Annotated in this window: 54 protein-coding genes and 2 tRNA genes (2 of these 56 cut by a window edge); 32 read left to right on the top strand and 24 right to left on the bottom strand. The window is 63.7% G+C overall.

What is annotated here, in order from left to right; genetic code table 11:
* Together AC3WOG_RS15715 and AC3WOG_RS15710 are read right to left on the bottom strand one after the other, a co-directional pair.
* Window positions 1-150 carry the start of a FapA family amyloid fibril periplasmic chaperone gene (locus AC3WOG_RS15715; RefSeq protein ID WP_492578843.1) on the bottom strand. 378 nt of this gene lie to the left of the window's left edge, so 150 of the gene's 528 nt are visible here — the first part of the coding sequence; it begins with the start codon at window positions 148-150; the stop codon falls past the left edge of the window.
* A gap of 73 nt (window positions 151-223) precedes the next feature.
* On the bottom strand, window positions 224-961 hold the full coding sequence (locus AC3WOG_RS15710; protein WP_492578842.1) for a hypothetical protein: 738 nt from the start codon (window positions 959-961) through the stop codon (window positions 224-226).
* A gap of 317 nt (window positions 962-1278) precedes the next feature.
* Between AC3WOG_RS15710 and AC3WOG_RS15705 the strand changes: the two genes are divergently transcribed.
* The gene (locus AC3WOG_RS15705) at window positions 1279-2673 is read left to right on the top strand and encodes a sigma-54 dependent transcriptional regulator (protein WP_492578841.1); all 1395 of its coding nucleotides are present in this window, start codon (window positions 1279-1281) and stop codon (window positions 2671-2673) included.
* Between the two features lie 148 nt (window positions 2674-2821).
* On the top strand, window positions 2822-3793 hold the full coding sequence (locus tag AC3WOG_RS15700) for a thymidylate synthase (RefSeq protein WP_492578840.1): 972 nt from the start codon (window positions 2822-2824) through the stop codon (window positions 3791-3793).
* Between the two features lie 91 nt (window positions 3794-3884).
* Here AC3WOG_RS15700 and AC3WOG_RS15695 read toward each other — a convergent pair whose 3' ends face one another.
* A complete protein-coding gene (locus AC3WOG_RS15695; protein WP_492578839.1) occupies window positions 3885-6620 on the bottom strand; it encodes a DUF6600 domain-containing protein in 2736 nt (911 codons plus the stop codon).
* A 182-nt stretch (window positions 6621-6802) separates the two neighbouring features.
* Window positions 6803-7516 carry an ArsR/SmtB family transcription factor gene (locus AC3WOG_RS15690; RefSeq protein ID WP_492578838.1) on the bottom strand — a complete coding sequence of 238 codons (714 nt, stop codon included), beginning with the start codon at window positions 7514-7516 and terminating at the stop codon, window positions 6803-6805.
* A 201-nt stretch (window positions 7517-7717) separates the two neighbouring features.
* Here AC3WOG_RS15690 and AC3WOG_RS15685 point away from each other — a divergent pair, with 201 nt between their 5' ends.
* The 4 genes from AC3WOG_RS15685 (at window position 7718) to AC3WOG_RS15670 (ending at window position 11027) form a co-directional block, all read left to right on the top strand.
* Window positions 7718-7858, top strand: coding sequence for a hypothetical protein (locus tag AC3WOG_RS15685; protein ID WP_492578837.1), 141 nt, complete (start codon window positions 7718-7720; stop codon window positions 7856-7858).
* Window positions 7859-8007: 149 nt separating this feature from the next.
* On the top strand, window positions 8008-9261 hold the full coding sequence (locus AC3WOG_RS15680; protein ID WP_492578836.1) for an MFS transporter: 1254 nt from the start codon (window positions 8008-8010) through the stop codon (window positions 9259-9261).
* Complete coding sequence (locus tag AC3WOG_RS15675; RefSeq protein WP_492579817.1) at window positions 9261-10328, top strand: GlxA family transcriptional regulator; 1068 nt, start codon at window positions 9261-9263, stop codon at window positions 10326-10328. The genes AC3WOG_RS15680 and AC3WOG_RS15675 overlap by 1 nt, the downstream gene beginning before the upstream one ends.
* A gap of 192 nt (window positions 10329-10520) precedes the next feature.
* Window positions 10521-11027: an acyl-CoA thioesterase gene (locus tag AC3WOG_RS15670; RefSeq protein ID WP_028199238.1), complete on the top strand. Its 507-nt coding sequence runs from the start codon at window positions 10521-10523 to the stop codon at window positions 11025-11027.
* Window positions 11028-11138: 111 nt separating this feature from the next.
* On the opposite strand, the gene fumC is transcribed toward AC3WOG_RS15670, so the two are convergent.
* The 4 genes from fumC to AC3WOG_RS15650 form a co-directional block, all read right to left on the bottom strand.
* Window positions 11139-12539 (bottom strand): class II fumarate hydratase, encoded by a 1401-nt coding sequence (fumC, locus tag AC3WOG_RS15665; RefSeq protein WP_492578835.1) that lies wholly within the window; start codon window positions 12537-12539, stop codon window positions 11139-11141.
* 918 nt (window positions 12540-13457) lie between these two features.
* Complete coding sequence (gene panS / locus AC3WOG_RS15660; protein WP_492578834.1) at window positions 13458-14417, bottom strand: ketopantoate/pantoate/pantothenate transporter PanS; 960 nt, start codon at window positions 14415-14417, stop codon at window positions 13458-13460.
* 258 nt (window positions 14418-14675) lie between these two features.
* Window positions 14676-16088 (bottom strand): MATE family efflux transporter, encoded by a 1413-nt coding sequence (locus AC3WOG_RS15655; RefSeq protein ID WP_492578833.1) that lies wholly within the window; start codon window positions 16086-16088, stop codon window positions 14676-14678.
* Window positions 16089-16315: 227 nt separating this feature from the next.
* On the bottom strand, window positions 16316-16534 hold the full coding sequence (locus AC3WOG_RS15650; protein WP_011489423.1) for an RNA-binding S4 domain-containing protein: 219 nt from the start codon (window positions 16532-16534) through the stop codon (window positions 16316-16318).
* 306 nt (window positions 16535-16840) lie between these two features.
* Here AC3WOG_RS15650 and AC3WOG_RS15645 point away from each other — a divergent pair, with 306 nt between their 5' ends.
* Together AC3WOG_RS15645 and AC3WOG_RS15640 are read left to right on the top strand one after the other, a co-directional pair.
* Complete coding sequence (locus tag AC3WOG_RS15645; RefSeq protein ID WP_492578832.1) at window positions 16841-17299, top strand: hypothetical protein; 459 nt, start codon at window positions 16841-16843, stop codon at window positions 17297-17299.
* Between the two features lie 314 nt (window positions 17300-17613).
* Window positions 17614-19743: an ATP-dependent helicase gene (locus AC3WOG_RS15640; protein ID WP_492578831.1), complete on the top strand. Its 2130-nt coding sequence runs from the start codon at window positions 17614-17616 to the stop codon at window positions 19741-19743.
* 79 nt (window positions 19744-19822) lie between these two features.
* On the opposite strand, the gene AC3WOG_RS15635 is transcribed toward AC3WOG_RS15640, so the two are convergent.
* From AC3WOG_RS15635 to fdxA, 8 genes are all read right to left on the bottom strand, one after another.
* Window positions 19823-20593, bottom strand: coding sequence for a DUF4088 family protein (locus AC3WOG_RS15635; RefSeq protein WP_492578830.1), 771 nt, complete (start codon window positions 20591-20593; stop codon window positions 19823-19825).
* Between the two features lie 272 nt (window positions 20594-20865).
* The gene (locus AC3WOG_RS15630; RefSeq protein WP_492578829.1) at window positions 20866-21189 is read right to left on the bottom strand and encodes an AzlD domain-containing protein; all 324 of its coding nucleotides are present in this window, start codon (window positions 21187-21189) and stop codon (window positions 20866-20868) included.
* Window positions 21186-21932: an AzlC family ABC transporter permease gene (locus tag AC3WOG_RS15625; protein ID WP_492579816.1), complete on the bottom strand. Its 747-nt coding sequence runs from the start codon at window positions 21930-21932 to the stop codon at window positions 21186-21188. Before AC3WOG_RS15625 ends, AC3WOG_RS15630 begins: the two co-directional genes overlap by 4 nt.
* A 274-nt stretch (window positions 21933-22206) precedes the next feature.
* Window positions 22207-23034: a helix-turn-helix transcriptional regulator gene (locus tag AC3WOG_RS15620; protein WP_492578828.1), complete on the bottom strand. Its 828-nt coding sequence runs from the start codon at window positions 23032-23034 to the stop codon at window positions 22207-22209.
* Window positions 23035-23133: 99 nt separating this feature from the next.
* Window positions 23134-23613, bottom strand: a complete 480-nt coding sequence (locus AC3WOG_RS15615; protein WP_492578827.1) for a CreA family protein — start codon at window positions 23611-23613, stop codon at window positions 23134-23136.
* 228 nt (window positions 23614-23841) lie between these two features.
* Window positions 23842-23917: transfer RNA gene (locus tag AC3WOG_RS15610), tRNA-Asn, on the bottom strand.
* A gap of 62 nt (window positions 23918-23979) precedes the next feature.
* Window positions 23980-24055, bottom strand: a tRNA-Asn gene (locus AC3WOG_RS15605).
* Window positions 24056-24169: 114 nt separating this feature from the next.
* Window positions 24170-24493 carry a ferredoxin FdxA gene (gene fdxA / locus AC3WOG_RS15600; RefSeq protein WP_020069367.1) on the bottom strand — a complete coding sequence of 108 codons (324 nt, stop codon included), beginning with the start codon at window positions 24491-24493 and terminating at the stop codon, window positions 24170-24172.
* Window positions 24494-24761: 268 nt separating this feature from the next.
* Here fdxA and pncB point away from each other — a divergent pair, with 268 nt between their 5' ends.
* From pncB to AC3WOG_RS15575, 5 genes are all read left to right on the top strand, one after another.
* Entirely contained in the window at window positions 24762-25958 is a 1197-nt protein-coding gene (gene pncB, locus AC3WOG_RS15595; protein ID WP_492578826.1) for a nicotinate phosphoribosyltransferase, read from the top strand.
* 127 nt (window positions 25959-26085) lie between these two features.
* Window positions 26086-26748, top strand: a complete 663-nt coding sequence (locus AC3WOG_RS15590) for a LutC/YkgG family protein (protein WP_492578825.1) — start codon at window positions 26086-26088, stop codon at window positions 26746-26748.
* Between the two features lie 76 nt (window positions 26749-26824).
* A complete protein-coding gene (locus AC3WOG_RS15585) occupies window positions 26825-28255 on the top strand; it encodes a sodium:proton antiporter (RefSeq protein WP_492578824.1) in 1431 nt (476 codons plus the stop codon).
* Window positions 28256-28309: 54 nt separating this feature from the next.
* Window positions 28310-29299, top strand: a complete 990-nt coding sequence (locus tag AC3WOG_RS15580; protein WP_492578823.1) for a 2-hydroxyacid dehydrogenase — start codon at window positions 28310-28312, stop codon at window positions 29297-29299.
* Complete coding sequence (locus AC3WOG_RS15575; RefSeq protein ID WP_492578822.1) at window positions 29296-30744, top strand: DNA recombination protein RmuC; 1449 nt, start codon at window positions 29296-29298, stop codon at window positions 30742-30744. The genes AC3WOG_RS15580 and AC3WOG_RS15575 overlap by 4 nt, the downstream gene beginning before the upstream one ends.
* A gap of 19 nt (window positions 30745-30763) precedes the next feature.
* Here the strand turns inward: AC3WOG_RS15575 and AC3WOG_RS15570 are convergent, their stop codons facing one another.
* From AC3WOG_RS15570 to AC3WOG_RS15545, 6 genes are all read right to left on the bottom strand, one after another.
* On the bottom strand, window positions 30764-31273 hold the full coding sequence (locus AC3WOG_RS15570) for a GNAT family N-acetyltransferase (protein ID WP_492578821.1): 510 nt from the start codon (window positions 31271-31273) through the stop codon (window positions 30764-30766).
* Complete coding sequence (locus AC3WOG_RS15565) at window positions 31273-31548, bottom strand: hypothetical protein (protein ID WP_341314713.1); 276 nt, start codon at window positions 31546-31548, stop codon at window positions 31273-31275. The genes AC3WOG_RS15570 and AC3WOG_RS15565 overlap by 1 nt, the downstream gene beginning before the upstream one ends.
* A 64-nt stretch (window positions 31549-31612) precedes the next feature.
* The gene (moeA, locus tag AC3WOG_RS15560; protein WP_492578820.1) at window positions 31613-32914 is read right to left on the bottom strand and encodes a molybdopterin molybdotransferase MoeA; all 1302 of its coding nucleotides are present in this window, start codon (window positions 32912-32914) and stop codon (window positions 31613-31615) included.
* Between the two features lie 74 nt (window positions 32915-32988).
* Window positions 32989-33603: a molybdenum cofactor guanylyltransferase MobA gene (gene mobA, locus AC3WOG_RS15555; protein WP_492578819.1), complete on the bottom strand. Its 615-nt coding sequence runs from the start codon at window positions 33601-33603 to the stop codon at window positions 32989-32991.
* A 12-nt stretch (window positions 33604-33615) separates the two neighbouring features.
* Entirely contained in the window at window positions 33616-34725 is a 1110-nt protein-coding gene (moaA, locus tag AC3WOG_RS15550) for a GTP 3',8-cyclase MoaA (protein WP_492578818.1), read from the bottom strand.
* A 193-nt stretch (window positions 34726-34918) separates the two neighbouring features.
* Complete coding sequence (locus AC3WOG_RS15545) at window positions 34919-38179, bottom strand: Rne/Rng family ribonuclease (protein ID WP_492578817.1); 3261 nt, start codon at window positions 38177-38179, stop codon at window positions 34919-34921.
* A gap of 729 nt (window positions 38180-38908) precedes the next feature.
* Between AC3WOG_RS15545 and AC3WOG_RS15540 the strand changes: the two genes are divergently transcribed.
* From AC3WOG_RS15540 to AC3WOG_RS15525, 4 genes are read left to right on the top strand one after another with little or no spacing between them, the layout of a single operon-like run.
* Window positions 38909-39934, top strand: coding sequence for an RluA family pseudouridine synthase (locus tag AC3WOG_RS15540; protein WP_492578816.1), 1026 nt, complete (start codon window positions 38909-38911; stop codon window positions 39932-39934).
* The gene (locus AC3WOG_RS15535) at window positions 39927-40586 is read left to right on the top strand and encodes an HAD-IIIA family hydrolase (protein ID WP_492578815.1); all 660 of its coding nucleotides are present in this window, start codon (window positions 39927-39929) and stop codon (window positions 40584-40586) included. The genes AC3WOG_RS15540 and AC3WOG_RS15535 overlap by 8 nt, the downstream gene beginning before the upstream one ends.
* A gap of 8 nt (window positions 40587-40594) precedes the next feature.
* Window positions 40595-41011, top strand: coding sequence for a Rieske (2Fe-2S) protein (locus AC3WOG_RS15530; protein WP_492578814.1), 417 nt, complete (start codon window positions 40595-40597; stop codon window positions 41009-41011).
* 31 nt (window positions 41012-41042) lie between these two features.
* Window positions 41043-42047 (top strand): S49 family peptidase, encoded by a 1005-nt coding sequence (locus tag AC3WOG_RS15525; protein WP_492578813.1) that lies wholly within the window; start codon window positions 41043-41045, stop codon window positions 42045-42047.
* A 69-nt stretch (window positions 42048-42116) separates the two neighbouring features.
* Here the strand turns inward: AC3WOG_RS15525 and AC3WOG_RS15520 are convergent, their stop codons facing one another.
* Both AC3WOG_RS15520 and AC3WOG_RS15515 read right to left on the bottom strand, forming a co-directional pair.
* Complete coding sequence (locus AC3WOG_RS15520) at window positions 42117-42836, bottom strand: SAM-dependent methyltransferase (protein WP_492578812.1); 720 nt, start codon at window positions 42834-42836, stop codon at window positions 42117-42119.
* A complete protein-coding gene (locus tag AC3WOG_RS15515; RefSeq protein WP_492578811.1) occupies window positions 42833-43450 on the bottom strand; it encodes a Maf-like protein in 618 nt (205 codons plus the stop codon). Before AC3WOG_RS15515 ends, AC3WOG_RS15520 begins: the two co-directional genes overlap by 4 nt.
* 212 nt (window positions 43451-43662) lie before the next feature.
* Here AC3WOG_RS15515 and AC3WOG_RS15510 point away from each other — a divergent pair, with 212 nt between their 5' ends.
* The 15 genes from AC3WOG_RS15510 to lepA all read left to right on the top strand — a co-directional run.
* Window positions 43663-44307: a DUF177 domain-containing protein gene (locus AC3WOG_RS15510; protein ID WP_492578810.1), complete on the top strand. Its 645-nt coding sequence runs from the start codon at window positions 43663-43665 to the stop codon at window positions 44305-44307.
* 101 nt (window positions 44308-44408) lie between these two features.
* Window positions 44409-44588: a 50S ribosomal protein L32 gene (gene rpmF / locus AC3WOG_RS15505; RefSeq protein WP_006051932.1), complete on the top strand. Its 180-nt coding sequence runs from the start codon at window positions 44409-44411 to the stop codon at window positions 44586-44588.
* 172 nt (window positions 44589-44760) lie between these two features.
* Window positions 44761-45867, top strand: a complete 1107-nt coding sequence (plsX, locus tag AC3WOG_RS15500) for a phosphate acyltransferase PlsX (protein WP_492578809.1) — start codon at window positions 44761-44763, stop codon at window positions 45865-45867.
* A complete protein-coding gene (locus AC3WOG_RS15495; protein WP_492578808.1) occupies window positions 45867-46856 on the top strand; it encodes a beta-ketoacyl-ACP synthase III in 990 nt (329 codons plus the stop codon). The genes plsX and AC3WOG_RS15495 overlap by 1 nt, the downstream gene beginning before the upstream one ends.
* Window positions 46857-46978: 122 nt before the next feature.
* The gene (fabD, locus tag AC3WOG_RS15490) at window positions 46979-47914 is read left to right on the top strand and encodes an ACP S-malonyltransferase (protein ID WP_492578807.1); all 936 of its coding nucleotides are present in this window, start codon (window positions 46979-46981) and stop codon (window positions 47912-47914) included.
* A 105-nt stretch (window positions 47915-48019) separates the two neighbouring features.
* Window positions 48020-48769, top strand: coding sequence for a 3-oxoacyl-ACP reductase FabG (fabG, locus tag AC3WOG_RS15485; RefSeq protein WP_492578806.1), 750 nt, complete (start codon window positions 48020-48022; stop codon window positions 48767-48769).
* 151 nt (window positions 48770-48920) lie between these two features.
* Window positions 48921-49160: an acyl carrier protein gene (gene acpP / locus AC3WOG_RS15480; protein WP_004197638.1), complete on the top strand. Its 240-nt coding sequence runs from the start codon at window positions 48921-48923 to the stop codon at window positions 49158-49160.
* A 221-nt stretch (window positions 49161-49381) separates the two neighbouring features.
* Window positions 49382-50620, top strand: a complete 1239-nt coding sequence (fabF, locus tag AC3WOG_RS15475) for a beta-ketoacyl-ACP synthase II (protein WP_492578805.1) — start codon at window positions 49382-49384, stop codon at window positions 50618-50620.
* Between the two features lie 16 nt (window positions 50621-50636).
* Window positions 50637-51122 carry a protein YgfX gene (locus AC3WOG_RS15470; RefSeq protein ID WP_492578804.1) on the top strand — a complete coding sequence of 162 codons (486 nt, stop codon included), beginning with the start codon at window positions 50637-50639 and terminating at the stop codon, window positions 51120-51122.
* A gap of 101 nt (window positions 51123-51223) precedes the next feature.
* Window positions 51224-51823, top strand: coding sequence for an RNA polymerase sigma factor RpoE (gene rpoE / locus AC3WOG_RS15465; RefSeq protein WP_006051939.1), 600 nt, complete (start codon window positions 51224-51226; stop codon window positions 51821-51823).
* 84 nt (window positions 51824-51907) lie between these two features.
* Window positions 51908-52534 (top strand): sigma-E factor negative regulatory protein, encoded by a 627-nt coding sequence (locus tag AC3WOG_RS15460; protein ID WP_492578803.1) that lies wholly within the window; start codon window positions 51908-51910, stop codon window positions 52532-52534.
* Window positions 52535-52538: 4 nt separating this feature from the next.
* On the top strand, window positions 52539-53582 hold the full coding sequence (locus tag AC3WOG_RS15455; protein WP_492578802.1) for a MucB/RseB C-terminal domain-containing protein: 1044 nt from the start codon (window positions 52539-52541) through the stop codon (window positions 53580-53582).
* Window positions 53583-53619: 37 nt separating this feature from the next.
* Window positions 53620-55140, top strand: a complete 1521-nt coding sequence (locus AC3WOG_RS15450; protein WP_492578801.1) for a DegQ family serine endoprotease — start codon at window positions 53620-53622, stop codon at window positions 55138-55140.
* Entirely contained in the window at window positions 55137-55409 is a 273-nt protein-coding gene (locus tag AC3WOG_RS15445; protein WP_492579815.1) for a glutaredoxin family protein, read from the top strand. Before AC3WOG_RS15450 ends, AC3WOG_RS15445 begins: the two co-directional genes overlap by 4 nt.
* A 193-nt stretch (window positions 55410-55602) precedes the next feature.
* A protein-coding gene (gene lepA / locus AC3WOG_RS15440; protein WP_492578800.1) for a translation elongation factor 4 crosses the window boundary here: on the top strand, window positions 55603-56277 show its beginning. It continues 1119 nt past the right edge of the window; the window shows 675 of its 1794 coding nt (coding positions 1-675); its start codon is at window positions 55603-55605; its stop codon lies off the right edge, out of view.

Raw genomic sequence — 56277 nt, 5'->3', positions numbered from 1 at the left:
GTCGCCCGGGTTGGTGACCTGTTGCGCGGCGGCATCGACGCTGAAACCGGCGGTGAGCAGGGCGACGACGGCCGCCAATGTGGCCGGCAGCAGGGCAGGTAGCGCCGCCACCGGGCTGCATGCGCGCGGCGTCTGGGTTGGGGGGATCATGTCAGTCCTTGCTTTGTCTGATGAGCGGTCGGGAACGCGCCGACCGCTGAATTGCGTTGCTAGTTTTGTCCGGCTACTTTCTTTGGTAATTGGCGACGTTGCCTTGCGCAGCACGCGCGGCGTCGATCGGAATCGGCAGCGGCGCGGGTGGGGCGATCTCGTCCCAGAGCGTCACGCTGTTGCCGCCGCTGTTGCCGTTGCCGCGCATCAGCTGCGGCGTCGTCGCCACCATCACCATGCCGACCGCACCGCCGCGTTGCCGCGACAGCACCTGGTCGTCGAGCGAAATATCGTTCACGGATGTAGCATCGGCCGGAATACTCAGTACCTCGCCGGCCAGCTGACGGCTTTCAAGCGCCGCGGCGGTGACGGTAGCCGTCGCGTCCGGCGAGGCCGCCGCTACGGGCATCGTGCTCGCGAGGGTGGCGGAGCCGGTATCGGCGGTATCGGTCGGATTGACGGATTGAACTAATACGGATTCCTGGGCATTGACGCCGGCTGGCAGTGCAATAAGAGCTCCAGCGGCGCAAAGCGCTGCGCAAAGTGCGGCGCAAGGCGCAATTCTGCTCATGTCGATGCGGAAAGCGAGGCGCATGATGTGTCTCCTTGGTGCATGGCATTTAGCGAAACATGTGCCATGGATCGCAATCCATTGATGTATCTGGATGCGACCCGCAAACCGCGGAGTAACAATTGAGAAATCGAGCCAAAACGTTTCAGAGCTGAAACGGCAGGCAGAAAATACCTGTGATTCGTAAATCGCATAGGTACGTACTACCTTGGGTGAACGCCAGGAAAAGCGCTTCCGCATGCTTTTATTCGTAAGCTTAATACCTGTGTATTACCAGCTCAGCCTTGTGGGGTAAGGAGTCCCCGATTAAATTCGCATAATTGTTTTCCAGGCGGCGCGCGTATAGTAAGCTCTCGAAAACAGCTTCAGATTTAAAAAAGCCCGCTAACGGGCCGTCTCAAACACACACGCCGCTTTCTTGGGGATCAGCTGTCCGCACGGAATGGAATGGCCGTTCGGTTTTTGCGATTCGCGAATCCCGGATGAGTCAGCGTGTCTGAACCTGGGTTCAGGTGCGTGCGTCATCCTTAACGTTCGTTGACGAGAGGATCTGAATAATGGAACCCGCAACGCGGCAACTAATTTACGTTTCACGCGATCCGAGCGCGGAACTGAATACCCGCTTTCATCAGCGCGGCTGGCATGTCGAAGTCGTTGGGTCCGCGCGCGATGTGCGCCGTGCGGTTCGCGCCGGAATGGCTGCGGGCGGACTGCTCGATCTGTCCAGCCACTTTCAGTCACACGAAATCGCCGCATTCGAATCTTGCCTGACCATGCCGAACGTCGGCTGGGTTGCGGCCACCATGCCGGGGCAACTGCAGGACGCCGCCTTGCGCAGGCTCGTGCGCGACTATTGTTTCGACTATGTAACGGTGCCGTATGCGGGCGACAGAATCGTCGATTCGGTCGGTCACGCGTACGGCATGATCTCGCTGGGCGAACCCGCTTCGAACGATGGGTCGCAAGGCGCCGAAGGCGAAATGGTCGGCTCGTGCGATGCGATGCTCGCGCTGTTCCGCTCGATCCGCAAAGTGGCGATGACCGACGCGCCGGTGTTTATCTCGGGCGAATCAGGCACCGGCAAGGAATTGACCGCGGTAGCGATCCACGAACGCTCGGCGCGCCGCAGCGCGCCTTTCGTGCCGATCAATTGCGGCGCGATTCCGCCGCATCTATTGCAATCCGAACTATTCGGCTATGAGCGCGGCGCGTTTACCGGCGCCAATCAGCGCAAGATCGGCCGCGTGGAAGCGGCCAACGGCGGCACGCTGTTTCTCGACGAAATCGGTGACTTGCCGCTCGAAAGCCAGGCGAGCCTGTTGCGTTTCTTACAGGAACGCAAGGTGGAGCGGCTGGGCGGGCACGGTTCGATCGACGTCGACGTGCGCATCATTTCGGCCACTCACGTGGATATGACCGCCGCGATGATCGAAGGGCGGTTCCGTTCCGACCTGTATCACCGCCTGTGCGTGCTGCAAATCGATGAACCGCCGCTGCGCGCACGTGGTAAGGATATCGAATTGCTTGCGCGGCACATGCTGGAACGTTTCAAGAAAGATGCAAGCCGCCGTTTGCGCGGCTTCGCGCCCGATGCGATCGCGGCGCTGCATAACTACGGCTGGCCGGGCAATGTGCGCGAATTGATCAATCGGGTGCGGCGCGCGATCGTGATGTCGGAAGGGCGCGCGATCACGGCGCGCGATCTGGAACTGGCCGAGTATGTCGAGATCGTGCCCGTATCGCTCGCGCAGGCGCGCGAAGCGGCCGAGCGTCAGGCGATCGAGTTGGCGCTGCTGCGTCATCGCGGGCGTCTGGGCGATGCCGCGCAGGAATTGGGCATCTCGCGCGTGACCTTGTACCGCCTGCTCTGCGCACACGGCATGCGCCATATGGAAGGCGAGCCGCTGGTCACGCCGCACGGCGATTTGCCGGCTTCGGTGCCGCATCTCTGACAGGCCGCGCGGGTCCCGCTCGCCGGGTTTCCCACTGACATTTCCGCTTTACGCAAGCCGCGACCGGGCGCGGCCCGGCTACGCTTGTTAAAATCGGGTTTTCCGCTCATCTCCGCGGCGCGCCCACGCGCCGGCCGAAGGAACCCGCATGAAACAATACCTCGACCTCGTCCGCACGATTCTCGACACCGGCACGTGGCAGGAGAACCGCACCGGCATCCGCACCATCAGCATGCCGGGCGCGATGTTGCGCTTCGACCTGCAGCAGGGCTTCCCGGCGGTCACGACCAAGAAGCTGGCGTTCAAGTCGGCGGTGGGCGAGCTGGTCGGGTTTCTGCGCGCGTCGCGCAGCGCGGCGGATTTTCGCGATCTCGGCTGCAAGGTGTGGGACGCCAATGCCAACCAGAATCCGCAATGGCTCGCGAATCCGTATCGCGAAGGCCCGGACGACCTCGGCGACGTGTACGGCGTGCAGTGGCGCCAATGGCCTGCCTACAAGGTGCTGGACGCCGCCGCGAGCGCGCAGCTGGCCGACGCCACCGCGCGCGGCTTTCAGGTGGTCACCGAATTCGACGAAAACGGCAGCCACAAAGTGCTGCTGTACAAAGCGATCGACCAGTTGCGCCAGTGTCTCGACACGATCATGCAGAATCCCGCCGACCGGCGCATTCTGTTTCATGCGTGGAACCCCGCGGTGCTGGACCAGATCGCGTTGCCGGCTTGCCACCTGCTTTATCAGCTCCTGCCGAACGTGGCGCGCCGTGAAATTTCGCTGTGTCTGTACATTCGCAGCAACGATGTCGGGCTCGGCACGCCGTTCAATCTGACCGAAGGCGCCGCTTTGCTGCATCTGGTTGGCCGGTTGACGGGTTATACGCCGCGTTGGTTTACCTACTTCATCGGCGACGCGCACATCTACGAGAATCAGCTCGATATGTTGCAGCAACAGCTCACGCGCGAGCCGTACGAGAGCCCGGCCTTCGCGATCGCGGACCGGGTGCCGGACTACGCGCAAACCGGCGTGTACGAGCCGGAATGGCTCGAGAAGATCGAGCCGTCGGATTTCTCGCTGGTCGGTTACCGCCATCACGAGCCGCTGACGGCGCCGATGGCGATCTAAGCGTCTGCCGCCGGTCACAGAGAAAAACCCCCGCGATGTGAATCGCGGGGGTTTTTTCTTGCTGCTGTCAAACGATGAGGTACGACCGCGCTTAGCCTTTGTGATGCTCGTCACGGTTGCCGCTACCCGAATGCTGCTCGGTGTGCTGCGGCGCCGGTTGCGGGCGCGGTTGCTGCTGCACCTGCTGCGGACGCGGCTGCGGCGCCGGCTGCGGATGGAACTCCTGACGCGGTTGCTGCTGCACCTGTTGCACCTGTTGCACCGGCTGCGGATGGAATTCCGGACGCGGTTGCTGCTGCATCTGTTGCACCGGCTGCGGACGCGGTTGCTGCACCGGTTGAGGACGCGGCTGTGGCGCCGGCTGCGGGCGGAACTCCTGACGTGGTTGGGGCTGCTGCACCTGTTGTACCGGTTGCGGACGGAACTCCTGCTGCCGCGACGCTTGCGGCTGGGCGTGGACTTCCGGCGGGCGCGGTGCCTGCGGCTGACGCTGTACCTGCTGGGGTTGCGGCTGCGGTTGGAATTCCGGCTGGCGCGCCTGCTGTGCCGCAGCAGGGTTGTCCGCCGGACGCGGCTGGCCGTGCTGTTGCTGGGCCGTCATGGCAGGGTTCTCCGGCGGACGCGGTGCACCATGCTGCTGCATCCCTGCGTTAGCTTGCGCGCCGGTTTGCGGCGCGAAACCCGGCTGTCCTGCCTGCTGCTGCGGGCCGCCGTGCTGCTGCGCCTGCTGGGCCATCGGCGTGTGCGGCTGCGTCCATACCGGCTCGTGACGCCCGTTCGGCGCATTCGCACCTGGCTGCTGGGCCGCTGGCAGGTTCGCTTGCCCCGGCATCCCGTGTTGCGGCTGCTGCTGCGCAAAGCCGTTCGGATTGCCGCCGCCCGCTTGCGGCGGACGCGGCACGCCGTTGGACGGATGAACGGCCTGGCCGGGCTGTGGCCGCTCATTAGCCATTTGCGGCGGCATGCCAGGCCGCGCTTGCGCTTCGCCGCCATGCTGCGGCTGACCGTTGAACGGCGCCTCACCCGGCCGCTGTCCGGCCTGTTGCATTGCGTTAGGAGCACCCGGCGTACCAGGTGTACCAGGCACACCCGGCGCACGCGGCGCACCCGGCGCACCCGGTGCCGCGCCCGGCGTCCGGCCGGCGATATGCGACTGCACGACTCGCACGTTCTGCACCGGCATCACGCCCGGACCGCTCGCGAAGTGCGCCGGCACGGAAGTCCGCACGATCGGCTCACCCGCGCCCGGCACCCGTCCGCCGCTCTGCGCAAAACGTTGCGCGAGGTTATCGTGGTACGCCGCCGGTATCCCCGGATTGCGCGTTGCCACTACCGCGCGCGACGCCACCTCAGCAGGCGGCCGGTAGTTCGCATTACGCAGCCCCGGCCCGAAGCTTTGCCGAACCGGCGCGATCCCCGGGGCCCCCGGATTGATCTGTGCGTTGCGCCATTGCTGCGGATCGACCTTCTGCGCAAAGCGCGCAACCGGCTGACCGTGCACGAAAGCCGTCGCCGGCACCGCGGTCACGGCGCCCGGCGCGCGATAGTTGATGTACGTGTTGTGAATGTTGTTCACATTCACGTTTGTCACGTTGACGTTGTGGTTGTAGTTGTTGACGATCGTCGTCTGGTTGACGCGATCGTAGTAACGCGGGCTCCAGTGATCGTGATCGCCCCAGTGCGGATGCCACGGCTCGCCCGGGCCGAGCGGGAACCATGCGCAGCCGGCCGCGACCGCGCCGCCGATCGCGAGGCTCACGCCCCAGCTGACTCCGCCGCCACCGCCGCCCACGAAGGCGACTAGCGCCGGCGCATACACGGGCGGTTCGCTGACCACGATCGGGCCCGGCACCCATGCCCACTCGTCGTCTTCATAGGCCCAGCGGCCGTAGTGGTATGGCGCGAAGCCCCACGGTGCGTCGTCGACCCAGGTCCAGCCCCACGGCGCCTGCCATACCCAGTGACCGTCGTGATAGGGCGCCCAGCCGGCGGGCGTTGCACGCGGCACCCACACCTCGCCGTATTGCGGACTGCTGCGCCACGTGCCGTTGGCATCGAGATCCTGGTAGCCCGGGATCTCGCGCGACACGTAGCGCGCCGACACCGAACGGTCTTCCGCGGCGTTGCGGCTCGCGGCCCATTGATCGAAGCCGTCGAGTCCGGGCGCGCCGTTGTCGGCGACCTGTTGCAGGTTGGTGCCGGCAAAGCTGATTTGCTGGCCGGCGGCGATCGGCACCTGGCCGCTGTCGCCGTACACGGTTGCGTTGCCGCTACGTACGGTGACGGTGGTGCTGCTGCCGTCCGGTGCGACGTCGACGCGGTAGTCGCCGGGGCCGTTCAGGCCGAGCGCCAGATTCGGCGTGTCGATTTCATACGACGAGCCCGGTGCGAGCTCGCGCACCCGGGCCGACAACGTACCCTGCGCGACTTTCAATTGCGCGCTGCTGTCATCGAGATTCAGCAGGTCGAGGCTCGTGGACTGGCCGAGGCGTACCGCGGTCGAGCCGATGTGCAATTCGGAGCGCGCGTTCTGGTCGTTCCACAACTGGTCGCCGGTCGTAAGCGGGCGATTGATCTGCGCATACGACCAGTCGGTCGCGCCGGCCGGTTCGGTGGTCACGGTGCCGGCCGTGTAGTTCAGCCGCGCGACGCGTCCGGGCGGATCGGTGTTCTGGCTAGCCGCCACCTGTGCTGCGGCACCCGGCGGCGCCTGCTGGATTTCCTGCGCGAGCGTGGCTTGTGCCGCGAACATGAAGGCGGCGGCAGCGATCAGCGTATAGCCGGTGACGCGCAGCGTCGAATGGGGGTGTGCGGTGACTGTTCTCATGAGTTATCTCCAACGGACGCCGCATTTTGCAGCATTCGTGAATTAACTCTACCCGTACGGTTTGTTTCAAGGCCCCCAGTTTTGTAAGGCCACCTCACCAGCGTGTAACAAAAGGTCTCAATGCCTTTATTTGTAAGGCAACTGCGGCATTTCTGTCATTAAAACGGGCCCGATATGCCGCTTCACGCGGCCAGAAACGCATCGAAATGCCGATGACCGGCCGGCGTGATGCGCAGAATGCGCGGCCGCTCGGTACGCTCGACCCAGCCGTGAGCCGACCACGAATCGAGCAGCGCCGCGCCGAGCGCGCCACCCAGATGCGGACGCCGCTCGCTCCAGTCGGGGCAGGTGCAGGCAAAGCGGCGCCGGCGGGTCTGCTGGGCGCCCATGTCGATACCCCATTCGGCGAAGCGGGCGGCGCCGTCGGCGGTGGCCTCGAGCGACGTGCCGTGCAGCGTCAACAAGCCACGCTCGACCAACCGTTCGAACACGCGCACCGACAATTCGCCCGCCATATGGTCGTAGCAGGTACGCGCATAGCGCATGTCGACCGGCACGGTCCGAACCGGGCGCGGCACGGGCCGCTGTTGCGCGCTGAGTTGCGCAACGTTGGCGAGCGCTTCGATCGACGCCGCGATATCCGGCGTCGCGATCCGGAAGTAGCGATGCCGGCCGCGCACTTCGAGCGCGAGCAGGCCGCCGTCGGTCAAGCGCGCAAGATGGGCGCTGGCCGCCGACGGCGACAGCCCGGCGATCATAGTCAGCTCGCCGGCCGGGCGGGCGCTGCCGTCCATCAGCGCCCATAGCATCGCGGCGCGGCCCGGGTCGGCGAGCAACGCGCCGATCCGGCTCAAGCCTGGGAAGTGATTCTGTTCGTCTGCGAGGGGGGCGGGCATCGAGCGTCTCCGGTGGGCGGCGCGGGCACGGCGCCATGTAGTCCACTGTATCTGTCTGCGGTATTCGATGTTTCAGCTTAGCGTGAATGATGGAATGCAGCAGCTACGAAAAGACGGTGGGCGCGGGTAGCCAGGCGGCCTGCTGAGCGGCGCCGGGCCGCCAGGCTAGAATCGAAGTCTGTCTTTGCAGGAACCGCTGTCATGAAACTTCTTCTTGCTCTCGTTGCCGCGGCCTTGCTGCTCAGTGCGTGCGCGCAGGGCGGTTCGGGTTCGCCGGCTGCGGGTACGGGCAGCATCACCATGTACGGCACCATTGACGAAGGCGTCACCTTCCATAAGTGAGCGCTACGGCCAAGCGCTACGGCCGCGATCGCGGTTTGCAGCGGGTCATGGGGATGGTTGGCTGGAATTGATGCATCATTGTCATTTCTGCCACTACCGGCCATGTGACGATTCAGACATCGCCACTTCCGCCGCCCGAGGCCTGACCGATGCCGCCATCCGCAGCTTCCACTTTTTCCGCCGCTGACGCCGACTCCCGTCATTCCGATCCGCACGGCCGGCGCGCCGCGCGCGTGCTGGCGGTTTGCCAGGCGCTGTACACCTCGTCCGTTTCAATCGATCTGACCCTGACCGGTCTCGTCGGCTACACGCTCGCCGACGACAAGGCGTTCGCGACGCTGCCGTTTTCGCTGATCACCGTTGCCGCCGCGCTGACCACGATCTTCGCGTCGTTCCTGATGGCGCGCATCGGGCGGCGCGCGGGCTTCATGCTCGGCGCGGGCGTCGGCGCGCTGGGCGGCATGGTTTCGGTGTGGGCGATCTTTCACCATAGTTTCTGGGCGTTCTGCGCCGGTACGGCAACGGTCGGCGTGTTTCAGGCGTTCGCGCAGTACTACCGGCTGGCGGCCGCCGATGCCGTCGGCATCGACGGTAAAAGCCGGGCGATTTCGACGGTGCTCACCGGCGGCGTGGTGGCCGCCGTCTGCGGGCCGCTGCTGGCGGCGTGGAGTAAGGACTGGCTCGCGCCAGTCGCGTTCGCGGGCTCCTATGCGCTCGTCACGGGCTTCGGCCTTGCGTCGATTGCGTTGCTGGCTCTGCTGTATCGCAACGCCGCGCCGTCCGCGAGCGCGACGATGACTCACGAGCCCGCGCGGCCGCTCGGCGAGATCGTGCGTCAGCCGATCTTCGCCGCAGCGCTCGCCAACAACGCGCTCGGCTACGCGGTCATGATGTTCGTGATGACCGCGACGCCGATTGCCGCGGTCGCGTGCGGCCACACGATCGGCGACGGTGCGGCGATCATTCAATGGCATCTGGTCGGCATGTTCGCGCCGTCGTTGTTTTCCGCGCGGCTGATCAGGCGCTTCGGCGTGCTGCCGGTGATCGGCGCGGGGATCGCGCTGTCGGCGCTGTGCGGGGTGTTCGCGTTGCGTTCGACCGATCTGCCGCACTTCTATGCGGCGCTCGCGTGCCTTGGCGTGGGCTGGAATTTCATGTTTGTCGGCGGCACGACGCTGCTCGCGCAATCGTATCGTCCGTCCGAGCGCGCCAAGACGCAGGCGACCAGCGAATTCACGACCTTTGCGTTTTCCGCGCTGGGGTCGCTATCCGCCGGGCAATTGCTCGCGCACTTCGGTTGGGCGACGATCAATGCGGCGATTTTTCCGCTACTGGGTCTGTCGGCGCTCGCGACGCTTGGGTATGCGCGGTCGCGTAAGCGCTCGGCGGTGGTGCTTTCATGATGCCTGTTCGCCACATCGTCTTCGCGGTCGCGCCCGACCTCGTGCTGCTCGACGCGAGCGGACCGCTCGAAGCGTTCTGCCGCGCCGAACTGACCGTTGCCGCAGCCGTCTCCGCCGAATCCGGCGGCAAGCCCGTGGCGCCGGTGGCCTACCGCACCACCGTCGCGTCGATCGACGGCGGCGCGCTGCAGACCTTTCCCGGCCTGCCGGTCGTCACCGAGCGCCTCGACTCGCTCGACGACCAGGTTATCGACACGCTGATCATCCCCGGCGTCCCGATCGACGAACACAGCACCTTGCAGCCGGAGCTCGTCGCGTGGATCAAGCGCCGCGCGCCGCAGGTGCGCCGTGTCTGCTCGGTGTGCACCGGCGCCTTCTATCTCGCGGCAGCGGGCCTGCTCGACGGCCGCCGCGCGACCACCCATTGGCGCAACGCGGCAAACCTCGCGCGCCGCTTCCCCAAAGTTCACGTCGACGCCGATCCGATCTTCATTCGCGACGAGCGTGAAAGCACGGATCAGGGTGCGGGCGGCGTGATCTGGACCTCGGCGGGCGTCACGGCAGGCATCGATCTGGCTCTCGCGCTGATCGAAGAAGACGTGGGCCACGCGGTCGCGATGCAGGCGGCGCGGCGTCTCGTCGTGTTCATGAAGCGGCCCGGCGGCCAGTCGCAATTCAGCGCGGCGCTGGCGGCGCAGGCATCGGCGGGCGGGCCGTTCGAGGCGCTGCATAGCTGGATGGCGACGCACTTGCGCGATGATCTGTCGGTCGAGCGGCTGGCCGAGCGCGCGCAGATGAGTCCGCGCACTTTCGCGCGGCGCTACGCCGACGAGGTCGGCCGCACGCCGGCGAAAACCGTGTCCGCGCTGCGGCTGGAGGCGGCCTCGCGAGCGCTGGCGGAGTCGCGCCGGCCGCTCAAGCGGATCGCGCTCGACTGCGGTTTCGGCAGCGAACAGAATTTGCGGCGCGCGTTTGTGCGGCGTTTCGGCGTGCTGCCGCTCGATTACCGGGAGCGCTTTGCGTCGGCGGTCGCGCCGCGGCGCGCGGCGGCTTCGGCCGCGAGTTGAGCGACGATGCGGGTGACGATTCAGGCCGCGACGTGAGCTGGGTTAAACGAAAGTTGATCGTAAGAATCGCGTCGAAGCGGCAGGACCCAGGGCTGCCACCCACTTGCCGCAAGTCTGCCAATCTCGCGACGAAGTCAATATTGCGCTCGTATAATCGGCTCCTTTCAATGCATCCGATTGATCGGAGTCAAGATGAGCACCCCTGCCTTAGCGCCGCTGGACCGTTCCGAAACCACCTTCCGCTTTCTCGCCGAGCCCAGCTCGGTCAACTTCGGCGGCAAGGTGCACGGCGGCGCCTTGATGAAGTGGATCGACGAGACTGCGTATGCGTGCTCGGCGGTGTGGTCGGGGCGCTATTGCGTGACGGTCAGCGTCGGCAACATCCGGTTTCGCCGGCCGATTCTAGTCGGCAATCTGGTCGAACTGCGCGCCCGGGTTGTCGCGACGGGCCGCACCAGCATGCATATCCACGTGTCGGTGCAGGCAGGCGATCCGAAGGGCGGCGAGCTGCTGCAAACCACGGATTGCCTCGTCGTCATGGTCGCCGTTAACGAAAACGGCCACCCGGTGCCGGTGCCCGCGTTCGTGCCCGAGACGGATGAACAGAAGCGTCTGGCGAAGTACGCGATGGACGTGAAGGAAGCGCTCGACGCGATCGTCGAACTCAAGCCGGAGGAAGTGGCGCAGGGGAAGGTTTAGGCGTCGCTTCGGATATCACAGGCGTGAATGCGTTACATGCGCCACGGGCAGGCCGCGCGATGAGTCTGTTCGCGCAGCCCGCCGGCAAGCTCACAGCGGCATTCGACTCGATCAGGTCGCTGGGTGCCCGACCATATCTTTCGGCCGCACCCATTCGTCGAACTGCTGCTCGGTGACGAAGCCAAGCGCAAGCGCCGCTGCCTTCAGCGTTGTGCCTTCCTTGTGCGCTTTCTTCGCAATCTTCGCGGCTTTGTCGTAGCCGATGTGCGGATTGAGCGCCGTCACCAGCATCAGCGATTCGTTAAGCAAAGTATCGATACGCTCGCGATTCGGCTCGATTCCCTCCGCGCAGTTGTCGTTGAAACTGTGCGCGCCGTCGGCAAGCAAACGGATCGATTGCAGCACGTTGTGCGCGATCATCGGCCGGAATACGTTCAACTCGAAGTTGCCGCTCGCGCCGCCGATATTCACTGCGACGTCGTTGCCGAACACTTGTGCGCATAGCATCGTCAATGCTTCGGACTGGGTCGGATTGACCTTGCCCGGCATGATCGAGCTGCCCGGTTCGTTCTCCGGAATCGACAGCTCGCCGAGGCCGCAACGCGGGCCGCTCGAGAGCCAGCGGATATCGTTGGCGATCTTGTTCAGGCTCGCGGCCACTGTCTTCAACGCGCCGTGCGCGAACACCAGTGCGTCGGCCGCGGCCATCACTTCGAATTTGTTTGCTGCCGATATGAACGGCACGCCGGTCAGCCGGGCGATCGCTGCGGCGACCTTGTCCGCGAATTGCGGATGCGCGTTCAAACCGGTGCCGACCGCCGTGCCGCCCTGCGCGAGTTCGTACAGATGCGGCAATGCCGATTCGACGTGACGGATGCCCTGATCGAGTTGCGCGACATACCCTGAAAACTCCTGGCCGAGCGTGAGCGGCGTCGCGTCCTGCAAGTGGGTGCGGCCGATCTTGACGATGTCGGCGAACGCTTTCGCTTTACCGTCGAGCGTGTCGCGCAGGGTTTTAAGCGCGGGCATCAGATGCCTGACGATTCCATAGGCGGCGGCCACGTGCATAGCGGTTGGAAAAACGTCGTTCGACGACTGGCCACGATTCACATCGTCATTCGGATGCACCTTGCGCGCTTCGCCGCGCTCGCCGCCGAGCAGCTCGCTCGCGCGATTCGCGATCACCTCGTTGAGGTTCATGTTGGTCTGCGTGCCGGAGCCGGTTTGCCAGACCGCGAGCGGGAATTCGTCCGGATGCTTGCCGCCGATGATTTCGTCGGCGGCCTGCATGATCGCCTTTGCTTTGCTCTCGTCGAGCACGCCGAGGCCCAGGTTCACTTCGGCGGCGGCGCGCTTGATCACGGCCAGCGCGGTGATCAGTTCGGGTGATTGCTTCTCGGTCGAAATGCGGAAATTCTGCAACGAGCGCTGCGTCTGCGCGCCCCAAAGCCGAGCGTTTGGTACGGCGATTTCGCCGAACGTGTCGCGCTCCAGTCGTACGTCTTCAGTCATGGTTCAACTCCGCTTCTTAAAGTTGTGCGTTGACAGGCAATAAGGAGAATAGTCCCGTTAGCGCATTCCGGTAAAAACCCGCTATGGTGCTGCGCTGTTTGGTTTTGATTTTGATGCCACGGCACGGTGGGGGCTCCCTTGTTTGCCTTCGCGGCGCTATGGTTGTTGTGCCTACGGCGTTGGCCTTTCCTTGTTTTCTTATTGGTTTATTAGCGTTCCCCCTGTGCGGGGGGCACCTACTTTTCTTTGCCTGCCGCAAAGAAAAGTAGGCAAAAGAAAGCGGCTCAAACCGCTAACACTTAAGCGGGTCCCCTAGCTTGGAGGAGGCAGCGGAACATCTGGAATCGGTGTTCTCGCACATTCCGCTCTTGTGACAAGGCAGTCATTCTTCCCGCCTCGCACTGCGTGCTCACCGGAACGGTCCGTATGGGAAGCCAAGGGCTTCGTTTGTGCGGGTTGGGGGCCATTGGCTTCGCTTTGGCAGGGGGCCGAAGTGATTTGTGGTTCGCGGACAAAGTAACGCCCGGCGGTCAATTCGGCAAGATACAGAAGCTGCAACGGCGTTGCGAAAAACCGCGCGGCGGTCGCCTTACCGCAGCGCGAAATCGACCCGATGGTTTTATGAAGTACCGCCACGGCGCGCGCAGCGCCGCCGGAAGAATGACTGCCTTGTCACCAGGGCTGAATGCGCGAGGGCACGGATTCCAGATGCTCCACTGCCTCCTCCAAGCCAAGGGACCCGCTTAAGTGTTAGCGGTTTGAGCCGCTTTCTTTTGCCTACTTTTCTTTGCGGCGGCAAAGAAAAGTAGGTGCCCCCCGCACAGGGGGAACGCTAATAAACCAAAAACAAAAGAAAAAACCAACGCCGTAGGCGCACAGAATAATGCCGCCGCCAAAGGCAAAAAAACCTTTCCCCATTCACCCGCGTTCAGCGTTCAACACCCGCTCGCCATCCGGATGCGTAGACCCCTTAGCGGGACGTCCCGCCCAATAGCCAGCAAGCAACGAGCCGGAAAGGTTATGCCACACCGAGAACAGCGCCCCCGGCAACGCAGCAATAGGCGTGAAATAAAGCTTGCCGAGCGTCGCAGCGAGGCCAGAATTCTGCATGCCCACTTCAATAGCAAGCGTCCGGCAAACAGCTTCATCGAAGCCAAGCAATCTCCCGCCCCAGTAACCGCCGAGCAGGCCAATACCGTTGTGCAGTACGACGCCGAGCATCACCACGAGGCCGACCGACGCAATGCTCTTCTGTGTGCCGCCCACCACCGCGCCGATAATCAGCACAATCGCGACCATCGAGATCAGCGGCAGAATCGGCTCGACCTTGCGCACAATCTTGCCAAACAAATGATTGACGACGAGCCCGATCACGATCGGTAGCGCGACGATCTGCAAAATACTCATCAGCATGCCGTGCACGTCGACGGCAATCGACGCATCCACGTAAAGGCGCGTAAGCAGCGGTGTCGCGAACACGCCGACCAGCGTCGACAACGCGCTGATCGTCACCGACAACGCGACGTCGCCACGCGCCAGATAGATCATCACGTTCGACGCGGTGCCGCTCGCGACGCTCCCCACCAGCACCATGCCGGCGGTCAGATCGGGCGGCATGCGCAGCGCCTTGGCGATCACCCAGGCGGCGAGCGGCATCACGAGGTAATGCAGCACGATGCCGGCGATGACAGGCGCGGGCCGGGTGAAGACGCGCTGAAAATCGGCTACCGATAACGTGACGCCCATCGCCAGCATGATGATCGTCAGGAGCGTGGTGACGTGCGGCGCGATGCCGGTGAACGAGGCAGGCGAAAAGTACGCGGCAATCGAAACGAGCACCGCCCAGAGCGGAAATAAACGGGTAACGCGGGCAAGCATGACGGGTGGTCCCTGGTTCTGTTTTATGACGGATGTTGTAATCAATCGCGGCGGGTGCGCGAGGAGCCGCTCGTGAGGAGCGGCAAGCCCTGGCGGTGGGTCATGGGCCGTTGGGAGGCGCGGGCCTTTGTGAGGTGCGCGAGTGGCGCCGCGCGGATGCGCGCGAGCGTGCCAAAGCGCGCATTTTACAGTTCGCGGCGCGCTCGGCGGGAATCGTTGGTTGTGCGCGCAACCAGACCGGTGAGTTGGCCTAGTGGCTCACGCGGACTGGGCGGGCGGCGCGGCAGGCGTCGCCGGCACGTGCCGCAAGCTCAGCTTGTGAAAGCGCAGCGTCATCAATAGCGCGACGCTGGCGAGGCCCGCCGCGAGTCCCCACCACAGGCCGCGTGCGCCGAGGCCGAAGTGAAACGCCAGCGTGTAGCCGGTTGGAAAGCCGATCACCCAATAACCGAACGACGCGGCGATCATCGGCACGCGCGTGTCCTTCAAGCCGCGCAGGCAGCCGGAGCCGACCGTCTGCATGCCGTCGACGATCTGGAAGATCGCAGCCACGCCGAGCAGCGAACTGGCAAGCGCGACCGTCGCGGCGTTGGCCGGGTCGTCGAGATGCAGATACAGGCCGACGATCCAGTGCGGCGCGGCGATCAGCACGATGCCCGACAGCGTCATGAAGCCGACGCCGAGCGCCAGCGCGACGAAACCCGCATGCCGCGCGGCCAGCGGCTGGCCGGCGCCGGACCAGAAGCCGACCCGCACATTGGCCGCCTGGCCGATCGCGAGCGGCACCATGAAGGCCACCGAGGCAACGTTCAACGCGATCTGATGCGCGGCCAGTTGCGATTCGCCGAGCAACCCGACCATCAAGCCGGTAGCGAGGAACAACGTCGATTCGACGCCGTAGGTGATCGCAACCGGCCAGCCGATGCCGAATAGTTCGCCCATCAACGGCACGTTCGGCCGCGTCGCGACGACGAAATGTTTATAGCGCGGCCGCAGATGCAGCAGCGCCATCAACACCAGCGCGCTTAGCCAGACCGTGATCGTGGTGGCCGCCGCCGAGCCGAGAAAGCCGAGGCGCGGCAGGCCATAGGCGCCGTGGATCAGCCCGTAGTTGAGAAAGCCGTTCACGAATACGCCCGCGAGCGACACCCCCAGGAGCCGCTTGGCCGCGCCGATCGCCGGCAGGAACGAGCGCATCAAGCCCACGCCGATCAGGCTGCCGAGCGAGCCCCAGCGCAGGATCGCCGCGTATTCGCCGACGTTGCGCGCGAGCAGCGCGGGTTCGCCGAACGCCAGCAGGATCGGCTTGGCGAACGACAGAAGGAAGAACGCCGGCACCGACAACAGCACCGACAATACGAAGCCGGTCCAGTAGATATGCGGCACGCGGCCCTCGTTCTGCGCGCCGCGCGCGTGCGACACGCTCACGCTGACCGAGGTCAGCACGCCTTGCAGCAGTGTGACCACGACGAAGAACAGGTTGGCGCCGAGGCCGCCGGCGGCGAGCGCGTCGGGGCCGAGCGAGCCGAGCAGGATCGTGTCGGTCACGCCCATCGCCATTTGCGAGAGCTGCGCGATGGCGAGCGGTGCGGCGAGACGGGCGGTGTCGGCAGCGTGGCGGGTCAGGGTCGGCGGCCGGGCGGCCACCCGGGAGAAGCCGGATTGAGTCATTGAGCGCTTAACGGCGGAAGTGGCGACAGACCGACGGCGAGCGCGACCGGGGCGATGACGGCGGTGCAACACGGGATGGTCACCGGGCGCGCAGGGTCGCTGTCAGCTAACTGTTTGTCTGTCGAAACCCACAGCTTATTGCCTGGGCACGGCAATGTCGATGGAGTAGGCACAATTTTGGTGCGCATGCGGACTCCGGATTCTCGGGGTGCCGCGCTTCCCAAGCATCAAGCTTCGTGCACCGCGATCCGCGTATCGCCGAGCAGCACCACCTGACCCGCGCGGATTTTGCAGGTTTTACGCGTTTCGACCCGGCCGTCGACGGTCACCGCACCATCCGCGACCATCATTTTTGCCGAGCCGCCGCTATCAGCCAGGCCCGTTATCTTCAGGAGATTGTGCAGTTCGACGTAGTCGCCGGTCAGTGTGAAATCGAGGTTGGGCATGGCGTTCGCGCCTTCAGGCAAAGGGTTCGCATCATAAGCCAGAAGCTTGCCCTGGATCGAAGCCGATGCGCACATCCAGTCGCACGCAGGCAATTGCAAGCAGATGTTATGCGTTTGTCAGAAAATGAAACGTTCCGTAACACGGGGTGTTTTTCACGAACTTCACTCCGAAAGGGCAGGTCTGTAGAAAAGCCTGCTGGATTTTTCACGCATTTTTTCAGTGGCTAGCAGACCGGGCGAGGCAGGCATCGATGCGTCACGCCAGACACGACGCCCGCGTCCTGACAACCTTAGAGAGGAATAATCATGACCCAGATTCGTACGCTCCTGATCGGTGCCGCCCTCACTGCCTTTGCCGCGACCGCCGCTGTCGCGCAAACTGCCGCGCAACCGGCCGCCGGCATGTCCGGCCAGGCACAGGTCCAGACCCAAGGCGCCGATCTCGCGCCCGCAGCGCCTGCCGCGCAGGGCGTGCAGCCGGTAACGCCGGCGCCGACCCGTCTGACGGCGCCGGGTTCGACCGATCCGCTGGTTCAGAAGCGCGACGCCGATGCGCAGGCTAATGCCGAATACCGGGCGCAGAAGAAGTCGTCGAAGGCCGAGTTGAAGGAACAGCAAAAGGCTGCCAAGTCGCAATACAACCAACAGGTGCGCAATGCCCGGATCAACCAGAAGGCGGACAAGCAGGCCGCCGGCAACGAAATGAAGATGAACATGCAAGGTCAGGCAACCGATCAGGATAACGGCGCCGATGTGAAGCACTAACGAAGCACCAGGTCCGCTGTGCTGAGGCTCTGACGGTCTGGTGCAGCGCGTGAAAGAAGACGCTTGCGCTGCAGAAGCGATAGGCGTCAGTGGAAGGGGGCGAGCGCCTTGCGCCCTCGCTGCAAAAAATGGTCCGGTGCGCGCCTGCGCCCGGGCCATTTTTTTGCGCCGTCCCTTGCGCTCTTGCGCGACGCCGCGACCGGGGAGCCGACGCGAAAAAAGGGTCGCTTGCCGGCTGGGGTTGTATGGATATACAGTATGCGTCGCCTGTTCTTTAACTGCTTTCACACCACCACGCCTGCGCCCAATCCACTGTGCCCACCGTTGCCGAATCCCCGCCGCCGTTCGATGCCGCCGCCTGGCTGGCCAAGCTCAACGACGCGCAACGCGAAGCAGTCGAGTACGGCGCCGGCACGCCCAACGAGCCGCCGGGCGCGCTGCTGGTGATAGCGGGCGCGGGCTCGGGCAAGACCAATACGCTGGCGCACCGGGTCGCCAATCTGGTGGTCAAGGGCGCCGATCCCCGCCGCATCCTGCTGCTGACGTTTTCACGCCGCGCCGCGCTCGAAATGACTCGCCGCGTCACGCGCATCGCCGGTGCGGCGCTTGGCACGCGCGCCGCGCTGGCGCAAGGGCTGACGTGGTCCGGCACCTTTCACAGCGTCGGCGCGCGGCTGTTGCGCGAGTACGCGGATCTGATCGGTCTCGCACCCGCCTTCACGATCAACGACCGCGAGGATTCCGCCGACCTGATGAACCTCGTGCGCTACGAACTCGGCCTGTCGGCGAAAGAGCGGCGCTTCCCGGCGAAGGGCACGTGCTTCGCGATCTACTCGCGCGTCGTGAACACCGGCGCGTCGCTCATCGACGTGCTCAACCACGCATTTCCCTGGTGCCGGGAGTGGGAAGCCGATCTGCGCATGCTGTTCGCCGCCTACGTCGATGCCAAGCAGAAGCAGAGCGTGCTCGACTACGACGATTTGCTGCTCTACTGGTCGCATATGGCTGCCGAGCCGTCGATCGCGGCGGATCTGTCGGCGCGCTTCGATCACGTGCTGGTCGACGAGTATCAGGACACCAACCGCTTGCAGGCGTCGATCCTGCTCGCCTTGAAGCCCGATGGCCGTGGGCTGACGGTGGTCGGCGACGACGCCCAGTCGATCTATTCGTTTCGCGGCGCGACCGTACGCAACATTCTCGATTTCCCCGCGCACTTCAATCCGCCCGCCAAACAGGTCACGCTCGAGCGCAATTACCGTTCGACCGGGCCGATACTGGCGGCGTCGAACGCGGTGATCGAACTCGCCAGCGAGCGTTACACGAAGAATCTTTGGACCGACAAGGCTTCGGCTCAGCGCCCGCGTCTGGTGACGGTCGCCGACGAAGCGGATCAGGCCCGCTACATCGTCGAACAGGTGCTCGAGGCGCGCGAGCAGGGCATGAAGCTCAAGTCGCAGGCGGTGCTGTTTCGTGCCGCGCATCACAGCGCCGCGCTCGAAATCGAACTGACCCGGCGCAATATTCCGTTCGTGAAATTCGGCGGCCTGAAGTTTCTCGATTCGGTGCACGTCAAGGATGTGCTGGCGGTGCTGCGCTGGGCGGAGAATCCGCGCGACCGCGTCGCCGGTTTTCGCGTCGTGCAATTGCTGCCGGGCGTCGGGCCGGCCACTGCGGCGAAGGTGCTCGACGAGGTCGTCGCGCGCGCCGATGCCGGCAATCCGGCGGATACCGCCGGCGGTGCACTGGCCGCGTTCGCGCCGCCCGCTCGCGCGCAGGAAGACTGGCATCCGTTCGTGAAGCTCATGTCGAGCGTGTACGACCGGCAGACGCCCTGGCCGGCCGAGTTCGAAATGGTGCGGCGCTGGTACGAGCCGCATCTCGAGCGCAACCACGAGGACGCGGCGATCCGTCACGCGGACGTGTTGCAGATGGAAAGCATTGCGGGCACGTACCCGTCGCGCGAGCGCTTCCTGACCGAATTGACGCTCGATCCGCCCGATGCCACCAGCGGCGAATCCGGCGTGCCGCTGATCGACGAGGACTACCTGATCCTGTCGACAATCCATTCGGCGAAGGGGCAGGAGTGGCGCAACGTGTTCGTGCTGAACGGCGTCGACGGCTGTATTCCGTCCGATCTCGGCACCGGCAGCGAAGAGGAAATCGACGAGGAGCGTCGCCTGTTATACGTGGCGATGACGCGCGCGAAGGAAGACCTGCATATCGTCGTGCCGCAGCGTTTTTACGTGCACAACCAGACGCATATGGGTGACCGTCACGTCTGGGCATCGCGCACGCGCTTTATTCCGGCGCATCTGATGCCGCTGTTCGACGCCTACGCGTGGCCGCGCGTGCCGGTGCCGGGCGCGCCGACAGCGGCGGGGCTGGCCGCGGCTGCGCAGGCGAAGATCGAGATTGGGGCGAAACTCAGGAAGATGTGGGATTGACGCGGTTCGGCGGGGTTCGAAGCCGCACGTCGCGCGGCCTCCCGGCTGCTAAAGCCACTCCGGCCAACCCCGGCCACCGCTAGCGCGACTGCCGTTGCTGCTGCTGTTGCGGCGCCGGACGCGGCGGCACGAAGAAATTGCGCAGCCATGCGGCGAGGCGCGAGAACACGTCGTACGGCTCTTCGACGAAGATTTCCGGCTTCAGCAAACGCAGATACTCCATGATCTGCTGCGCTTCCTGCTTCTGGAACGAGCCGTGCGAAATGCCCAGGCGCAGCAGCCCGCGCAGTTCGCCGAGCTTTTCGCGCGCCGTGCTGCCCACGCTCGTTTCGCACGCCACCTTGGCTTCGTACACGCGCTGGCGCAACGATTCCACCAGCCGCCAGGCCGGCGTCTGCATGATTTCCTCGAGCGCCTGAATGTCCTGCGCGGCGCTCTTGATCTGCGCCGCCAGCGGATCGATCAGCACGGCGTCGCCTTCCGCTTCCTTGACGATCGCGGCCGCCCAGTCGCGGCACTGCTTTGCCAGCTCTTCCGGCGTCCATTCCGAGCGCGCCGCGAAGCCGAAGCCGAACTCACCCGCCTGCCGCATCAGGATCGCGACGACGTCCGGGAATTCCTTGTCGAGCGTGCGTTTTGCCCAAGCGTACTGACCACCCTGCAACATCCGCTGCACCGCGTGTTCGGTCAGCGGCACCATATTGTCGAGCAGCTTGGCGCGCAAAAAGTCCTCAAACGACGGTGTCGCGAACTGCGGATCGAGCTTCAGCGACACCCGCAGAAAAGCGTCGAAGTCCTTGCGCAGCGTCGCAATGGTCTCGTCTTTGAGTGTGAGGGTGATTTGACCCATGTGTTATCCCGTTTGGTCCTGCCGCGCTGCATCGTCATGCCGTCCGTTCGCACACGGACCCCGTGAGACGCGACGCCAATGCCGGCGCGGTTGATTCCTGCCTGTTGCCGCGTAACCAGCGGGACGCATCCCGACGAGCGGACCTCGACTTCATAACGGCGGATTCAGGGAAAACTTAAGGGTGCGGGGGCGATCGGCGGCGGCTTTAGAGGGATGCGTCGCTACCGCGCGCGGGGCGCTGACGCCTATGCCGCGTTCGACGCCCTGTGCGCTTATTTAAGCACGACGCACTGCCAGACAAAAAAGACCGTCAGGCCGACTGCGATGGTCAGGAGCGGCCGCCGCGTCAGCGCGCTGACGATGATGGCGGCCAGCGCCCCGATCAGTTGCGGATTGCGCCAGCTCAACTCGGCGCCGTTGGCGTGCGGCGAGACCGCCATCGGCACGATGATCGCCGTCAGCACGGTGACCGGCACGAAACCCAGTGCGGTGCGCAAGAGCGGCGGAAACACCAGCCGGTCGCCGAGCACGAAGACGGCGGCGCGGATCACCCACGTGATGGCCGCCATACCGAGGATCAGAACGACGTAGTTCATTGCGGCGCCTCCGCGGTTTCCTGCGAGGCTCCTTGCGAGATTTTCCGCGGAGCTTCCCGCGAGGTATCGCGCGGATTTTCGCGATTACCCCGCGTGCCTTGCCTAAGCCGCGGCGCCGACAGCAAGACACCGATTGCCACGCCCGCGAACACCGCGCCAAGCAAGCCGAGCTTGTACGGCCACGCTTGCCAGAAGAAGGCCAGCGTGCCGGCGGTAACGGCCGCCGCGAGATAGCGCAGCGCGACGAGTTGCGGCACGACAATCGCGATGAAAGTGGCGACCATCGCGAAATCGAGCCCGAGCGATTGCAAGCCCGGAAAGGCCGCGCCGAACAGCAGGCCGGCGACGGTCCAGATCTGCCAGTTCAGATACATGGCCAGACCCGCGCCGAAGAAATAGTGTGGGTCGACCGTGCCCGGCGTGCGATGCCGGTAGTGCTCCCACGCGACCGCAAAGACTTCGTCGGTGAGGAGTGCGCCGAGCGCCCAGCGCCAGCGTGCCGGCAGATGCGAGACGTGCGGCGCGAGCGTCGCGCTGTACAACACGTGGCGAAGATTGACGACCAGGGTGGTTGCCCAGATCACCGCAAAGCTCGCGTGGCCGGCGATCAGGCCGAGCGCGATGAACTGGGCGGAGCCGGCGAACACGACCAGCGACATCAACTGGCCATGCCATAGATGGAGCGGGCCGGATGCGACCAGCGTGCCGAAGATCACGCCGAACGGCGCCGCGCCGACCATCATCGGGATGATGTCGCGCGCGCCGGCGGAGAATTCTTTTAAGTGGCCTGCGTTCGAGGGCTGGGCTGGGTTGGGATGAGTCAATCTTGCCTCCTGGATTCGGGAAGCATAGCGAGCGGTTCCGATCCGGGCTTGTACGTTCTTGCGGTAAGGCAGTCAGAAGCGAAGACGCACGGCAGCGGAGCCAAAAGCGCGTCGCAAGCAAACGGTGGCTACGCCGGTCGACGGCATGGCAAACCCGCTGTGACAGGCGTTTCGCCGCGCCGCCGATGTTGCCTCAAGTGCCCTGCCAGCGTCCGGGCGGCACGCCGAACATGCGCCGGAAATGCCGCGTGAAATGGCTCTGGTCCGTGAAGCCGCTGGCCGCGGCGACATCCGTGACGGAAACGCCGGCGCGCAACGGCGCCAGCGCACGTTGCAAGCGCACCTGGTTGCGCCACGCATGCGGCGGCAGGCCGGTAGTCTGCGCAAAAAGGCGCGTCGCGTGAAATGGCGAGAGTCCCGCCGCCTGCGCGACTTCGGCGAGTGTGACCGGTGCCGCAAGGTCGCCGGTCAAGCGCTCTTTCATGGTCGCCACGCGGGCGTCGTCCGTAGCGACGCGCGACGGTTCCGGCTGCGTTTGCGAGTAGCGAACCAGCAGCGTGGACAAAGCGTCGAGCATCGCGGCTTCGGCGGCGAGCGGATCGTCGCCGGCCTCCAGCAAACGATGTGCGCGCGCCAGCCGCTGCGCCAGATCGGGATCGCGGATCACGCCCGGCGCAAACCAAGGCAAGGCTTGCGGCCGCCCGGCAACTTCATTGGCGAGCGCGTGAATGAAGTCGACCGGCGCGTACATCACGCGATATCGCCAGCCTGCCTCGACCGCCTTCGAACCGGTGTGCAATTCGCCGGGATTGATGATCGGCACGCTGCCCGCTTCGGCGACATAATCCGCGCCACGATACCGATAGCCCTCGGCACCCGCGACGATCACCGGAATCGTGTATGCGTCGTGCCAGTGCGGCGTGAACTCATGATCGTGATATTCGGCCGTGAGCAGGTCCGCGCCGGGCAAAAGCGGCGTGCGCCAGTAGCGGGCGGAATCCTGGAAGCGATGGGCGGTCATGATCGAAGTCTGGCAGGACCGGTCAGTTTAGCGCGCTGTGGCCGCGGCCGGTGCGTTTGCCAATGCGTCCGCCGGGTGCGTTTTGCCGTAGGGCGGCGATCATTTCAGCGGAATCGTGGTGCCGGCCGGCATCGGCACGGCGGTCACGCTATTTTTTGCGCTGCCGGTAGCGATACGATCGCTGTAGGTCAGATAGACGAGCGTATTGCGCTTCGCGTCGACCACGCGTACCACGTGCAGCGACTTGAAAATCAGCGACATGCTCACGGAGAACACATCGGATTGCTGCTTCACGGGTCCGGTAAAGCGAATCGTACCGACCTGCCGGCAAGCGATCGACGCTTCGGTCGGATCTTCGGCGATGCCGAGCGTGCCCTTGATGCCGCCGGTGCGTGCCCGCGACACATAGCAGGTCACGCCGGTCACGACCGGGTCGTCATAGGCTTCGACGACCACGCGGTCGGAGCCCGTCACGCGGAAGTTGGTATTGACGCTGCCGACTTCTTCGCTGTGTGCGAGCGGCAGCAACAGGGCGCAGCCGGTGGCCGCCAGCGAGACACGCAACAAGGTGGATTTCATCGGATTGCCGGGAATGAACGCGAGAGTTAGGCGCGAGGGCTAGACACGAGACGCGCACGAAGAAACGCCATCGTATAACGGCGTGCCGGTCAGGGGGCGAGGGCGAACGATATAGACCGTTCGCCGCCCTTGCATCAAGACTTAAGCGAGGAGTAACCGTCCTCCCGGGACATTCGATCCGGCGAACCAAAACAAAAAGGCCCGCACGGATGCGGGCCTTCGAAATTTTGGCTCCTCGACCTGGGCTCGAACCAGGGACCTACGGATTAACAGTCCGGCGCTCTACCGACTGAGCTATCGAGGAACAGCAGTACAACTTGACCTACATAAAAAAGCCCGTCTTGGTTAACGGGCTTTTGCAATTCTTGGCTCCTCGACCTGGGCTCGAACCAGGGACCTACGGATTAACAGTCCGGCGCTCTACCGACTGAGCTATCGAGGAACAGAACAACAACAGCAGAGAAGCGAAATTGTAGGATGTGCTAAAGCGCCTGTCAATACCCTGCGTTCATCTCGATTTGATTCGAATGCAACCGCGGGGGACAGGCTGCGCCGCTCAGCGTGCGAGCAGGGCGAGCTTTTCCTTCACGTCCTTGAATTCGTCGGCTTCCGGCAGCGGCGCCTTGGTTTTGGTGATGCTCGGCCAGTTCTTCGCCAGATCGGCATTCAGCTCGATGAAGTTCTGCTGGTCGCCCGGCACGTCTTCTTCGGCATAAATGGCGTTCACCGGGCATTCGGCGACGCACACAGCGCAGTCGATGCATTCATCGGGGTCGATCGCGAGGAAGTTGGGACCTTCGCGAAAGCAGTCCACCGGGCACACATCGACGCAGTCGGTATAGCGGCACTTGATGCAGCTTTCGGTCACAACGTGAGTCATTCAAGCAGCTCCTGCATGCGGAATCAGGGAAGGCGGAAACGCCAAAAGCGATATTGTAACGTAACGTCAAGAGGCGCATGCGGCATCGGGCAACGGCTTTTATATGTTTTCGTGATTAGTTTATGGCGTCCGGCGCAACGGCCCGCCGGCGCGCTGAATCCGGGCGCATTCGGGTAACATGCGTCAGGTCGGTGCGCACGGGGCGCACCGCACGCGCGTGGGGTTGAGTCAGGCCTTCCGTTTTTTCTGCAGTCCAGTTCGCACCATCATGATTATTACTTCGCTGCTCGATACCGATCTGTACAAGTTCACGATGATGCAAGTGGTGTTGCATCACTTTCCCGCGGCGAACGTGGAGTATCGGTTCCGCTGCCGCACGCCGAACGTCGACCTCGTACCGTATATCGGCGAGATTCGCGATGAAGTGCGCAAGCTCTGCGAACTGCGCTTTACCGACGACGAGCTCGATTACCTGCGGCGCATGCGCTTTATCAAGGGCGATTTCATCGAGTTTCTCGCGCTGTTTCATCTGAACGAGAAATACATTTCGATCGAGCCGTCGCCGAAGGGCAATGGCGAAATCGACATCGAGATCAAGGGGCCGTGGCTGCACGCGATCCTGTTCGAGATCCCGATGCTCGCGATCGTCAACGAGGTCTATTTCCGCAACACGCAGCAAAAGCCTGACTACAGCGAAGGGCGCGGCCGTCTCGTCGAAAAGATCAAGCTGCTGGGCGCGCGCCCGGAATTCGCCGACTGCAAGATCGCCGACTACGGCACCCGCCGCCGCTTCTCCAAGCAGTGGCACGAAGAAGTGATCCTCACGCTGAAAGACGGCTTGGGCGAGCAATTCGCAGGAACCAGCAACGTCTTCTATGCGATGAAGCACGGCCTCACGCCGCTCGGCACGATGGCGCATGAATACCTGCAGGCGTGCCAGGCACTTGGACCGCGGCTGCGCGATTCGCAGACCTTCGGCTTCGAAATGTGGGCGAAGGAATATCGCGGCGACCTGGGTATTGCGCTGTCCGACGTATACGGTATGCAGGCCTTTCTGCGCGACTTCGACATGTACTTCTGCAAGCTGTTCGACGGCGCGCGCCACGATTCCGGCGATCCGTTCGACTGGGGCGAGCGGCTGCTCAAGCACTACGAGGCGAACCGGTGCGACCCGCGCACCAAGATTCTCGTGTTCTCCGATGCGCTCGACATTCCGAAGGTCTTGCAACTGTACGAGCGTTTCCGTGGCCGCTGCAAGCTGGCATTCGGCGTGGGAACCAATCTGACCAACGACCTCGGCTATAACCCATTGCAGATCGTCATCAAGATGGTCCGTTGCAATGGTCAGCCGGTGGCCAAGCTGTCGGATTCGCCGGGCAAGAACATGTGCGACGACAAGGCGTATCTCGCGTATTTGCGGCAGGTGTTCGGCATTGCGCAGCCTGACGAAGAGGCCGCGAAGTAATGCCGCTAACAGCGCGGCTAACGCATTCGATACGCTGGGATCGGCTGTTCGGCTAGGGTGTTCGCGCGCAGGGCGGCCGGTATAATCCTCGTCACATCGCACGGCTGTCGACACGAGGATTTCGCATATGGACACATCGATTGCCCGCCGCAACATCCTGGCGCGTATTCGCGCGGCGCAAGGGCGCGAGCCTGAACCGTCTGCTGCCGAGCGCGAGGCGGCCGCCGATTATCTGGCGCGGCATCCGCAAGGCCCGCGTCCGGAGATGCCGGCCGATCTGACCGAGCGCTTCATCGAGGAAGCGCAGAAGATGGCGACCACCGTCGATACGGTCGAAACACCGAGCGAGGTGCCCGCCGCCGCGCATCGCTACCTCACGCAACACGCATTGCCCACGCAGGCGATTGCATGGCAAACGCTGCAAGACCTGCAATGGGCCGAAGCCGGCCTCACCGTCGCATTTCGCAAGCCGAAAGACGGCGACGTGGTCGGCCTCACCGGCTGCTTCTGTGCAACCGCCGAGACCGGCACGCTGGTCCTGTTGTCCGGGCCGCAAACCTATGCTTCGGCGGGTTTGCTGCCCGAAACGCACATTGCGATCGTGCCGGCTTCGCGGATCGTCTCAGGACATGAAGAGGCGTTCAACCTGATTCGCAGCGAGCGCGGCGAACTGCCGCGTGCAGTCAATTTCGTTTCCGGGCCGTCGCGCACCGGCGATATTGAACAGACCATCGTGCTCGGCGCGCATGGGCCTTATCGGGTGCATGTGATCGTCGTACGTGGCGCCTGAGCGAGGCGCGCGTCGGCGTCTCGCGCTTCACTGGCGTTGCGCGCGCGGCCGCCATCAATAACAAGGACTTGCTGATATGAAACGACATGCCGTGTGGACGAGCATGGTGCTCGCCGCTGCACTGGCGCTGGCGGGGTGGCCTCAACTGGCGTCGGCGGCTACGCTCGACGGCGCGACGTTATCGGCCCTCTGGGGTTTGCCGTTTGCCGGCGTGCTGCTGTCGATCGCGGCGTTTCCGCTGATCGCGCCGGCCTTCTGGCATCACCATTTCGGCAAGATCGCGGCGGCGTGGGCGCTGGTGTTTCTGGTGCCGTTTGCGCTGACGTTCGGCGCGGGCACCGCATTTGGCACGCTGGTGCAAGCGCTTCTCGAAGAATACGTGCCGTTCATCGTGCTGCTGGCCGCGCTCTACACGGTGGCGGGCGGTATCTGCGTGCGCGGCAATCTGCATGGCACGCCGCGTTTGAACACGGCGATTCTCGCGCTCGGCACCGTGCTCGCCAGCATCATGGGCACGACTGGCGCGGCGATGCTGCTGATCCGCCCATTGCTGCGCGCCAACGACAACCGCAAGCACGTCGTGCATGTGGTGGTGTTCTTCATCTTTCTGGTGGCGAATGCGGGCGGCTCGCTATCGCCGCTCGGCGACCCGCCGCTCTTTCTCGGCTTCCTGCAGGGCGTCAGCTTCTTCTGGACCACCACGCATCTGGCGCTGCCAATGCTGTTCGTTTGCGCCGTGCTGCTTGTGGGCTTTTACGCGCTCGACTCGTACTATTTTCATCGGCGCGAGGAAGAGCGTTCACGCTTTCTCGACCCGACGCCTGATTCGCCGCCTCTTGGCATCGACGGCAAGATCAATTTCCTGCTTCTCGCCGCGGTGATCGCGTTGGTGCTGATGAGCGGGCTCTGGAAACCGGGCGTCGAGTTCGACGTGTTCGGCACGCACGTCGCCTTGCAGAATGCAGTGCGCGATGTCGCGCTGATCGGCATCACCTTGCTCTCGCTGGCGTTGACACCGCGTGCGGCGCGCGCGGGCAATGACTTCAACTGGGCGCCGATTGAAGAGGTCGCCAAACTGTTCGCCGGCATCTTCGTGACGATCGCGCCGGTCATCACGATTTTGCGCGCCGGCGAGGCGGGCGCGTTCGCGAGCATCGTCCATCTGGTCAACGATTCCGCCGGCCAACCGCACGACGCGATGTACTTCTGGGCGACCGGTCTGCTATCGTCGTTTCTCGACAATGCGCCGACCTACCTGGTGTTCTTCAACCTGGCCGGCGGCGACGCGCAGACGCTGATGACCACCGGCGCCACGACGCTCGCGGCGATTTCGGCCGGCGCGGTGTTCATGGGCGCGAACAGCTATATCGGCAACGCGCCGAACTTCATGGTGAAAGCGATTGCGGAATCGCGCGGCGTTCGCATGCCGAGCTTTTTTGCGTATCTTGGCTGGTCCGGCGCGGTGCTGATGCCGCTCTTTCTCGTCGCCGGCTGGCTGTTCTTTTGACGCTGACTTTGACGCCGAGGCAATTGAACTCGACGCGCTATTCGGAGAATTGCAATGCAGAAGATCCTCGTCGCCCGTCCGATCTTTCCCGATGTGATCGAACGGCTCAAACAGTATTTCGACGTCGACTGGAACCAGGGCGACGTGTTGTCCGCCGACGAGTTGACGCGCCGTCTCGCGGATAAAGACGGCGCGCTGATCGCGGGCGATCCGGTCGGCCAGGCAGAGCTCGCGGCGGCGCCGCGTCTGCGGGTGGTGTCGAACATGGCGGTGGGCTACAACAACTTCGACATGGCCGCGTTCAACGCGGCCAACGTGCTCGGCACCAACACGCCGGACGTGCTGAACGAATCCACCGCCGATTTCGGCTGGGCGCTGATGATGGCGGCGGCGCGCCGCATCGCCGAATCGGAGCACTGGCTGCGCGCGGGCAAATGGCAGAAGTGGGCGTACGACGGCTTTCTCGGCACGGACCTGTACGGCTCGACGCTCGGCGTGGTCGGCATGGGCCGGATCGGTCAGGCACTGGCCCGTCGCGCGAAAGGCTTCAACATGCAGGTGATCTATCACAACCGTTCGCGTGTCGCGCCGGAGATCGAAGCGGAGTTGAACGCGCAATACGTGTCCAGGCAAGACCTGCTGCGGCGCGCCGATCACGTGGTGCTCGTATTGCCGTACACGAAGGAAAACCATCACACGATCGGCGCGGCCGAACTCGCGCAAATGAAGCCGACCGCAACGCTCACCAACATCGCGCGCGGCGGCATTGTCGACGATGCGGCGCTGGTCGAGGCGCTGCGCACCAGGCAGATTGCCGCAGCGGGTCTCGATGTCTATGAAGGCGAGCCGAATCTGAATCCCGCTTTGCTGACCGTGCCGAATGTCGTGCTGACGCCGCACATCGCCAGCGCGACCGAAGCGACGCGCCGCGCCATGGCGAACCTCGCCGCCGACAACCTGATCGCCGCGCTGGGTGAGGGCCCGCGCGCCGGACGTCCGCCGAATTCGATCAACCCGGAGGTGATCGGCAAGGCGCGTTCATGACAATGATTCTGGTGGCGGCCGTGGCAGTGCTGGCGGTCGCATTGGTCATCGCGTTGGCGTTGCTGATGCGCGGCAATAGCCACGCTGATGAAAACGAGCAGTTCGAGGTGCTCGGCGAGCGCATCGACGCCGCGGCAGCGGCGCAGTCGCATGCTTACGAGCGGCTCGAACGGCAACTGCGCAATGACATCACCGAGACGGCGCGCGTGTCGCGTACCGAGTTGAGCAGCGGCTTCGCGCAGTTTCAACAAACGCTGGCGTCGCAGTTCAGCAGTATGACGACGGTGCAAGGCGGCAAGATCGACGGCTTCGCGCAGCAGCTCGACGCGGTGCGTCACAGCCTGCAACAGCAGGCGCAACAGGCGCGCGACGAACAAGCCCGAACGCTCAAGCAGTTCGGCGAGACACTGGCCTTGCAATTGGGGCAACTCACCGAGGCGAACGATCGCCGCTTCGCCGAAGTGCGCGCGACCATCGAGCAGCGTCTGAAAGACATCGAGGCGAACAATTCGACCAAGCTCGAAGAAATGCGCCGCACCGTCGACGAAAAGTTGCACGCGACGCTGGAGCAGCGCCTCGGCGAATCGTTCAAGCAGGTGTCCGACCGGCTGGAGCAGGTGCATCGCGGCCTGGGTGAAATGCAGACGCTGGCTGCGGGCGTCGGCGATCTGAAGAAGGTGCTGACCAACGTCAAGACGCGCGGCACATGGGGCGAGGTGCAGCTCGAAGCGTTGCTTGAACAACTGCTCACCGCGGACCAATACGCGAAGAATGTCGCGACCGTGCCGAAGAGCGCCGATCGCGTCGAATTCGCGATCAAGTTGCCGGGCCGCGCGGAGGCGGGCGGCGCGGCCGCGCCGGTCTGGTTGCCGATCGACGCCAAGTTCCCACGCGAAGACTACGAGCGCCTGATCGAAGCGCAGGAACGCGCCGATCCGGTCGCGGTGGAAGATGCGTCGCGCGCGCTCGAAGCACGGATTCGCGCCGAGGCGCGCACGATTGCGGAGAAGTATGTGTCGCCGCCGCACACCACCGATTTCGCGCTGCTGTTCCTGCCAACTGAAGGCCTGTACGCGGAAATCCTGCGGCGGCCGGGTCTGACCGATCTGCTGCAACGCGACTATCGCGTGACGATTGCCGGCCCGACCACGCTCACCGCGTTGCTCAACAGCTTGCAGATGGGCTTCCGCACGCTCGCGATCGAGAAGCGTTCGAGCGAGGTGTGGCAGGTGCTCGGCGCGGTCAAGACGGAGTTCGGCAAATTCGGCGACGTGCTGGCAAAGACCAAGGCGCAGCTGGAAACCGTCACCCGTTCGATCGAAGCCGCGGAAACGCGTACCCGTGCGATGAACCGCAAGCTGCGCGACGTCGAGGCGTTGCCGGGTGAAGAGGCGAGCGGGGTGCTCGGCGATGCACTGTCAGGCGTGGATCCCGACGAGCAGTAGAGTGGCCTGGTTTAGTGACTTAGTTCGAGGCAGTGCCGGTGCCTGCCGCAGAGGTGGCGGCCAATTGTTCGAGCGCATCGCCCGCCAGACGTACGACACGCCAATCCGGCATCACCATCGCACCCATCTTCTCGTAGAAGCTGATGGCCTGCTGGTTCCAGTCGAGCACGGTCCATTCAAAGCGTCCGCACTGCCGCTCGACTGCCAGCGCTGCCAGCCGGGCGAGCAGCGCGGTGCCGAGGCCGCTGCCGCGTTGGCTCGGTTGCACGTAGAGGTCCTCGAGATACAGGCCGCGCTTGCCGACGAAACTCGAGTAATTGTGGAAGAACAGCGCATAGCCGACGATGCGTCCTTCGTCTTCCGCAACCAACGCTTCGATCGACGGCCGCGCACCGAATAGCGCATCGCGCAGACCGTCTTCGGTCGCGACGAATACGTGCGTGAGGCTTTCGAATTCGGCCAGCTCGTACGTCAGCGCGAAGATCTTGCCTGCGTCCGCGGGCGTCGCGGCGCGGATCGTCGCGGTCACTACGCTTCTTCCGGCGCGTCGGTCAGCTGGATTTCGATGCCGCCGAAGCGCGACGCGACCCAGTTGTACGCGTGGCACGCAATCCACAACAGGATGAAACCGAGGATCGCGTTCAGCAGCAGCGCGCTGAACACTGTGCTCAGTTCGACCTTACCGTAGCGCACGAACGCGACCAGCACGCCGAGCAGCACGATCGGCACCGAGAACGTCAGATACACGAGGATGAGTGCTTTGGCCGTCTGTCCCGGTGCAATGAACGAGATCTGTTTTTTCATGTATGTCAAACCCGTATGTCGTAGTAGTGGTGGGTAATGTGGCAAATGAGCGGCAAATCAGGCGTTAGATAAGACCATCGAACAGCATGATATCGACGCGTTCACCCTCGGCAATGTCGGCTTCGTCGTGCCTGAGTACGATGAAGCAATTCGCTTCGCTCATCGAACTCAGCACGCCGGAGCTTTGCGAGCCAGTCGGCGTGACGTGCCATTGACCGCTCGCGTCCTGTTCGGCCACGCCGCGCTGGTATTCAGTGCGGCCGGCGCGTTTGCGGATTGCGCGGCGGCTCGCAGCATGAATGACCGGCAACGCTTGCGGCGTCGCGCCGGACATCCGCAGCAGCACCTCGCGCACGATTTGATAGAACGTCACCATGACCGCGACCGGATTGCCCGGTAAGCCGAAGAATAGCGCAGGCAGCCCGAGACCCGGATGCGCGCCGGACCAGACGCGGCCGAAAGCGAGCGGCCGGCCCGGACGCATCGCCAGACTCCAGAAGGCGACATCGCCGAATGTCTGCAGCAACTGCTTGGTGAAATCCGCTTCACCGACCGAGACGCCGCCGGAGGTCAGCACCACGTCCGCGCTGGCAGCGGCGCTGCGTAACGCGGCTTCGAGCGCGGCAGGCTGGTCGCGCACCACGCCCAGATCGAGCGTGTCCACGTTCAGACGCCGGAGCATCGCAAATAGCGTGTAGCGATTGCTGTCGTACACGGAGCCCGGGTCGAGCGACTCGCCGAGCGAGCGCAATTCGTCGCCGGTCGAGAAGAAGGCGACACGCAAACGCCGCCGCACGCTGACTTCGCCGATACCGAGCGACGCCAGCAAGCCGAGATCCGATGCGCGCATGATACGGCCGGCTCGCAGCGCCGCATGACCGCGAGCAAGGTCTTCACCTGCGAGGCGCCGGTTGGAGCCGGCTGACAGGGCATTCGCAGCGAAACGGATGGTCGCGGAATCGCCGCTGCGCTCGACGAGCTCCTGCGGCACGACGGTATCGCAATCGGCCGGCATGCAGGCGCCTGTCATCACGCGCACGCACTGCGCCGCCGCGACGTGGCCCGCGAACGGATGGCCCGCCAGTGCCTTGCCGACGATGGTCAGGTCGACCATGGACGCACCGGTTGCCAGCGCTGCCCGGTTGAATGCGTAGCCGTCCATTGCCGAGTTGTCGTGCGCGGGGACGTCGATCGGCGACACAATGTCGGCTGCCAGCACGCGGTCGAGTGCGTCGCGCAGCGGCACACGTTCGATTGCCGTAATCGGCGTGGCCCACTCGCGGACGATCGCCTGGGCGGCCGAAACAGGTAGCGCGTGAGGATCGTACTGCGCGACGCAGCGGGAAAATTCGTTAAGCGTGGTCATGAAGAGCTAGACGTCGCGACCGGAGGCGGGACCGGTATTTGCCATGCGGCCGGAGCAGGATTTCAACCGGGGCCTCAACAACGTTCGAGGTCGGCGAGTTCTTGTAACGAATTGATATTGTAAAACGCGCGCTCGTCGGTAAAGGCGACTTCCACCGTCTTGTGGCGCGCGTACCACGCGCGAACCTTCCGTTCACCGGCTTCCAGAAAGGCCGACAGGTCGTCGGCCAGACTTGTGCGCAACAACGCGAACACCGGATGGAGCGAGACGTTGCCCTCGGCGTCCGCGGTGGTGACGGTGGCGAGGTCGGCCTGGTTCGAGTCCAGGGCGTGCGCGAGGCGGGCGGCGAGATCGGCGGGCAGCCCCGGCGTGTCGCACGGTGCGCTCAGAACGTACGCGGTGTTGGCCTCGCGCAGCCCGGCGAGCAAGCCTGCCAGAGGTCCCGGAAAGCCGGGCAGGGTATCGGCAACGACCTTGGCGCCGAACGGCGCACCGAGTGCGGCGTAGGCGTCCGCGTGGCGATTGGCGCTGATGAGCAGGGCGCCGGTCTGCGGTGCGATTCGTTTCAGCACATGGGAAGCGAGCGGCTCGCCGTGCAGCAGTTGCAGCCCCTTGTCGACGCCGCCCATACGCATGCCGCGTCCGCCCGCGAGGACCAGACCGGTGATGTGCTCGCGCTCAGGATTCATGCGCCCGGCTGCTCAGCCGCCGATATACGACATTTCGACACGGCGGCCATCCTGCGCGTGCGCCTCTGCCGTGTTACTGCCGCGCAATTCCGAATAGCGGTCGGTGCGGCCTTGCCAGATTTCGGCGACGGCAGTGGCGATATCCGCATCGCTCGCGCCGCCGCGCAACAGTGCGCGCAGATCATGGCCCGACGACGCGAACAGGCACAGATACAGCTTGCCCTCGGTCGACAGCCGCGCGCGCGTGCAACTGCCGCAAAACGCGCGCGTGACACTCGAAATCACGCCGATCTCGCCGCCACCGTCCACGTAACCCCAGCGCTGCGCTGTCTCGGCGGCGCTATGCGCTTCGAGCGGCACGAGCGGGAAATGCTCGGCGACGCGCGTCACGACGTCGGCGGACGGCAGCACTTCAGCCATGTTCCAGCCGTTCGAGGTGCCGACGTCCATGTATTCGATAAAGCGCAGCACCGCGCCCGAGCCTCTGAAGTGGCGCGCCATCGGCACGATTTCGCTGTCGTTGGTGCCGCGCTTGACCACCATGTTGACCTTGATCGGCGCGAGCCCGACTGCCTGGGCGGCGGCGATGCCGTTCAGCACGTCGCCGACCGCGAAGTCGGCGTCGTTCATGCGGCGAAACAGGGTGTCGTCCAGCGCGTCGAGACTGACCGTGACGCGGGTCAAACCGGCGTCCTTCAGGCTGCGCGCCTTGCGTTCCAGCAGCGAGCCATTGGTGGTCAGCGTCAGATCGAGCGGGCGGCCTTCCGCCGTGGTGAGTTGCGCGAGGCGCTCGATCAGGAATTCCAGATTCTTGCGCAGCAGCGGCTCGCCGCCCGTCAGCCGGATTTTCTCGACGCCATGTGCGACGAAGAGCCGCGCCAGCCGTTCGATTTCCTCGAAGCTCAACAGCGCGCTATGCGGCAAAAAGGCGTAGTCCTTGTCGAACACCGCGCGCGGCATACAGTAGACGCAGCGGAAATTGCAGCGATCCGTCACCGAGATGCGCAGGTCGCGCAGCGGGCGCGCCAGCGCGTCGTGCAGCGCGCCGCTGGGCGCTTGCACAGGGCCGGAGATAACCGGCACCGCGCTGAAATCGGCAACAGGGATGATGCGTCGGGACATGAATTGCTTCGATTGGAGCTTGGTTTGGAACCTAGATCTTCATTCTAGCGGAAATGCATTGGGCCGCCGCCGCACCCCGGGCGCTCTCCGGGTATACCGGGGCGGACATAAAGCGTCCAATGCGTGGCTTTCCGGCCCCCATAAACAAAAAGCCCGCCGGTTAGGGCGGGCTTTTTGCATGGCGACGGGCAGCTTACTGCGAGTGCTTACCCGTTTCCACTTGTTGCATCGGCGCGCTGTCGAGCGGCGGCAACGGTTTGCGCTCGCGCACGACGCGAGCCGGCTTGGTGGTTTGCGCAGCAGCTTCTTGCGCGGCCCGCAGCTTGTTGGCGTCCGTGTTCACCCAAACGAGGCCTGCCTGTTCCAGCACCGGTTGCAGGGACTCCTCGGACACATAGCTCTTGCGCGACGCTTGCGGCGCAGCGGCAACAGGCGCCGGCTCAACGACTGCCGGCTCTGCTGCCGGTGCAACCGCTGCAATGACCGGCTGCGGCTCGGCGATCTCCGCTTGCGGCGCCGGCTGAACTGCCGGTGCTTCGACTGCTTCCACCACAGCGGCCGGGGCCGATGCAACGACCGGCGCCGGTGCGGCTTGAGCTTCGACAACCGGAGCCGCGACCGGCGCTTCAACGCGGGTTTCGACCGGCGCTGCAACGGGTGCTTCAACGTGGGCCACCGGTTCGACCAGCGAAACGGTCTCGCTGGCGACTTGCGTGGCTTGCGCTGCTTCGACAGGCGCGACAGCAGCCTGCACCACCGGCTCGACTGCAACCGATGCCACCGGCGCTTCAGCGACCGGCGCAACCGTTTCCGTCTTCACAGCCGTCTCGACGGCCGGAGCCGGCGTTTCAGTTGCAGCGTGCAACTCGGTGACCACAGCGGTTTCAGTCACAACAGCCGCGACCGCCACTTCCGCCGGGGGCACTGCCTTCGCTTCATTGACCTCGACCTTGCGCTCGACCGGTTGATGCGGCGTACGTACCGGCGCTTCATCGGTCACGGTGTCGCCTTCGGCTTCCGCGACATCCGCAGCCAGATTGCCGTTCACACCATCTTCTTCACGCTCGCGACGGCCACCGCGACGGCCGCGACGGCGGCGACGGCGCTCTTCACCTTCACGCGCCACCGCTTCCTGATCGACCGGCGCACCGTTTTCGCCCAACGCGGCCTGGTTTTGCGCCAGTTCTTCTGCCGCTTGCGCTTCGTTTTGCGTCAGTGCATCAGCGGCTTCCGGTTGCTGCTTGCGGCGCTCGCCGCGTTCACCACGCTCGCCACGCTCACGGCGTTCGCCACGTTCCTGACGTTCGCCACGCGCTGCGCTTTCCACGGTTTCGGCGCGCTCATTGCCGCGATTGTCACGGCTTTCGCGACCCTCGCGGCCTTCACGCGGCTCACGACCCTCGCGCGGTTCGCGGCCTTCACGTGCTTCGCGCGGCTCACGATTACCACGCGGTTCACGTGCTTCACGGCCCTCGCGTGCCTCACGACCTTCACGCGGTTCGCGTTCTTCGCGACGCTGCGACGGCTGCTGAGCTTGAGCCTGACGGCCACCCGTCGCGCCTTCGCCGCGGCCCGCCGCATCGCGGCCGCCTGCGCCGCCACGGCGATTGCGGTTGCGATCGCCGCTGCGTTCGCCGGTGCGCTCACCGCGCTCCGTGCGTTCGCCGCGCTGCGGACGTGCCTGCTTTTCGGTGGTAGCCGGTGCGACAGGCGCCGGCGTTGCCGGCTGCATGCCGAACAGATTCTTCAACCAGCCGATGAAGCCGCCGCTAGCCGAGGTGACCGCCACCGGAGCCGGGGTTGCTGCCGGACGAACCGGTGCGCTCGGCGCCGGCTTTTCAGGCGTGATGCCCTTGACCGCCGCTTCCTGCTTCGGCTTCACTTCTTCGGTGCGCTTGCTGTAGCCGGTTTCCGATTCCAGTTCACGGGCCGCTTCTTCGGCCATCTTCCACGAAGCACGCGGGTCGTCGAGGCGCGCATCGTCGTGACGCAGGCGCTCGAGCTTGTAATGCGGTGTATCGAGGTGCTTGTTCGGGATCAGAACGACGTTGACCTTGAAACGCGATTCGATCTTGTTGATTTCCGCGCGCTTTTCGTTCAACAGGAAGGCGGTCACTTCGACCGGCACCTGACAGTGGATCGCCGCGGTGTTTTCCTTCATCGCTTCTTCCTGAATGATCCGCAGCACTTGCAGCGCGGACGATTCGGTATCGCGGATGTGGCCCGTGCCGTTGCAGCGCGGGCAGGTCACGTGGCTGCCTTCCGACAGAGCCGGACGCAGACGTTGACGCGACAGTTCCATCAGGCCGAAACGCGAGATCTTGCCCATCTGGACGCGCGCACGGTCGTGCTTCAAGGCGTCTTTCAGGCGCTGTTCGACTTCGCGCTGGCTCTTGGCCGATTCCATGTCGATGAAGTCGATCACGATCAGGCCGCCCAGGTCGCGCAGGCGCAACTGGCGGGCCACTTCATCAGCGGCTTCGAGGTTGGTGCGTGCAGCCGTTTCCTCGATGTCGGCGCCCTTGGTGGCGCGCGCGGAGTTCACGTCGATCGCGACCAGTGCTTCCGTGTGGTCGATCACGATGGCGCCGCCGGATGGCAGCGGAACCGTGCGCGAGTACGCGGTTTCGATCTGGTGCTCGATCTGGAAGCGCGAGAACAGCGGCACGTCGTCGTGGTAGCGCTTCACCTTGCTGACGTTGTCCGGCATCACGATATCCATGAAGGCGCGGGCCTGATCATGGATTTCAGTGGTGTCGATCAGGATTTCGCCGATATCCGGCTGGAAATAGTCGCGAATCGCGCGGATCACCAAGCTCGATTCGAGATAAATCAGCATCGGCTGGCCGGCCGAACCGCTTTGCGACGCCGCTTCGATCGCGCGCCACAGTTGCATCAGGTAGTTCAGGTCCCACTGCAGCTCTTCGGCGGAACGGCCGATGCCGGCCGTGCGCGCGATGATGCTCATGCCTTCCGGCAACTGCAGTTGCGCCATGGTTTCGCGCAATTCCTGACGGTCGTCGCCTTCGATCCGGCGCGACACGCCGCCGCCGCGCGGGTTGTTCGGCATCAAAACGAGATACCGGCCTGCCAGCGAAATGAAAGTGGTGAGGGCCGCGCCCTTGTTGCCGCGCTCTTCCTTTTCGACCTGAACGATCAGTTCCTGACCTTCTTTCAGGGCGTCCTGGATGCGCGCGGAGCGCATGTCGACGCCGTCACGGAAATACTGGCGGGCGACTTCCTTGAACGGCAGAAAACCGTGGCGGTCTTCGCCGTAGTTGACGAAACAGGCTTCGAGCGACGGCTCGATGCGGGTAATGATGCCCTTGTAAATATTGCCTTTGCGCTGTTCGCGCCCGGCGGTTTCGATGTCGATATCGATGAGTTTTTGCCCATCGACGATGGCGACGCGCAGTTCTTCCTGCTGCGTCGCATTAAACAACATGCGTTTCATTGAACGGCTCCAGAACGGCTTTGCGCTGCCCCTGGCTGCGCGGTTGTCAGTCGCGAGAGCGTAGAGGGCAGCGGCATGCCGCGCTTTATTGTGTTTTCACAAGCACGCTGGAGCGGGAAAAATGGCGGGAGAATTGCCTGAGAGGGCCCGGTCCGATCAAAAGGACACGGTGCCGCAGGGCACATGCGAACACGGCTTCAAATAACGGCCCGACACGCCGCGGGTTCTGCCGGCAGACCTTCATACGCCTTCATCCACTCGCGCCGGTGCGCCAACTGGGCGCGTGACCGGAGGGTCGAAGGCTGCGGTCGTGCCGCAGCGAGAAGTTCGCGCAGGAGGCGCGTCTTTTCTCGCCGGGGGTGTCTCGCCTCATTTTGACGTCGCCATGTCTTGTACTTTCTACAAGACGCCTCGGGCGCACGCCGTATTTTCGCAACCGGCAGCTTCGGACAACAGGCGTCAGACCGCCCGACACCGAAGCTGAAAGTTAAATTCTTTTTTACCAAAATTCCGTTACCGTCGAAGCCGACCTTGACCGAACGCGCCTGTGGGCGCCGTCCCTGCCAGGCACTGACTTCGTGCGTGCAACTTGTTGCATCTCATTTTCAGGGTGAGCAACCAGACCCCGGCGCAAGTAAAATAACGGTTTATCGCTTGCACCTGCGCAATCCGCCCGAATTCCGGACACTGCGCCGGCCGCCGCAGACTGCTGGGCAAATTATATTCAGAATGAAAGAGTTAGGCAAAATATCCCAGAAATCGGTCGCAAGTGACCAGGTCTCGATCATCGAGATCGACGACAGTGCCGCCGGACAGCGCATTGATAACTTCCTGTTGCGCGTCTGTAAGGGCGTGCCGAAAAGCCATATTTACCGCATCCTGCGCAGCGGGGAAGTGCGGGTAAATAAGGGCCGGGTCGATGCGCAACATCGTCTCGAGCTCGGCGATCTGGTGCGCGTGCCGCCGATCCGCGTCGCTCAACCGAATGAATCGATCGCTCAGACGCCGGTGCCGGCCGCTCATTTCAAGATCATTTTTGAAGATGAGCACCTGCTCGTCATCGATAAACCGGCCGGCGTCGCGGTCCATGGCGGCAGCGGGGTGGCGTTCGGCGTGATCGAGCAGATGCGCGAAGCGCGGCCGCAGGCGAAATTCCTCGAATTGGTGCACCGGCTCGACCGCGAGACCTCCGGCATCCTGATGCTGGCGAAGAAGCGCGCCGCGCTGGTCGGCCTGCACGAGCAGATTCGCGAGAACAGGATGGATAAGCGCTACTATGCGTGCGTCCACGGCGAATGGGCGAGCGACTGGGGCCGCCGCCGGGCAGTCAAGGAACCGCTGCACAAGTATCTGACCGCCGACGGCGAACGGCGTGTGCGCGTGCAGCCGGACGGACTGGCTTCGCATACGGTATTCAATCTGATTGACCGCTGGCCGGAGTACGCGCTGCTCGAGGCAGAACTGAAGACCGGCCGCACGCATCAGATTCGCGTCCATTTGCAGCATCTGGAACTGCCGATCGTCGGCGACGCCAAATACGGCGACTTCGCGCTGAACAAGGCGCTGGCGCGCGCCAACGCGAAGCCGGGCCTCAAGCGCATGTTCCTGCATGCGTACCGGCTCAAGCTGACGCACCCGGCAACCGGTGCGCCGCTGCAGTTCGAGGCGCCGTTGCCGGCCGAATGCCGCAGTTTCATCGCGCAGCTCAACGAATTACGAAATGGGTCACACCCGGAGACGACACCGCATGGCTAGAGAGCAATTTGATCTGATCGTCTTCGACTGGGACGGGACGCTGATGGATTCGACCGCGCACATCACGCGCAGCATCCAGGCGGCGTGCCGCGACCTCGGCTTGCCGGTGCCCGCCGACGAGGCCGCCAGTTATGTCATCGGACTCGGCCTGCGCGACGCCCTGCAAATCGCCGCGCCGACGCTGGAGCCGGCTGACTACCCGCGTCTGGCCGAGCGCTACCGCTTCCACTATTTAGTGAAGGATCAGACCACCGAACTGTTCGCCGGCGTGCGCGAGATGCTGCAGGAATTGCGCGATCAGGGTTATCTGCTGGCGGTGGCAACGGGCAAAAGCCGCGTCGGCCTGAACCGCGCGCTCGACCAGTCGCGTCTGACAAGCCTGTTCGACGGCACCCGCTGTGCGGACGAGACGTTCTCGAAGCCCCATCCGGCCATGCTGCACGAACTGACGCGCGAACTGGGGCAGGATCCCGCGCGCACCGTGATGGTCGGCGATACGACGCACGATCTGCAGATGGCGATCAATGCGGGTGTCGCGGGCATTGGCGTGACGTATGGCGCGCATCCGGCGGGCTCGTTGACCGCGCTGTCGCCAAAATTCGTCGCCTCGAGCGTTGGCGCGCTGTCCGGCTGGTTGCGCGAGAACGCATGAGTGGGCATATGAACGAGCGCGTGAATGAGCACCTGGGCGGGGCGGCCGTGGAACCGGTGCGGATTTGCGCGGCCGGGGAACTGGTCGACGGCGGCGCCGGTGTGCGGCACGCGGCTACCCTCGGCGGCTCGGAAGTGGTGGTGTTTTTTGTTCGCTATGATGGCCGTGCGTACGGCTATCTGAACCGCTGTGCCCACGTGGCGATGGAACTGGACTGGGCCGAGGGGCAGTTCTTCGAGTCCTCCGGTTTATACTTGATGTGCGCCACGCACGGCGCGATTTACGCGCCGGATACGGGCAGATGTGTCGGTGGTCCATGCCGTGGCGGCAGGCTGCGCCCCGTTCAGGTGGACGAGCGGGATACACCCGAAGGCCGCGTCGTATTCTGGCTGCCGGACGGCGAACTGCGCCCGGCGGGTCTCTGACTTTTCCTCTTCGATCTTTCCACTGCAACGCATGTCCGACAACTTGACTCCCGAACCGAAAGAACCGTCCCTGACAGGCCGCTCCCGCACGCCTGCCGATGAGCCGGGCTGGGAGCGCGCAGCGCTCGAGCGCATCGCGCTCGCGGCCATTAGCGAACAGCGCGCGGCGCGGCGGTGGAAAATCTTCTTCCGCTTTCTGTTCCTGATCGTATTTCTGCTGGCGGTGTGGGCCGCATTCGATTTCTCCGGCGACAAGGTCGCGGCCACCGGCCGGCATACGGCAGTGATTACGCTTAACGGCGAGATCTCCACCGATACGAACGCGAACGCTGAAGATATCAACACGGCGCTGCAAAGCGCGTTCGACGACTCCGGTACCGCCGGTGTGATCTTGCGTTGCAATAGCCCGGGTGGCAGCCCGGTGCAGGCGGGCATTATCTATAACGAGATTCACCGTTTGCGGGCCAAGTACCCGTCGATTCCGTTGTACGTCGTGGTCGGCGATATGTGCGCGTCAGGCGGCTATTATGCGGCCGCGGCCGCCGACAGGATTTACGTGGACAAGGCGAGCATTGTCGGTTCGATTGGCGTGCTGATGGACAGCTTTGGCTTTACCGGCCTGATGGACAAGCTGGGCGTACAGCGCCGCTTGCACACGTCGGGTGAGAATAAGGGCTTTTTCGATCCGTTCTCGCCGGAAACGCCGAAGATGGACGAACATGCGCAAGACATGCTCGACCAGATCCACGCGCAGTTCATCGCCGCGGTTCGCCAAGGCCGCGGCAAACGGCTGCATGAAACGCCGGATATGTTCTCCGGCTTGTTCTGGACTGGCCAGAAGAGCGTCGAACTCGGTCTGGCCGACGGTTTCGGCGATGCGGATTACGTCGCGCGCGAGATCATCAAGGCGCCGGATATCGTCGATTACACGGTGAAGGAGAGCATTACGGAGCGTGTTGCGCGCAAGTTCGGCGCGGCGGTCGGCAGTGGCGCCGTGCACGCGATGGCGCTTGGCGGGAAGCTTAATTTGCGTTGATCGGTTGCAAAAAGCCCCGCGCGGTCGTTGCTCGACAGCGCGGTGCTTTTTCGTTCAACGAGGCGGGGATCAGACGGCGAGTATCAGGAAAATCGCCGGCCGCTTGTGCAGATCGATAGCCGGGGTTTTTTTCCAGTCGGCCACCGTGCGGCTCGCGATGGTCTCCGTTTCCAGTGTCAGGTCCACTGCGACGCACACCAGCGTCGACGGCGCGCAGGTTGCCAGCAACGTGTCGAGCAACGCGCGATTCCGATAAGGCGTCTCGATAAAAATCTGCGTCTGCCTGGCCTTGCGCGATTGCTGTTCCAGATCCCGTAGACGCTTGGCCCGTTCGATGGCGTCGACCGGCAGATAGCCGTGGAAAGCAAAGCTCTGGCCATTCAGGCCGGAAGCCATCAACGCCAGCAATATTGAACTCGGTCCGACAAACGGTACGACCTTGACGCCGCGCTCATGTGCGCGGCGCACCAGCAGGGCGCCCGGATCGGCGACCGCGGGGCAGCCGGCTTCGGATACCAGGCCGGCGTCAGTGCCGGCCAGCAACGGCGCGAGCAGTTTGTCGATCTCGCCCGCCGGTGTGTTGACGTTCAGTTCGCGAATCTCGATTTCCTGGATCGGCCGTTCGGTGCCGACTTTCTTCAGAAATGCACGCGTGGTTTTCGCGTTTTCGCCGATGTAATAGTGCAGCGAGGCCGCGCGGGCGCGTACTGGCGCGGGCAGGACGGCGTCGAGCGCATCGGCATCGCCTTCGCCAAGCGTGTTCGGGATCAGATACAGCGTGCCGCTCATTGCGCCCCCAATAGTGGATACCCAGCCGCCATCAGCATGCGCGACAGGGCGATCAACGGCAGCCCGACCAGCGCGGTCGGATCGTCCGAGTGGATGGCCTCGAGCAACGCGATGCCGAGGCCTTCGGATTTGGCGCTACCCGCGACGTCGTAGGGCGTTTCGGCGCGCAGATAGGCTTCCAGTACGGCGTCCGGCAGATTGCGGAACAGCACGCGCGTAATTACGTCGACGGATTGCGCCGTGCCCGAGCGGCTGTCGAACAGGCACAATGCACTATGAAACAGCACTTCGCGGCCGCGCATCGCCTGCAACTGGGCGAGCGCCTTGTCATGCGTGCCGGGCTTGCCGATCTGCAGGCCGTCATAGGTGGCCACCTGATCGGAACCGATCACGAGCACGGGTTCATCGGCGCCGAGGCCTGCGGCCGCCGCGCGGGCTTTCGCTTCGGCGAGCCGCAGCGCGGTCACTTCCGGCGTTTCGCCGATGAGCGGCGTCTCGTCGATCGCGGGCACGACGACATCGAACGGCGCACGCAGGCGCCCGAGCAATTCGCGACGATAAGGCGAACTCGACGCCAGAATCAGGCGTGGCGGGCGATTGGGGGAGTCTGGCATGGTCAACCAACGGCTAGAGAGGCGGGGCGTACGGGCTTGCGCGAGCAGCGCGCATGTACGGGCTTAAGTGTTTGACTCGAAAAGACAAAACGGATATCATTTCGGGCTTTTCATCGGTATGCTATTGCGCAGGCGAGTCCCTTAAAGGATTCGCGGGCTGCGGTACAGATCGATTTACCCCCGGCGAAATCCTTGCCGACGCAGGAGCGCACATGACTCAACATCCTGGCAACCCTGCTGGTCTTACCGACCCGCATGAGCTCGATCTATTCGAATTTGCGCGGAGTGGGCGTCAGGCCGCGGGTGTCGTGCGCGTCTCGCAACTGCCGCGCATGTTAAACGAAGTCCCGGCAGAAGCGCCAGACCGCGATACCGCGTTCACCTGGCAAGCCGAAGGGGCGACGCAGCCGGAATTGCAGGACGACGGCACCGAGGGTCCGCAGCCTTATCTGAGGCTCGCGATTCACGGCGCCGCATGGCTCGAATGTCAGCGGTGCATGGCGCCGTATTCGCAGGCGTTCAACGTCGATGCAACTTACCGGATCGTCAGCACTGAGGCGGAAGCCGAAGAGTTTCCGCTCGACGAGGATGAAGTCGAAGTGATCGTGGGCTCGCGCCAGTTCGATCTCGTCGACTTGATCGAAGAAGAGTTGCTGCTTTCCTTGCCGCTCGTGCCCAAGCACGAGGTTTGTCCCGAAGTGCACGAGAGTCTCGTCTCTGGTGTGGCAGGTACAGAAGGCGAGGGCGACGAGGGCGCATCGGATGAAGCGGGTGAGGGCGGCGAGCCCGAGCGGCCCAATCCGTTTGCGGCGCTCGAAAGTCTCAAGCGCGGTGAGCCGGGCGACAAGAAGCGCTGAACAGTTGCATGGGAGCGCGATGCGGGCGCATTGGCCATTCGGCCAGTGGCGGAGACCGGATCGGGCTGTGTTAGAATTCGGAAAATTTTTAGGAGTTAGTCATGGCAGTTCAACAAAATAAGAAGTCGCCGTCGAAGCGCGGCATGCACCGTTCGCACGATTTCCTGACGGCAGCGCCGCTGGCAGTGGAACCGAGCACGGGCGAAGTGCATCTGCGTCACCACGTTAGCCCGAACGGCTACTATCGCGGCAAGAAAGTCGTCAAGACGAAGAACGACTAATCGTTTCACTGCGTTGCGCCCCTTGGCGTTTCGCGTGGCGATCGGCTCGCTTGACATTTTCCCGGCTCGGCAAAAAGGCGGCATTCAACTGCCGCTTTTTTGTGTCGATCGCAGTTGGCGCTTTAGCGCTTACTGCGGTCCCATGCAGGGCGCCTGAAATTCGTCGCACTCCATGACAGTAAAGCTCACGATAGATTGCATGGGAGGCGACCACGGCCCGTCCGTGACCGTTCCCGCGGCCGTCAACTTCGTTCGTTCGCATCCCGACGCGCAATTGCTGCTCGTTGGCATTGAAAGTGCGATTCGTGCGCAGCTGAAGAAGTTGAAGGCCCAGGACTTGCCGGCGCTGACCGTCGTACCCGCTTCCGAGATCGTCGCCATGGACGATCCGGTCGAAGTCGCGCTACGCAAGAAAAAAGATTCGTCCATGCGCGTGGCGCTGAACCGCGTCAAGGAAGGCGAGGCGCAAGCCTGCATTTCCGCCGGCAACACCGGCGCGCTGATGGCGGTCTCGCGGTATGTGCTGAAAACGCTGGCGGGCATCGAACGCCCGGCCATTGCGTCCGCACTGCCCAATCCCAATGGCTATACGATGATGCTCGACCTGGGCGCCAACGTCGATTGCGAACCGCAGCATCTGCTGCAGTTCGCGGAGATGGGGCACGCGCTCGTGTCCGCGCTCGAAGGCCGCGAGCGGCCTACCATCGGCCTGCTCAACATCGGCGAAGAAGTCATCAAGGGTAACGACACCATCAAACGTGCCGGCGAACTGCTGCGCGCGAGTACACTTAACTTTCACGGCAACGTTGAGGGCAACGACATTTTCAAGGGCACGGTCGACGTGATCGTCTGCGACGGTTTTGTCGGTAATGTTGCGCTGAAGACGTCGGAAGGCCTCGCGCAGATGCTCTCCAACATCATCAAGGACGAGTTCGGCCGTTCGTGGCTCACCAAGGTGATGGCGGTGCTCGCCTTGCCGGTATTGATGCGCTTCAAGAAACGCGTCGACCATCGGCAATATAACGGCGCCGCGCTGCTCGGCCTGCGCGGACTGGTGATCAAAAGCCACGGTTCGGCGGATGCCTACGCGTTTGAGTGGGCTATCAAACGCGGGTATGATGCCGTCAAAAACGGCGTGCTGGAGCGCCTTGCGCGAGCGATGGAAGAGAACGCGGGTTCTCTCGAACAGGCAGCGCGCGACGCAAGCGGCGCGGGTCACGCAAGCCCGCTCGCAGGCCAGCCGGCCGAGCCCTACGCTGCGCAATCCTCGAAGGCATAATGGCTCAATCGACAATTTATTCCCGCGTGCTGGGCACCGGCAGTTATCTGCCGCCCGGGCGCGTCACCAATCAGGATCTGGCTGATCGTCTCGCCAGGCAGGGCGTCGAGACGAGCGACGAATGGATCGTCGCCCGCACGGGCATCCATGCGCGCCACTTCGCCGAACCTGATGTCACTACCAGCGATCTGGCATTGATCGCTTCGCAACGCGCGATCGAAGCAGCCGATATCGATCCGCAATCCATCGATCTGATCATCGTTGCAACCTCCACGCCGGACTTCGTGTTTCCGAGCACCGCGTGCCTGTTGCAGAACAAGCTCGGCATCAAGAACAACGGCGCGGCGTTCGACGTGCAGGCCGTCTGTTCCGGCTTTGCTTACGCGGTGGCGATGGCGGACAGCCTGATTCGCGGCGGCCAGCATCGCACAGCGCTCGTGATCGGCGCGGAAACCTTCTCGCGCATTCTCGATTTCAATGACCGCACCACCTGCGTGCTGTTTGGCGACGGCGCGGGCGCGGTGATCCTGTCGGCTTCCGAAGAACCGGGCGTGCTGGCAAGCGCATTGCACGCCGACGGTAGTCATTCGAACATTTTGTGCACGCCGGGCAATGTGAACGGCGGCGTGGTCGCCGGCAGCGCATTCCTGCATATGGACGGACAGGCCGTGTTCAAGCTCGCCGTCAACGTGCTCGAAAAGGTCGCGGTCGAAGCACTCGCGAAGGCCGGTCTGTCGGCCGAGCAGATCGACTGGCTGATTCCGCACCAGGCCAATATCCGCATCATGCAGAGCACCTGCCGCAAGCTCGGTTTGCCGCAGGAGCGCATGGTCGTCACAGTGGGCGAGCACGGCAATACGTCGGCTGCGTCCATTCCGCTCGCATTTGACGTCGCGGTGCGCGACGGCCGCATCAAGCGCGGCCAGAACGTGCTGATCGAAGGCGTCGGCGGCGGCTTCACGTGGGGCGCCTCGGTTATCCGCTACTGATAGCGCATAGCCGCCAGGAGCGGCGACGGTACAACGGGCGCTGCTTGCGGCGCTCGAGCGCGCTGGAGAGCAGTCGAAAGCGCGCGCCACCCACATCTGACTACATCGAATTTGGGGACGATATGAAATTTGCGTTCGTTTTTCCTGGGCAAGGCTCGCAGGCGGTCGGCATGCTCAACGCATTCGCCGATCATGCGGTCGTGCGTGAGACGGTTCAGGAAGCGTCCGACGCGCTCAATCAGGACCTCGGCAAGCTGATCGCCGAAGGCCCTGTCGAAGATCTGAACCTCACCACCAACACCCAGCCGGTCATGCTGACCGCCGCGTACGCGATCTATCGCGCGTGGCAGGCAGCGGGCGGCCCGAAGCCTGCGGTCGTCGCCGGTCATAGCCTCGGCGAATACACCGCGCTGGTCGCGGCCGGCGCGCTCGCGTTTCGCGATGCCGTGCCGCTTGTGCGTTTTCGCGCGCAGGCGATGCAAACGGCGGTGCCGGTAGGCGTTGGCGGCATGGCCGCGATTCTCGGCCTCGACGACGACACGGTGCGCGCGGTTTGCGCGGAAGCGTCGGTTGCGGGTGTCGTCGAAGCGGTGAATTTCAATGCGCCAGCGCAAGTCGTGATTGCCGGCCATAAGGCTGCGGTCGAAAAGGCTTGCGAAGTCGCGAAGGCGAAGGGCGCGAAGCGCGCGTTGCCGCTGCCGGTCTCGGCGCCGTTCCACTCATCGCTGCTCAAGCCCGCGTCGGATCAATTGCGCGAATACCTGGCTAGCGTCGACGTGCAGGTGCCTTCCATTCCGGTGATCAACAACGTCGATGTTGCCGTGGTCAACGAACCCGCGCAGATCAAGGATGCACTGGTGCGTCAGGCGGCCGGCGCGGTGCGCTGGGTCGAAAGCGTGCAGGCGATGGCTGGGCAGGGCGTCACGCACGTGATCGAATGCGGGCCGGGCAAGGTCCTTGCCGGTTTGACCAAGCGTATCGACGGCAATCTGATCGGCGCCTCGGTGTTCGATCCGGCTTCGCTCGAAGAAACGCTCAAGCTCGTGACGGCGGCCTGAACGCCGCGTGATAGGCATCAGCGGCTTCAGGACGCGGCACGATGCGTCGTTTCAAGACCCGTTTCAGGAATCAATCAGCCCTCCGAAGGGCATCCGGACTGACAGATGGAAAAGACTCTCGATAAGCAGATCGCAATCGTGACGGGCGCGTCGCGCGGCATCGGCCGTGCGATCGCGCTGGAATTGGCGCGCCAGGGCGCGACAGTGATCGGCACGGCGACCAGCGAAAGCGGTGCAACCGCAATCACTGAAGCGTTTAGCGCGGCAGGCGTGACCGGCCGCGGCGCGGTGCTCAACGTCAACGACGCTGCCGCAGCGGAAGCGCTGATCGACGGCGCGGTGAAGGAATTCGGCGCGCTGCATGTGCTCGTGAACAACGCCGGCATCACGCAAGACCAACTGGCCATGCGCATGAAGGACGACGACTGGGACGCGGTGATCGACACCAACCTCAAGTCGGTGTTCCGTCTGTCGCGCGCCGTGCTTCGTCCGATGATGAAGGCGAAGGGCGGCCGCATCATCAATATCACGTCGGTGGTCGGCTCGGCCGGCAACCCGGGGCAGGTCAACTACGCCGCCGCGAAAGCGGGTGTGGCGGGTATGACGCGGGCGCTCGCGCGTGAGATCGGCAGCCGCGGCATCACCGTCAATTGCGTCGCGCCGGGCTTCATCGATACCGACATGACCAAGACCCTGCCGGAAGAGCAGCAGACGGCGCTGAAGACGCAGATTCCGCTCGGCCGTCTCGGCAGCCCGGAAGATATCGCGCACGCCGTCGCGTTCCTCGCGTCGCCGCACGCGGGTTATATCACCGGCACGACACTGCATGTGAACGGCGGAATGTACATGTCGTAACCAAATTCGGTTACTATCCGCGCCTTGATGCGTTTGCAAAAGCGTAAGGCGCATGCCTTGACAGCAACCCGATGCGCCGCTTTTTTGCGGGGTCAAACCTGATAAAATGCGCGCACCTGTATTTTTGAACTTCTTTTCCCTTGGAGGGGTAATGGACAATATCGAACAGCGCGTCAAGAAGATCGTCGCAGAACAACTGGGCGTTGCCGAAGCGGAAATCAAGAACGAAGCTTCGTTCGTGAATGACCTCGGCGCTGACTCGCTCGACACCGTCGAACTCGTGATGGCCCTCGAAGACGAATTCGGCATGGAAATTCCGGATGAAGAAGCCGAGAAGATCACGACCGTTCAGCAAGCGATCGACTACGCTCGCGCGAACGTCAAGGCCTAAAGTCATTCGCGCCTGCGTTTCTGCGTTGGCGGCGTATGATGCCCTGCCGTGTCGATTGTCGACGCCAGCGGGGCTGGCGCTTTTTGCCGTGCAGGAGCCAGCGATGTTGACAGCGCAGTTGTCCGCGCGATTGCCGACTTAACAGCCACAGGGCACACAGGGCAAGTTCCTGTGTGGCCGCTGTGGCTTTTGTTTTTGTCATCTATGAAAAAGGGGTTACCGTGAGCCGCCGTCGTGTTGTTGTTACAGGCCTGGGGCTGATTTCGCCTGTTGGCAATAATGTTGCCGACGGCTGGGCCAATCTGGTCGCCGGCAAGTCGGGTATTGCCAATATCACGAAGTTCGATGCATCGAACTTCTCGACTCGCTTCGCCGGCGAGGTGAAGGGCTTCAATATCGAGGACTACATCCCCGGTAAGGAAGCGCGCCACATGGATACGTTCATCCATTACGGCGTCGCGGCCGGCATCCAGGCGATGCAGGACAGCGGCCTCGAAGTCACCGATGAGAATTCGGAGCGCATCGGCGTGGTGGTCGGTTCGGGCATCGGCGGCTTGCCGATGATCGAAGCGACGCAAACCGAGCTTCTCAATCGCGGCCCGCGCCGTATTTCGCCGTTCTTCGTGCCGGCATCGATCATCAACATGATCTCCGGCCATCTGTCGATCAAGTTCGGCATCAAGGGGCCGAATCTCGCCATCGTTACCGCGTGTACGACGGGTTTGCATTGTATCGGCGAGGCTTCGCGCCTGATCGAATACGGCGACGCCGACGTGATGATCGCAGGCGGCGCCGAATCGACCGTGTCGCCGCTCGGTGTCGGCGGCTTTGCGGCGGCGCGCGCGCTGTCACAACGCAATGACGATCCGGCAACGGCGAGCCGTCCGTGGGACAAGGATCGCGATGGTTTCGTGCTGGGCGAGGGCGCCGGCGTGATGGTGCTCGAAGAGTACGAACACGCGAAGGCGCGCGGCGCGAAGATTTACGCCGAAGTCGGGGGCTACGGGATGAGCGGGGACGCCTATCACATGACCGCTCCGCTAGAAGATGGCGACGGCGCGCGCCGCTGCATGCTGGCCGCCATGAAGAACTCGGGTATCAATTCGGATCAGGTGAACTACCTGAACGCGCATGGCACGTCCACGCCGCTCGGCGACCTGGCCGAAACCACCGGCATCAAGCGCGCTTTTGGCGACCACGCCAAAGACATGGTCGTGAATTCGACCAAGTCGATGACGGGTCACCTGTTGGGCGGCGCCGGCGGTCTGGAGTCCGTGTTTACGGTGCTGGCCGTGCATCATCAGGTGTCGCCGCCGACGATCAACATCTTCAATCAGGATCCGGCCTGCGATCTCGATTACTGCGCGAACACGGCGCGGGAGATGAAGATCGACGTCGCGCTGAAGAACTCGTTCGGGTTCGGCGGCACGAACGGCACGCTGGTTTTCAAGCGCGCCTGAGCGCTTGATCGCCTGGGTGACGCGCCAGTCGACGACGCCGGCTCAGCCGGCGGTTTCCCTCGGATCGGCAACGCCCGACGGAGCGCCGCAACGGATTACGTTGCGGCGCTCCGTCGCCATGCGCGCCGCGTCGGTTTTTTTCGTCCTGACCGCCACGTTGGCTGTCTATACCTGCCTCGCATCGCATCTGGGCGCCTGGCAGGCTCTTCCGTTGACGTTCGCCGTATTGGCGTTGCTGACGCTGTGCGCGGCGAAGCACGAGCGTGCGCAGCCTGTCGCGCTCAAACTCGGGCCGGACGGGTTGTCGGCCTGGGGTCGTGCAGGGAATCTGCTGACGCAGGGCCGCATTGCCGGGTGTTCGCAATGGAGCGGCCGCCTGCTTGTTCTGGCCCTCGCGCCGGATCATGGGCGCTCCCGTACGCTATTGGTCGCCGCCGACGTACTCCCTGAGCCGGTCTTCCGGGAACTGGCCGTGCTGGGCCGGCGCGGCGCGGGTGCGTGACTGTAACGACTGTAACCGCTGTTACCGTAGTAACGTGCCGCAGTGATGGGGAAGCTACAATGGTGCCCCGCCATGCGCCCTATAGTTAACGGATTTATCAGGTGAGCGAAAAAGAAATTGATCAGGTGCTGGTCGAGCGCGTCCAGAAGGGCGACAAGGCCGCGTTCGAGCTTCTGGTCTCCAAATACCACCGCAAGATTCTCCGGCTGATCTCGCGCCTCGTGCGCGACCCTGCCGAAGTGGAAGACGTCGCCCAGGACGCCTTTATCAAGGCGTACCGGGCATTGCCGCAATTTCGCGGGGAATCGGCGTTTTATACGTGGTTGTACCGGATTGCGGTCAATACGGCAAAGAACTACCTTGCGACCCAAGGGCGGCGCGCACCGACTTCGACCGAAGCAGATGCTGAAGAAGCTGAAACTTTCTCGGACGCGGACCAACTAAGGGATATCAACACGCCTGAGTCGATGTTGATGAGCAAGCAGATCGCTGAGACGGTCAATGCTGCGATGGCGGTTTTACCGGAAGAGTTGCGCACCGCCATTACTCTTCGTGAAATAGAAGGTTTGAGCTACGAGGAAATCGCTGAGATGATGGGTTGCCCAATTGGTACAGTCAGATCACGAATTTTCCGCGCTCGCGAAGCCATTGCGGCAAAATTGCGTCCGTTGCTTGACACACCTGAAGGCAAGCGCTGGTAATCGACCAGCCGGCAGGACGGGAGCACGGGTGCAATATCTGGGTTAGTGGTGTCACTACGGGGTGTTTGTAAGATGGGGAGCATCATGGGGTCGGTCTCGATGCAATCGCAAGCCAGCTCGCGCAACGAGCGTCTGTCCGCTTTTGTCGACGGTGAGCTGTTCGGCGAAGAGCATCTGAACAAGTTTCTTTCCGAGCTGGACGGCGAAGATCGTGCCGCCTGGTCGAGCTATCACCTGATCGGCGACGCGCTGCGTTCCGACGATCTGGCGGTCAGTCCCGCGGCGAGCAGTGCATTCCTGAGCGGTTTCGCCGCGCGCTTCGAAAATGAGCCGCACGTGCTCGCGCCTGCCGCGATGCCGGTCGCGCGCCGTCTGCTGGCGTTGCGCCGCCGTGTCGTGCCGGCATTTGCCGTCGCGGCCGCCGCTGCCACGCTCACCTGGATCGTCGTGCCGCAACTGCAAGGCGTGCCGGGCGGTCCCGGCATGACGCAGGTCGCATCGGTCCAGTCGCACGGCGATTCGCTGCAGCGCGTGGCAATGGCTTCGGTGCCCGCCGCCACCGTTGTGCCGGTTGCACAAGACGCCAATATCATTCGTGATGCGAGTCTCGATCAGTATCTGGAGGCCCATCAGCAATTCGCGCAACAACCGGTCATGCCGGGTTCGATGCCGCTGATTCGCGCTGCCGCCGTCTCTACGCAAGGCCAATAGTTTGATGCAGACTCCGCGGTTGAATAAAACGACTATCTGGGGGCGGCTGCCGGCTTTTCTGTTCTGCGCAGCTGTGTTGTTGTCCGCTACGCCGCGGGTCTTTGCACAAACCGACGATCCGCTCGTCGCCCGTCGCACGGCCGCGGATCTGCTCGACCGGATCCATCAGGCCGCGCAGCAGCAGAATTACGAGGGCGCATTCGTCTATCAGCGCGGCAATTACGTTCAGACGTCGCGGATCGCGCACTACGCGACCCGCACGGACGGCGAATACGAGCAACTCGAAAGCCTCGACGGCAAGCCGCGCAAAATGCTGCGTCATAACGAAGAGCTCTACACGTTCGTGCCGGAGCGGCATCTGTGCGTGGTCGAGAAGCGCCAGAACAAAGACTCGTTCCCGGCCTTGCTGGCGGTCAGCGGCGAGCAGGTGCTGGCGGTGTACCAGCCGAAACTGCTCGGCGACGACCGCGTCGCGGGCGTCGACAGCCAGGTGATCGAGCTCGATCCGAGAGACGCCTATCGCTTCGCGTACAAACTGTGGGCCGACAAGAAGACCGGCTTGCTGCTGCGTGCGCAGACGCTCGACCCGAATGGCCAGGTGCTCGAGCAATTGTCGTTTTCTCAGGTTCGCGTCGGTGTGCCGGTCGACAAGTCCGCCATCGTCAACGGTATTCGTAATACGGCAGGTTGGACCGTCGTGCGTCCGCCGGTCGAGCCTGTCGATATGCAAGCACAAGGTTGGCAGATCACGCCCACGGTGCCCGGCTTCCGCAAGATCCGCGAACTACGCCGCCCAATGGCTGCGCGCGAGGCAGGCCAGCCTACCATTCCGGTCGACCAGGCGGTGTTCTCGGACGGTCTCGCGGCCATTTCGGTGTTCGTCGAGCCGGTCGAAAATAATACCCGCAAGGAAGGCGCAGGTAGCAGCGGCGCGACGCACGTGCTGGTCAAGCGGCGCGGCGACTTCTGGATTACTCTGCTTGGTGAAGTGCCCCAGAGCACATTGCAGCAATTTGCGTCTGCCATAGAATACAAAGCTCCGAAGTAATCTTCCGAATCCCTCGAATCCCTCGGCTTGCTACGATATGACGACTTTCTCGGTGCGCAAATTCCTCGCGGCCGCGGTGGTAGTGGCGTGTTTGCCGCTTTTGCCGCATACGGCGTCGGCGGCTCCCGCCGCCAATCTGCCCGACTTCACCGATCTGGTCGACAAGGTCGGCCCGGCCGTCGTCAACATCCGCACCACTACGCGCGTTTCGAGCAGCGGCGCGCGCGGCGGTCTGCCTCCGGGCATGGACGACGGCGACATGTCGGAGTTTTTCCGTCGCTTCTTCGGCATCCCGTTGCCGCAGTCGCCGCAGTCGCCGGGTTCTCCTGGTTCGCCGCGCGGCGGCGATAACGGTGGCAGCGGTGGCAGCCAGGACACACCGGATAGCAACGATCCCGAACAGAACAGCGGCGTCGGCTCCGGTTTCATTCTGTCGGCCGATGGCTACGTGATGACCAACGCGCACGTCGTCGACGACGCGGACACCATTTACGTCACGCTCACCGACAAGCGCGAATTCAAGGCGAAGCTGATCGGCGTCGATGATCGGACCGACGTTGCCGTCGTCAAGATCAGCGCGGCCAATCTGCCGACCATCACGATCGGCGACTCGAACAAGGTGCGCGTAGGCGAGTGGGTGGTCGCAATCGGCTCGCCGTTCGGTCTCGAGAACACCGTGACCGCCGGCATCGTCAGCGCCAAGGGGCGCGACACGGGCGATTACCTGCCGTTCATTCAGACCGACGTGGCCGTCAATCCGGGCAACTCGGGTGGTCCGCTGATCAATATGCAAGGCGAAGTGATCGGCATCAACTCGCAGATCTATAGCCGCACAGGCGGGTTCATGGGCATTTCGTTCGCGATTCCGATCGACGAAGCGATGCGCGTGGCCGACCAGTTGAAGGCCTCCGGCAAGGTTGTACGCGGCAGGATTGCCGTGGCGATCGGCGAAGTGACGAAGGACGTGGCCGATTCGCTCGGTTTGCCGAAGGCGCAGGGTGCGCTCGTGAGCAGCGTCGAACCGGGCGGTCCGGCTGATAAGGCCGGCGTGCAGCCGGGCGACATCATCCTGAAGTTCAACGGTCACTCGGTCGACACTGCAACGGATTTGCCGCGCATGGTCGGCGACACGAAGCCGGGCACTAAATCGACGATTACGATCTGGCGCAAGGGTCAGACGCGTGATCTGCCGGTCACGATTGCAGAGATGCAGCCGGACAAGACCACCAAGGCGGATCAGAAGAAGCCGCCGGTGCCGAAACAGCGTGCGACGAACATGCTGGGTCTCGCGGTCAGCGATATCCCCGCCGATCAGTTGAAGGCGCTGAAACTGCGCAACGGCGTGCAGATCGATGCAGTTGACGGTCCGGCGGTGCGCGTGGGGCTGCAAAAGGGCGACATCGTACTGCGCGTCGGCGATACGGATATCACAAGTGCGAAGCAGTTTGACGATGTGGTCTCGCACCTCGATCCGCAGAAAATGGTTGCGCTGCTGGTTCGCCGCGGCGAGAACACGCAGTTCGTACCGATTCGTCCGCGCAGCGGCGGCGCGAAATAAAAGTGGCGGCGCCGCTCACGCTCTACGGGCGCGCGTGGTGTCACTTGTGCGACGACATGCGCGCCGCGCTCGAGCCGCTGCTGGCCGAATTCGGCGCACGGGTAGAAGTGGTCGACGTCGACGCCGATCCCTTGCTGGAAGTGCGTTACAACGAGTTGGTGCCGGTTTTGGTCTGTGACGGTGTCGAACTGTGTCACTATCACCTGGACGCGGCGCGGGTTCGTACCGCGCTCGCCGCACGCGCTGCTCGTATTGCGGCGGCGCCTTAGGCGCCTTGGATGCATAAACGCGCGCGCTTTTCACATCAAGTTTTACGCCTCTCCTGAGCCGTCTTTTCCGCCCGGACCTCGCAAGATGCGCCGGGCGATAGCCTTTTCGGCTAAAATAGATAGGTTTTTCACCTACTTACAAGGCGTGCTCCGCTATTGTCCGAGCGCGCCTTTTTCGCTTGATCGGCACTGAATGGATCATATTCGTAACTTCTCGATCATTGCGCACATCGACCATGGCAAGTCGACGCTCGCCGATCGCATCATCCAGATTTGCGGTGGCTTGTCCGACCGCGAGATGGAAGCTCAAGTGCTCGACTCGATGGATCTCGAGCGCGAGCGCGGCATCACTATCAAGGCACAAACCGCTGCACTGACGTATAAGGCCCGTGACGGGCAGATTTACAACCTGAACATGATCGACACGCCGGGCCACGTCGACTTCTCGTACGAAGTCAGCCGCTCGCTGTCCGCGTGTGAAGGCGCGTTGCTGGTCGTCGACGCAAGCCAGGGCGTGGAAGCGCAAACCGTCGCCAACTGCTACACGGCGATTGAGCTCGGCGTCGACGTGATTCCGGTGCTCAACAAGATCGACCTGCCGGCCGCGAACCCGGAAAACGCGATTTCCGAAATCGAAGACGTGATCGGCATCGACGCAACCGATGCCACGCATTGCAGCGCGAAGACCGGCCAGGGCGTGGAAGACGTGCTCGAAGCGCTGATCGCCAAGGTGCCGCCGCCCAAGGGCGACCCGGAAGCACCGCTGCAAGCGCTGATCATCGACTCGTGGTTCGACAACTACGTGGGCGTCGTGATGCTGGTGCGTATCGTCAATGGCACGCTGCGTCCGAAAGACAGGATCCGCATG

The sequence above is a fragment of the Paraburkholderia sp. FW306-02-B genome (assembly GCF_058782725.1).
Note: the sequence above shows the minus strand (reverse complement) of the source record. Positions and strands in the feature narration are given on the sequence as shown.

Excerpts from the sequence above, each read along its gene's own strand:
- AC3WOG_RS15710 (WP_492578842.1), bottom strand. The coding sequence starts at position 961 with ATGCGGAAGCGCTTTTCCTGGCGTTCACCCAAGGTAGTACGTACCTAT.
- AC3WOG_RS15705 (WP_492578841.1), top strand. The coding sequence starts at position 1,279 with ATGGAACCCGCAACGCGGCAACTAATTTACGTTTCACGCGATCCGAGC.
- AC3WOG_RS15700 (WP_492578840.1), top strand. The coding sequence starts at position 2,822 with ATGAAACAATACCTCGACCTCGTCCGCACGATTCTCGACACCGGCACG.
- AC3WOG_RS15695 (WP_492578839.1), bottom strand. The coding sequence starts at position 6,620 with ATGAGAACAGTCACCGCACACCCCCATTCGACGCTGCGCGTCACCGGC.
- AC3WOG_RS15690 (WP_492578838.1), bottom strand. The coding sequence starts at position 7,516 with ATGCCCGCCCCCCTCGCAGACGAACAGAATCACTTCCCAGGCTTGAGC.
- AC3WOG_RS15685 (WP_492578837.1), top strand. The coding sequence starts at position 7,718 with ATGAAACTTCTTCTTGCTCTCGTTGCCGCGGCCTTGCTGCTCAGTGCG.
- AC3WOG_RS15680 (WP_492578836.1), top strand. The coding sequence starts at position 8,008 with ATGCCGCCATCCGCAGCTTCCACTTTTTCCGCCGCTGACGCCGACTCC.
- AC3WOG_RS15675 (WP_492579817.1), top strand. The coding sequence starts at position 9,261 with ATGCCTGTTCGCCACATCGTCTTCGCGGTCGCGCCCGACCTCGTGCTG.
- AC3WOG_RS15670 (WP_028199238.1), top strand. The coding sequence starts at position 10,521 with ATGAGCACCCCTGCCTTAGCGCCGCTGGACCGTTCCGAAACCACCTTC.
- fumC (WP_492578835.1), bottom strand. The coding sequence starts at position 12,539 with ATGACTGAAGACGTACGACTGGAGCGCGACACGTTCGGCGAAATCGCC.
- panS (WP_492578834.1), bottom strand. The coding sequence starts at position 14,417 with ATGCTTGCCCGCGTTACCCGTTTATTTCCGCTCTGGGCGGTGCTCGTT.
- AC3WOG_RS15655 (WP_492578833.1), bottom strand. The coding sequence starts at position 16,088 with ATGACTCAATCCGGCTTCTCCCGGGTGGCCGCCCGGCCGCCGACCCTG.
- AC3WOG_RS15650 (WP_011489423.1), bottom strand. The coding sequence starts at position 16,534 with ATGCCCAACCTCGATTTCACACTGACCGGCGACTACGTCGAACTGCAC.
- AC3WOG_RS15645 (WP_492578832.1), top strand. The coding sequence starts at position 16,841 with ATGACCCAGATTCGTACGCTCCTGATCGGTGCCGCCCTCACTGCCTTT.
- AC3WOG_RS15635 (WP_492578830.1), bottom strand. The coding sequence starts at position 20,593 with ATGGGTCAAATCACCCTCACACTCAAAGACGAGACCATTGCGACGCTG.
- AC3WOG_RS15630 (WP_492578829.1), bottom strand. The coding sequence starts at position 21,189 with ATGAACTACGTCGTTCTGATCCTCGGTATGGCGGCCATCACGTGGGTG.
- AC3WOG_RS15625 (WP_492579816.1), bottom strand. The coding sequence starts at position 21,932 with ATGATGGTCGGCGCGGCGCCGTTCGGCGTGATCTTCGGCACGCTGGTC.
- AC3WOG_RS15620 (WP_492578828.1), bottom strand. The coding sequence starts at position 23,034 with ATGACCGCCCATCGCTTCCAGGATTCCGCCCGCTACTGGCGCACGCCG.
- AC3WOG_RS15615 (WP_492578827.1), bottom strand. The coding sequence starts at position 23,613 with ATGAAATCCACCTTGTTGCGTGTCTCGCTGGCGGCCACCGGCTGCGCC.
- fdxA (WP_020069367.1), bottom strand. The coding sequence starts at position 24,493 with ATGACTCACGTTGTGACCGAAAGCTGCATCAAGTGCCGCTATACCGAC.
- pncB (WP_492578826.1), top strand. The coding sequence starts at position 24,762 with ATGATTATTACTTCGCTGCTCGATACCGATCTGTACAAGTTCACGATG.
- AC3WOG_RS15590 (WP_492578825.1), top strand. The coding sequence starts at position 26,086 with ATGGACACATCGATTGCCCGCCGCAACATCCTGGCGCGTATTCGCGCG.
- AC3WOG_RS15585 (WP_492578824.1), top strand. The coding sequence starts at position 26,825 with ATGAAACGACATGCCGTGTGGACGAGCATGGTGCTCGCCGCTGCACTG.
- AC3WOG_RS15580 (WP_492578823.1), top strand. The coding sequence starts at position 28,310 with ATGCAGAAGATCCTCGTCGCCCGTCCGATCTTTCCCGATGTGATCGAA.
- AC3WOG_RS15575 (WP_492578822.1), top strand. The coding sequence starts at position 29,296 with ATGACAATGATTCTGGTGGCGGCCGTGGCAGTGCTGGCGGTCGCATTG.
- AC3WOG_RS15565 (WP_341314713.1), bottom strand. The coding sequence starts at position 31,548 with ATGAAAAAACAGATCTCGTTCATTGCACCGGGACAGACGGCCAAAGCA.
- moeA (WP_492578820.1), bottom strand. The coding sequence starts at position 32,914 with ATGACCACGCTTAACGAATTTTCCCGCTGCGTCGCGCAGTACGATCCT.
- mobA (WP_492578819.1), bottom strand. The coding sequence starts at position 33,603 with ATGAATCCTGAGCGCGAGCACATCACCGGTCTGGTCCTCGCGGGCGGA.
- moaA (WP_492578818.1), bottom strand. The coding sequence starts at position 34,725 with ATGTCCCGACGCATCATCCCTGTTGCCGATTTCAGCGCGGTGCCGGTT.
- AC3WOG_RS15545 (WP_492578817.1), bottom strand. The coding sequence starts at position 38,179 with ATGAAACGCATGTTGTTTAATGCGACGCAGCAGGAAGAACTGCGCGTC.
- AC3WOG_RS15540 (WP_492578816.1), top strand. The coding sequence starts at position 38,909 with ATGAAAGAGTTAGGCAAAATATCCCAGAAATCGGTCGCAAGTGACCAG.
- AC3WOG_RS15535 (WP_492578815.1), top strand. The coding sequence starts at position 39,927 with ATGGCTAGAGAGCAATTTGATCTGATCGTCTTCGACTGGGACGGGACG.
- AC3WOG_RS15530 (WP_492578814.1), top strand. The coding sequence starts at position 40,595 with ATGAACGAGCGCGTGAATGAGCACCTGGGCGGGGCGGCCGTGGAACCG.
- AC3WOG_RS15525 (WP_492578813.1), top strand. The coding sequence starts at position 41,043 with ATGTCCGACAACTTGACTCCCGAACCGAAAGAACCGTCCCTGACAGGC.
- AC3WOG_RS15520 (WP_492578812.1), bottom strand. The coding sequence starts at position 42,836 with ATGAGCGGCACGCTGTATCTGATCCCGAACACGCTTGGCGAAGGCGAT.
- AC3WOG_RS15515 (WP_492578811.1), bottom strand. The coding sequence starts at position 43,450 with ATGCCAGACTCCCCCAATCGCCCGCCACGCCTGATTCTGGCGTCGAGT.
- AC3WOG_RS15510 (WP_492578810.1), top strand. The coding sequence starts at position 43,663 with ATGACTCAACATCCTGGCAACCCTGCTGGTCTTACCGACCCGCATGAG.
- rpmF (WP_006051932.1), top strand. The coding sequence starts at position 44,409 with ATGGCAGTTCAACAAAATAAGAAGTCGCCGTCGAAGCGCGGCATGCAC.
- plsX (WP_492578809.1), top strand. The coding sequence starts at position 44,761 with ATGACAGTAAAGCTCACGATAGATTGCATGGGAGGCGACCACGGCCCG.
- AC3WOG_RS15495 (WP_492578808.1), top strand. The coding sequence starts at position 45,867 with ATGGCTCAATCGACAATTTATTCCCGCGTGCTGGGCACCGGCAGTTAT.
- fabD (WP_492578807.1), top strand. The coding sequence starts at position 46,979 with ATGAAATTTGCGTTCGTTTTTCCTGGGCAAGGCTCGCAGGCGGTCGGC.
- fabG (WP_492578806.1), top strand. The coding sequence starts at position 48,020 with ATGGAAAAGACTCTCGATAAGCAGATCGCAATCGTGACGGGCGCGTCG.
- acpP (WP_004197638.1), top strand. The coding sequence starts at position 48,921 with ATGGACAATATCGAACAGCGCGTCAAGAAGATCGTCGCAGAACAACTG.
- AC3WOG_RS15460 (WP_492578803.1), top strand. The coding sequence starts at position 51,908 with ATGGGGTCGGTCTCGATGCAATCGCAAGCCAGCTCGCGCAACGAGCGT.
- AC3WOG_RS15455 (WP_492578802.1), top strand. The coding sequence starts at position 52,539 with ATGCAGACTCCGCGGTTGAATAAAACGACTATCTGGGGGCGGCTGCCG.
- AC3WOG_RS15450 (WP_492578801.1), top strand. The coding sequence starts at position 53,620 with ATGACGACTTTCTCGGTGCGCAAATTCCTCGCGGCCGCGGTGGTAGTG.